Here is a 57671-nt window from a genome sequence, read left to right on the forward strand (position 1 = left end):
GTCGTCCAGGTTGTCCCATGTGTGCAACAGCATGAACCCGTCAGGCAGCTTTTCCACCGCCCAGGCAGTGACACACTTCACGCGGAACAGCGAATGTGATTTACCCGGGGCCGACCTGGCAAGATGCTGGATGGCCTGCGCCCGTTCCTGCTGCAGCCCTGCCGTGCTCGACACGGTATAGAAGGCCACCAACAGGTTCCAGTGCAAAGGTGAGAGCACCCGGCGGATCAAAGCCCTGGTCATTGTGTCCTGGGCCAGCTGCTCCATGCGGTCCAGCGGGCACGGGTTGTCGCTTTTCCCTGGCTCCCAGCCATCAGGCTTGTACTTGTTCTGCCAGGCTGCGCCCTTGTGCAGCGAAATAGCATCCAGTGTCATCGCGCGTACTACACCGTGTTCGATATCGCGGTAAACCGTCATCAAGCAGTCCTCCGAATGCGGCGTGGCGGTGGTTGGTCCAGGCCCAGCAGGTTGCGCAGCAGTTTGTCCGAGGTGATGGTCTTGGCATTGCCCTCAGTAACCCAGCGCTTGCAGTAGTCGCCGAACTCGATGTCGTTGCGCAGCGCATGCCAACTGGCGACCATATCCAGCAGATCAGCCATCGCAGCAGCTCCACCCTTCTCGTCCGCCAGGTGCTGGCCGGCCAGCTTGAGAAATTTGCGCTCGTGTTCCTGCAGGCTTTTGCGCGGCAGTGCCGCAGATACTCTACTCATTACCGGTCTCCTGGATTAGCGTCTTGCCGATTGCAATTTGGTTTTGCATCCTCCCTTGGGATGGATGCGCGATAGGGCTACAGCCCGCCCCGTTCATGGCTTGTAACGGGTTAGCCTCATCTTCCTGTCCCGGTAATGTCCCACTGTGAATAGCCTTGAATCCTTGCCCATCAAGATGCTGGTGCCAGTCCTCCAAGGCCCGACGCTTGAGCCCCCCTCAGCGGTGGTGTGGATGTAGGTGGCGTCCAGATCCTTCATCGCGTGATTGAGCAGCAGCTCGCCGACCATGTAGTCCACGCCCAGGTCCGTCCAGGCAGTGCGCGCCACCTTGCGCAAGTCGTGGCTGGACCACTCACCCTTGGCCACGCTGGTGAAAACCGTGCACGCCTTGCTGGGGCTCAGCGCCGAGCCATTGCTACCCGGAAACAGGAATGGCCCGGTGTACCCGGATGCCGCCTGTTTTGCCCGGTACCGCTGTAGGAGCGAACAGGCCTGCACGGTCAGCGGCAAGGTGTGTTCGGCTTTGGTCTTCGTGTCCGCAGCAGGTATGAACCATTGGCCAGTGATCAGGTTGATGTTCTTCCAGCGGGTCAGCCGCGTTTCGCCCAGGCGCGAGCCGTGGCAGAGCATCATCAGGGGCAGCATGGCCTCCACCGGGCAGGACTCGAACAGGCTGGCCAGCCCTTGTAGGAGCGGAGGTAGATCGTCACCCCGCAGCCGTGCAGCCTTCGGTTTGATCCGTGTGCGCACGAAGTCCGTGTACTTGAGCTCTGCCATGGGATTGCGCGCAATCATGTCCAGGCGCGCTGCCTGGCGGAATGCGACGGCCACCACGCCATAGACCGAGCGCACAAAAGACAGCTCGAAGCGCTCCTGCAGCGGCCACATCAGTCGCCGATCTACCTCTGCCTTGGAAACGTCCGCCAGCGGCAGATCACCTAATCGCGGGACCAGGTGGCAATTGAGCGCCGACTTGGCACTGGCCTTGCGTTTGGGCGACAGCCCGCGGTCACGGCTCATGCGATCGGAGTACCAGCTGAGCAGGTCGCCCACCGTCACCCAGGTGGTGGTGGTCGACTTCGCTTCGGCATTGATTGAGCGCCGCGACAGGATCTCCGGCAGGTTGGCCAGCATTGCCTTGGAACTGATGCCCGGGAAGTTGCCGGCCTTGCCCCAGCGCCCCGCCACCACCACATGCCAGGAGCCTCGGCTACGGTCGGTGGTCGAGTAACGAAAGCGCAGTTCACGATGACGCGTGTCGCGCAGCTGTCGTAGGTCGCCGGCGGCGTTCCGGCGGATCTCGGCATCGCTGATAGTGACTGTGGCCGTCTTGGCTTGCTCGAGCATCAAACTGTCCTCCGCATGCTGCGCTCAGATGCGCCTTCGAACACCAGGCCAATACCCCGTCCCTCGCGCAAACGATCCACGCTACGGTCGCCCAGCACCGCGCCGAGTTCCTTGGCGTCGATGTTGGAGATCACGATGGTGGGCAGTTGCTGTTCGTACCGCCCGTTGATGACCGCGAACAAGGTGGCCAGCTCGAACTCCGTAGGTTTAGTGGCTCCCACCTCGTCGATGATCAGCAGCGATGGCTCTACGAGGCTGGTGAATGCCTGGGCCTCGGTGTATTCCGCCTGGGCACCGTAGCTGCCCTTGATGTACTGGAGCAGGCCGCCAACGGTACGGTACACAGCGGTGACACCATGCTGCGCGATGACGGCGGCGGCGATGGCTGCGGCCAGATGCGTCTTGCCGGTACCGGGCGTACCCGTCATCACCACACAGCGGCCGTCAGTCTTGTGCTGCGGGAAGTGTTCGGCGTACTCGATGCACGCGGCCAGATTGACCTGCTGCGATTGGGTGACGGCCTTGAACCCGGCGAAAGTTTTGCCCATGAAACGCTTGGGGATCAGGGAAGCACCCAGTTTTCGCTCCAGACGCTCTTCAGACGCTTTGGTCTGCACTGCCCTCTGCTCGGCCAGATCGTTCGCCTGCTGCGCTGCCGCTGCGCACGCGGGGCATCCCGAAGGAGCCGCACCAGCGCGGAGGATGGACACGAATTCGCCGTGGGCGGTGCACTTGGCTGGCTGCTTGCCGATCACGCCAAACCGGCGCTCGATGCCGCTGACGGCCATGGACACCGACTGCGCGTTAGAAGTCATAGGTGCCGTCCCCGCGAGCAGTCAGGCCCGCCTTGTAATCGCGCTGGTCGAAGCCGGTATGGCGGGTCAGAGGGGGCAGTGCGCTATTGCCCGTTTCGTCCTCCCAACGCCGACCATTGAGCCAAGTTGTTGCGTGCGGGATGAACTGCCCGCCACTCTTGAGCCAGTCCAAGCTAGTGGCTTGCTTGGCGAGTGCAGCGCATATCTCAGCGAAAAGGCCGGGGGTCATGTCCAGCTTGTTCCAAGCCTTCTCCGCCTTCGCCTTGTCGACCTTGCGGGGGTACAGCTTCCAGAACTGAGCGAACCCTTCCTGTGCGCATTTGGTGCGCATAGGTTTAGGTTCCTTGACTGGTTCAAAAGAGTGACTGGTTCTGGGGGCAGCTGCCGCCCCACCCCCTGGGTTTTCTACCGCCCCAGGTGGGTTTTCTGCCGCCCCACCCCCTAGGGCAGCTGCCGCCCCACCATCAAGCGTTAAGTGAAAAACGTTGGACTGGTTCAACTCACCATTGCGACGAAACTCCCGGCGGAGAAAACCTGTCTTTTCCAGCTCCCGAATATGCACCTTCACCGTCGAACGACTGATCTCGCACTGGTCGGCGATGTGCTGGTATGACGGCCAGCATTCACCCTGGTCGCTGGCGTTGTCGGCCAGCTTGACCAGCACCAGCTTGCGCAGTGGGTTGCCCACCTTCGTCTTCATGGCCTTCACCATCAGATCCATGCTCATTGAAGGGTCTTCCCATGACGGCTGTTGATCTGATCGGCCAGTGCCCCCACCGAGCCACCCGACAAGCGCAGCACCAGTTTGCGCAGGACAGTGGTCGCATCAATGGCGTGGATGCGCGCCAAATCAGTCTGCAGCGCGTGAGGTGAATTGGTCATGATTGCTTCGCGAGCGCGGTCGCCGTAATTGAGCGCTGCACAGGCCATCTCCTGATTGGTCAGATGGTCGAAAGCTTCCGGAGGCAGTGGGCTGTGCGGCGCAGTCACGACAGGTATGAACCCGTTAGGCGGCGGCCCACCGCCCAACAGGTGACGGGTCTTCGCCTCCCAATGGTCCTTTGTCACTTGGCTCGCGTCGTGACCGGTTTTGCGATTGAACAGCACCTTGAGTGCGTAGAAAGCCCGGATCAGGTCGATGTGTGTGTCGTCCTCTTTTTCAATCGAATACTCAGGTTCGTTGATAACGTCGAGGGTGTCCTTGACCACCTCAAAGCACTTCAGCAGCAGCGCTGCATCTGCGTAGCGCTCGAAATACGCTTCGTCGATGACTTCCACCTGGGCGGCGGTCGGGAAATTCAAAACGTTCTTCACAGTGTCTTCCTCCGGCACAGCTTGAACCGGCCTTGCTTGATGTCAGGATGGGTAGCGAACTGCTCAGTTTCGTGGCTGCACTCGGACACGAACCTGTCGAACAGGCGGGTCACGTCAGCCGTGGCGTAAACGGGATAAGGCCTGCCACCTTCTTCGGAGTGTTTGTTCTTCACGAAACCATACGGGCGCGGGCAATACGGCAGTTCGCGCATCACCTCGTTGATCACCCAAGGCGGTATGCCGTGGCGCAGGCCGACGCGCGCACGAATGCCGGTGATCGATTCGAAGCCGGCGGGAGTGCTGTCGAAGTAGCGCGTGTGCTCGACTTGAGCGACCCTGGTTTCCACGCTGGCCAACGCCTGTTCGTTGGCCCGTTGGCGGCGCTCCACGTCGACCATCAATTGCGCGTTGGCCAGCAACTGCTCGGCCGGGGAGAGCGGGCGATGGTAACTGCCAGTTTTTCGAATCGACGGCAGTACCTCGCCAACGACCCACTCCTCGAATGCCTCGGCCGCTGGCATCTGCGAGCGCATCACCAGGCGGTAAAGGTCGCGCTCGGGAATCACTTTCACGTGCCGGACCTGACCCGTCATTTCAACGGGGCAGGTTTTGGCTGCCTTGCAGTGGACGCGAATGGCTTGGTCGGTGTCCGCATAGGAGAGCAGATCGGCAACGTCCTTCGCGATGAACCAGGGTTCACCCTGCTCATCGGTGATGACGCGGATCTCGGCACCATTGAAGCTGAAAGGGATCAGGTTCATTGGGCACCCCGAAGTACTGCGCCACGTTTCATTGTGCTGGCGTTTTGTGGAGCAGAGCCAAGATCAAACGCCTCAGTCGTGCGCTTTTCGAGCGACTCCCGCTCCACGTCCAACTGGTTGTGCCAGTCATCGGCGTTGTAAATCGCCAGCTCGGCCACCGTTGCGTACTGCGTGTTCGACTCTTGCTCATCCAAGCGATCGCGCAGCACGTAGAGGACTGATCGAAGCCAGTCGATATGCTGCATGGCGCAGGCGATCTGGAAGGTTGCATCTTCTGCGATACGCTTTTGATCGCTCATGCGGAAACCCCCATTGCTGCGTCGATGCCGGCGTGGGCGCCATACACCAACGCGAGCGCATTTTCAGCGGCGAAAAAAATCAGGGTGGCCTGGTTGGAGCACTCAGGGGTGCTCATCAGGTCGCGGAGGCCCGCAACAACCGCCTCCAAGTGATCTGTAGCTGCTTCAAGAGCCTCGACTGCAGGTGCGCCACCGGCAGCTGCCAGAACAGCGCCAGGGCCGCGCATGCAGAACGGATGCTCCGTGGTGAGGATTTGGCTCTTCATCAGCTCGCCTCCCCGTGTTGGCCTTTTTGTACTGCCCAGACGAGCGCGCTTACGGTTTCGGCGAGGAAGGCCATAGCCTCGACGCCGTCGCAGTAAGCCATCTCGCCCGCGTTCAGGCTGTCGTGAAGATGCCGGCAAAGCTGCCCCAAGCCTGATGACAAGACCTTGGCCTGCTGCAAAGCGTCCACGCAATCAATGCCAGGCATGACTTGCATCATCTGCCTGGCCTGGTTGTCGATGGGCGTATCGCAGAACCCTACAGCTGAGGTCCGTAGGGCTTGCGCGGCCGGGCCGGTGGTGATATTTTCTGATTGCATTTTGGTTTTCCTGAAGCAAAGTGAATGCGCAGTTCCCGTTGGCGCGGGTACTGAACAAGAGGCTCGACTTAGGTCGGGCTTTTTTGTGTCCGGTCGAAAGCTATCCGGACAACAAAAACTGGAATTGCGAGGGAGTCATCGGGCTTGCACCTCACTGGATGGATGCACAGGTACGTTAGGCCCTGAACCCTCAAGCCCTGAGGGACTATTATTTGTCTCGTTGCCTATGACAGGTTGGCGTCGCTGGCCAGGGAAAGGCTTCTCTTCCACAGCGGAGATCACGCCATCTTCCTGCTCAATAACAAAAATAGAACGGCCTTCCCGGATCGCTTTGCTCAGGGAGCCTTGGCTCATGTTCAACCGGCGCGCGGTCTGGGCGTGGCGTCGCGATGCATATTCAGCAAGTGGTATTCGCTGCACTTGGCTGTCTCCAGATTTATGACCTTTTTAAATAGTGCTTGCGGGATTTTTTAATGTCAATGCTAGCGGCATTTGAATTTCACTCCCGCCGGACATATGGTGCCGCGATGAAAAAGAAACCTCTCTCCGAAGTTCAAGCTCAAGAATGCGCAGCACTGAAGGCCATCTACTTGGCAAGGCGTGGTGAGCTGGCGCTGACACAGGAAAAGGCTGCCGAAGCGCTGGGCATGAATCAGGGCTCATTCAGCCACTACCTGAACGGCAGAAATGCGCTCAACGTGGACTTTGCCAGCAGGGTCGCGAAACTGCTTGGCGTCTCTGTTCGGGAGTTCAGCCCTCGACTCGCAAATATCATTGATGAGATGACTGGCTACGTCCGCGATCGAAAGGTCACCGATGCTCTGGAGATGGCTCTATTCAAGGTTGAGAACATCGTTCCGACCACACAGCCGTGGCGTGAAGCACGCCAATATCCGCTGGTCAGTTGGATTGCTGCCGGCGCACCAGCGGAATCGCCAGAAGGATCTGTACAGTTGGAAGCCGAGGACTATTTCGAGAGCACGGAAAATGCTGGAGATCAAGGCTATTGGCTAGACGTACGCGGCCCTTCCATGACGGGGTCGAGCAGCCCAAGCTTCCCCGAAGGGACACGTATCCTTGTTAGGCCTGAGGGGTTTGACCTGGTCAGCGGAAAGTTTTATGTGGCGCGGCACCGTGAGGGCGAAAAAACCTTCAAGCAGTATTTATACGATGCGGGCGCTGAATATTTGGTGCCGCTAAACCCGTCTTTTCGACCCATAGAAATGGACGAAGACTGGGAGATTATCGGTCGAGTGATCGACGCCAGAATACCCGGCCTGTAAAAAATAATCCCGCAAGGATTGACAGCTTAAAATCCCGCCAGCACTATAGCTCCATCTTGAACGAGATCGGAGCGTCTCCCCATGGAATTCATCACCTGCGGTTCTTGGCACGGCAGATTGGGCTTAGGCCTGGCTGAGCGTGAACTTGCATGTCTACTAGCCGTAGCCTCAGGCCAGTCCGACAAGCAGATCGCGCAGCGTGATGGTCTCTCCCCTAGATCGATTAAGGGCCGTATTGAATCGGCAATGCACAAGCTGAATGTCTACAAGCGTCCGGCGCTTGTAGCCGAGGCAATGCGCCGAGGCCTGATATCTCCAATTGCCACAGCCCTGGTGTTGATTCTTTCAGTTCACGCAGTGATTGGTGAAGACCACACCATGCGCAACCGCAGGGTTCCAACCGAGCGCAAGTCGGAAATTCGACTGGTGATGCGCCGTGCCGAAGGCGCCCCTATAGCGGCATAACCAAACCTGATTTCGCGAAAGCCAAATAACGCGGCGGGCCCCTGCTCGCCCTGAGAAAAGGAGTAGACCCATGTTGATTTTATCCCGCAGGGCTGGCGAATCCATCGTCATCGCCGACAACATCGTCGTCACTGTGATCAGCGTCACCAATGGCCAAGTGCGGCTCGGCATCGAAGCGCCCGCCGGCGTCATCGTCGATCGTGAGGAGATCCACCAGCGCCGCCACAGCAACCCTAAGGCCTCCCAGGTCGATCACTACACCCGCATGGCTGAGCAAGCTGGGGTGCAGCCATGAAGCGCCGCGAGGTCTCCCCTGCCGCCCTGCCCCAGATCGGCCACATGCTCGCCGGCGGATTCTACGCCGGCCGCATATTCTTCGACGGCGCCGAGTACGCGTTGATCGAGGCTGGCCGCGAGTACGAGTGCGCCGCGCCCTGGTGGGATCATTCCGGCCCGCGCCCGCGCATTCGGGGAGCTACACACCGCTTCGATGGCATGGCCAACACCCTGGCAATGAGCGCCGAGGGCTGCACCATCGCCACCAAGGTGCTGGGCATGAACATGCGTGGCACCTGGGGGTGGCATATCCCATCCATTGAGGAACTGCAGGTCATCCGCGCCAACCTGACTCAACTGGAGCCCTGGGACCATCGCATGTGCGCGCATGCACCGCAGGCCTTCGGGCACCACCAGTATTGGTCCAGCACCCAGAAGGCGAATGCTGCCACAGCATGGTTGATGGGCATGTATCCCTGGGCAATCCCGGACACGAACTGGGTCTCGAAAATTGCGGGCTTCCGTCCAGTCAAGGTTCTGAAGATCAAGGCGGAGGTATTTATCCACGCGCCACATTCGGACGAGCCAGACATCGTGGCGCGCAACCTGTCCGGACTTGTCGCCTGCCCTGCGATCGAGGCAGTGCTCGAGCGCTTCGTTAACGAGGACGCCGGGCGGTTCTATGGCCGCACTGATGAGCTGGTGGCCGAACTGGCACGCATCGGCGCCGAACAACGGACATGAGCAATTCGAGCATCGGCCTGCGCTTGCTTGCCTTGTACGCCGCCCTGCAGCGCCGTGAAACCACCTTCGGCGAAGTCCTGGCCATGGCCGCCGAGTGCGGCATTGATGGCCGCCAAGTGTTGGCCGATCACTTCAACCAGCCGGCAGTGATCGTCGGCAACTTGGAGGCATGACGTGACAGCTTTTCCGCCAAGCAAAAGCATGACGCGTCAGGAATGAGGTAAGCAGATGCGCTATTTGACCGTCAGGAAATTCGCCAGCGAGTCTGGCTACAGCGAGGACGCGATCCGCTCCAAGATCCGTGACGGCATCTGGCGGCTCGGTGAGATATGGAACAGGGCTCCGGATGGCCGGACCCTTATCGACGTAGTGGGGTATGAAAAATGGGTAGAGGCGGGAGGGGAGTTCGGGCGGTCTCCGATACGAGCATCGAGATCACGTTCATGTATCGGGGCGTCAGGTGCCGCGAGCGCATCACGCTCAAGCCCACCGCCACTAATCTGAAGAAGGCCGAGCAGCACAAAGCGGCGATCGAGCATGCGATATCGATCGGGCATTTCGTCTACTCGGTGACCTTCCCGGGTTCGCCTAGGGCTGCGAAGTTCGCGCCTGAAGCGAGCCGGGAGACGGTCAACGGATTTCTGACCAGATGGCTGGAAGCAAAAAAGAAACACATCGCCAGCAGTACCTTCGAAGGCTACAGGAAAATGGTGGAGCTTCGACTTGTGCCAGCTCTGGGCGATCACATGCTGGTCGACCTGAAGCGCAAGATCGTGCGCGATTGGCTCGATACTCTGCTGGTCAGCAACAAGACGCTTAGCAATATCCAGAGTTGCCTGCGTTCGGCTCTTAACGATGCGTGCGACGAAGAGCTGATCGAGGTCAACCCGTTGGCCGGCTGGACGTATTCCCGCAAGGAGGCGCCGCCGAAGGACGACGACGTGGACCCTTTCAGCCCGGATGAACAGGCCGCAATCCTGGGCGCGCTCAATGGTCAGGCCCGGAACCTGGTGCAGTTCGCTTTGTGGTCAGGCCTGCGTACGAGCGAACTGGTTGCGCTCGACTGGGGAGACGTTGACTGGATTCGTGGTGAGGTGGTTATCAGCAAGGCAATGACCCAAGCCGCCGGCGGTGTTGCGGAGGTGACGAAGACCTCTGCAGGGCGACGGAGCGTCAAGCTGCTACGCCCCGCGCTGGAGGCGCTCAAGGCCCAAAAAACTCACACGTTCCTGGCCGACCAAGAGATTTTTCAGAATCCTCGTACGCTCGAGCGTTGGGCCGGTGATCAGCCGATCCGGAAGACCATGTGGATGCCGGCGATGAAGAAGTCAGGCGTTCGATACCGACGGCCATATCAAACGAGGCATACCTATGCATCGATGATGCTGTCTGCCGGTGAGCACCCGATGTGGGTGGCAAAGCAGATGGGACATACCGACTGGACGATGATAGCTAGGGTATACGGCAGGTGGCTTCCGAACGCGACGTCGAGCGCCGGAACGGCGGCTGAAAATATGTTCGGCAAAGCTATAGGATAAGCACGACTTCAGAGACAATTTTTCCCATGTCCGGCAGAATGGCTAGGTCGCTCGAAACCTACACGCTGGAACAAGGAAGTCATGGATGCCTGAAAATTTTGAAGATTCTGCGGTTAGACATTTCGACGATGCAGAGATACTGGCAGCGGCGGGATCCATAGACGGTGCTGGACATCTGATAGGCTTCTCTGCTGAGTGCGGAATAAAGCATGGTATAAGAATTCTAATGTCAGAAACAGATCATGTGCACGGTCATTTCCCGGAGTTGGTAGATAAGGCTAAAAGAGCACTCACGCAACGACGGCAGACTGGGCTATATGGCATTTTGAAAAATAGGAATTTGCTGGAAAACTGGAAAGTAGATCTTCGTTACTCCAGTAATCACGCCATCGAAAAATCCGTTTATGAAGAATGGCGACGCCAAACTTACACCATACTCCATGCAGCTGGACTTAGGAGACGAAAATGATCCGCTACGATGACGCTCTACCGCTGCTGGTGGACATCCTAAAAAACAATATGCACGAAGGCTTTTTAGAAAATAATGTGGTATATCGCGATGCGGATGGAATACTTAGCGTGGTCATCCGTGAGTCCGTTGATTGTGAGCTACTAGAAAAAGTTGAACCCCTATTATCTTCAGTCGAAGGTTACATTTCATCTCCCGCTTTTCTGACACCGGATGACCTTTTCGACAATGATCTTAAAAATAAAGATCTGGATGATTGGGAGTTGGTTAGGCACGAAGGTAAGGCTACGTATGTCAGATACGTAGAAAAAAGGATAGTAGGGAGCGACTGGGTCCGGGGAGTTATTCCGAACAGCCTACCAGACGCCCCACCTATCATTGTATTTGCAAGTCTCAAAGGTGGGGTTGGCCGTTCTACCGCATTATCGGTAGCTGCTTTTGACTTTGCGAATAAAGGTAAAAATATTTTAGCGATAGACTTAGATCTTGAGGCGCCAGGAATAGGAAGCATATTATTAGATAATGATAACCTGCCTGAATTTGGAGCTCTAGATTATTATGTAGAGAGCGGCAGAAGCGATATATCCCACGAGTTCATAACCAAGCTTTCTGAAATCTCGTATACATGCGAAAACGGGGGAAGCGTACATGTAATACCAGCAGCCGGAAAACGCTGCCGAAGCCATCCAGAAAATGTAATTGGCAAAATTTCTAGAAGCTATCTCGAAACGGTCGAGGGAGAAAATTCAAAAACCTTTCTGGACAAGACTAGAGATTTAATAGCCTCCGCCTGCGACAACTCACAGTATGATGTAGTCTTCATAGATGCTCGAGCTGGGCTAAACGAAACTACAGCTGCAACTATCCAAGGTCTCGGTGCGGACATATTATTTTTTGGGATTGATACTCCACAGACTTGGGAGGGATATAAATATTTCCTCTCTCATTTGGCTCGTTATAAAAACAGAGCTAGCCTGGAGAGCGACTGGCGTTACAAAATTAAAATGATCCATGCTAAAGCTTTAGAAGGGCAGTCAATCGGCAAAGCGTTTAGGGATAATTCTTTCGAGCTATTTGCTAACTACTTATATGATGAGCTTGATGGAGACGAGGGTGCGGAAGGACTCCCTGAATCATTCAGCTTCGATTTAGATGATCAGTCAGCCCCGCATTACGCTTGGCCTATCTACATGTCAGAGTTTTTTTATGAATACAACCCTCAGTCTTCTGATAAACTACCCTCTGATGTAATAAATGCAATTTATGGTGAATTTTTAACTAGCCTTTATGACCGGGTCTTTTCAAATGGCGCTTGACGGATATATTTTAGATCGCTTGCGGGAAGTTATCTCCAAATTCGAGCCAGACTCTGCGAGCGATGCTGCCAAACCTCTTTCGGTTGAAGAAATTTTTGCCCCTGAGAGCCACCGCGAAGCGCTGGATATTGAGCGCGCTCTGGTAATCGGTAATCGCGGAACTGGAAAAAGCGTATGGTCAGGCGCCTTAGCTGACTCCGCTCTTCGCTTAAAACTTGCGGAGACCTATGAGAATGATGATCTAAAACGCGCAGATGTTGTACTTGGTTTCCATCAAAGTGCAGGTAAAGTTCCAGGGGTTGCACCATCACCAGGGACTTTGAACCTACTGCTAAGGAACCGTAGCGAACCGGAGAATATCTGGACGGCAGTTTTGATCCAAGGGCTTACACCTTTCGTAGGGTCTGCACCTGGCAAAGACTTACAAAAGATTATAAAGTGGATTGAGAAAAGCCCAGATAAAGCAGACAAATGGCTAATGGATGCCGATCTGCTGCTGGGTAAGAAAAACAAGAAGTTTTTACTTGTTTTCGATGCTTTAGACCGCCTAGGAAAAAGCTGGTCGGATATTCGACCACTTACTAAAGGAGCGCTTTCGCTAGCATTGAATATAAAAGGATATTCTAATATTCGTGCAAAAGTGTTCATGCGAACGGACCAATTTCAAGATCAATTTATATTCACGTTTCCAGATGCTTCTAAACTTAAAGCAGCAAAGGTCGAGTTAAAGTGGCATCATACTGAACTTTATGGCCTGCTTTATAATCGCCTCAAGAAAAACCAGCAGTCTTCAGGCGCTTTTGAGAAGCTATACTTGGCAGCAACGGGAAAAAAATTGCGCGCCTACTCTAAAATTGATGATCCCACTGAGCAGAAGGAAATCTTCAACATCATTGCTGGTGAATATATGGGGACGGACCATAGACGCGGTAGAACTTACACTTGGATAATAGATCATCTTGCAGACGCATTCCAAGAAACTACACCGAGAAACTTTTTGGTAACGTTACAGCGTGCGGCAAGAGCCCGGCAGAAGCCTCAAGATACTGTCATTGATCATCATGGAATCAGGGAGGGCGTACAAGAAGCCTCAGCGATACGAGTTGATCAACTTTCAGAGGACTACCCATGGATAAGAGTGGCGTTAAGCGATTTGGAGGGACTTGAAGTACCGTGTCTACCTAGCTCTTTCGTCCGACGGTGGAAAGATCGTAAAACTGTAGACTCAGTGATCAGTGCATCGGCCTCTGCTGCAGGTCCTATTGAACTAGAACGGCCGACCGGAGATAGAGAAGTCTTGCTCTTAGAATCACTAGTAAATATAGGCGTGATTGAGATAAGATCAGAAACGAGAATCAACATGCCTGATATATTCCGTGTGGCAGCAAAAATCAAGCGCAGAGGGGGAGTCAAGCCTCCGACAGCGTCCAGGAAGCAATGAGACAGCGCAACGGAATGACAGCTTTATGCCAGTCTTGGGCCTGCAAGCCGCGCAGATTAAGCCTTAGACGGGGGTTCAAATCCCCCCGGCTCCACCAAATGATCAAAAAAAGACGTCCACGGACGTCTTTTTTTGTGCCTGTAAATCACTAAAATCAATGACTTACAACGCCTTTGAGGGCCATAGTGGCTTTTTGAGTTCCAGAAGGTTTGGTATCCCAGGTGGTATCCCAGGCCACCCGGTGCTATTTTTAGGATACCAAAACGGTGCCGGAGGTAGTTCTCATGCCTACTCAAGCAACCCGTCTCTCCGATCGCCAGCTCAAGGCGGTCAAGGCAACTGGTAAAGACTTCGTCCTTAGCGACGGCTACGGCCTACGGCTTCGAGTACGCGCCAGCGGCTCGATGATGTGGAATTTCAATTACCGCGCACCGTTGACCAGAAGCCGTATCAATATGGCACTCGGTCCATACCCCGACCTCTCGTTAGCCAACGCCCGGAAGAAAGCCGAGAAGCGCGTGAGTTGCTCGCTCTGGGCATTGATCCCAAAGCTCAACGCGATGAGGTAAGGCAAGCCAAACTCGCTGAGACCGAGCACACCTTCGAGAAGGTGGCCACCGCCTGGTTCGAGCTAAAGAAGGACTCCGTGACGCCGGCATATGCCGAAGACATTTGGCGCTCGCTAACACTGCATGTTTTTCCAGACTTGAAAACAACGCCTCTCTCGCAGATCAGCGCCCCGATGGTCATCAAGCTCCTTCGTCCCATCGAAGCCAAAGGTAGTCTCGAGACAGTGAAGCGACTGAGCCAACGGCTCAACGAGATTATGACCTACGGGGTAAACTCCGGGCTGATTTTCTCTAACCCCCTCAGTGGTATTCGAGCGGTATTCAAGAAGCCCAAGAAAGAGAATATGGCCGCGCTACGACCCGATGAGCTTTCCGAGCTCATGATCGAAATCGCGAACGCCAGCGTCAAGGGGATCACCCGCTGCCTGATCGAATGGCAACTGCACACCATGACCCGTCCTGCCGAAGCGGCTACCACCCGATGGGCAGATATCGACTTCGACAAACGCATCTGGACCATCCCGCCGGAGCGCATGAAAAAGCGGCGTCCGCATACCATCCCGCTGACCGAACAGGCACTCGCGTTACTGGAGGCGCTCAAGTCCCTCAGCGGCAATAGGGAATACGTGTTCCCGGCAGATAGAAACCCGCGCACCCACGCCAACAGTCAGACCGCCACCGTGGCGTTGAAACGCATGGGCTTCCAGGACCGCTTGGTCAGCCACGGCATGCGCTCCATGGCCAGCACCATCCTGAACGAGCATGGGTGGGATCCGGAGCTGATCGAAGTTGCGCTGGCGCATGTCGACAAGGACGGAGTCCGAAGCGCTTACAACCGAGCGGATTACATCGAGCGCCGGAGTCCGATGATGGCCTGGTGGAGTGAACATATCCAGAAGGCGGCCACCGGCAGCCTGTCGGCATCGGCCATCAATCAAACCAGGGACCGTAACGTCGTACCGATTCGCTGAGCATCCAAAGGTACGCAACGCCGGCTACAATCCGTGTCGTGCAGCAGGGCGAAAGGAGCGAAGACTGTCGCTAAATCACTGGTATTCCTGCGCCTCTTCAGCCAAGCCCTTGAGTATGGGAAGGCTCCGCATCCCCATACTCAAGGGCTCACGCTTAAAAGGGTCTATCAAACAACCACGAGTTGCGCCTTTCTGCGACGGATCAACCCTGTTGTTAACGCATAGTAATAGACGGTCGCTGGTGCTGAGCAACGCAGATAGTGCTCTAAAAACCATCTGATGTGCTTTTCCTTCCAGGACCAAGGCGTCGCGCATCCCCAGCGCTCAAGAATCGCCTCGTGCATCCTTTCCGCTTGCCTGATGTGCCGCTGCCGCGTGGCATGCGCACCTTTGAGCACCGGGCTCAGAAACAATGCCATATCGAACTGGTTTTTCATCGATGACTTCCGATGTAGGCACTCACCACATCGATGCGGGTATGTCCCAACTCGTGACTGATCTGCTGTCGTGCACGCTGATCGAGTGCTCGATCCTCTTGATGAACACGATCACCATTAACGGGTGCGGGAAAACCGGTCAGTTGCTCATAGCGCTCACAGCCGTATGCCGCTCGCAGCTCATGAAAGCGTTTTAAACCTTGCTCATGCAGAAGGACCCGTGCCGGCCGCACGACTTTTTGTATAAAGTCTTTGTAGCTTTCATCGGGCGCCAACAAATTCAGACTGCCACTGGGTGAAACCTCACTGGATCTGTCCAGTGCCTCTCGGACTTGATCCGTGACCTTAATCCAACCCGGCGCAGATGCGCCTGATCGGCCGCCCTTAGTGCCGTCTTGGATATTGATCTTCCCCAGTCGCTGAGCCTCTCGTTGCAGTCGGGGCAGATCGGCCAGGATCGCTTCGCGCAGTCGCATACCGGTCTCCCGAGCAAGGAGCACAATGGCACTCACCCTCTCCTGCTGACGATCTGACAGCGCTTCCGCAATCAGCCTGACCTGCACAAGATCTTGGCCTTGCGGTGCCTCACTACGAACGCTTGAGCGCTGCAAGCCCAGCGCCTTGCTCGGACTGGGGATTTTGACGTACTGATCACCGCGCAGCGCGTCCAGCGTTCGGTTAACGCTGGACAGTCGGTTCTGCGCGGTGGCAATGCCGACGTTGCCCTGATCAACCTGCTCCCGCACGTGAACGGCGTACCGCATGAGCATCTCGCGGTCTATCTGGCGCGCGTCGTTGACCCTCGGCCCTTCATCGGATCGACACCAATGCACGAACGCCTGCCAGCAATCACTATGGGCTTTGACGGTAGCAAAATGGCCGTCGCCAAACAGGTCTTTCAGTGCTTGCGGTCCAACATAACTAAGCTGGCAACCGAAGCCAAAATTGCGCCCCGCTCGCTTACCGACCCGAGCCATTTTTCTGTTCCTGATCGACTGCCGCGAGATCATGCAAAAGGGTTCGCCAGTACGCACTTACAATCGCGAACTGAGCCCAATCAGTCGGGCGAAAACACAGCGTGTTCTCGGTGACGTAAAGATGCGCACCCTCCTCTTTCAACCATTGAATAATGGCTGTCGTAGAGGCGATAGCTTTATGGGTGGTGGCGACACTGGCGACAGCGGCGACAACCCTTGTCCTGCCTGGTTTTGAGCGTGGCGACAAAGTGGCGACAGTAGCGGCGACAAATCGCGCTTTGGGCTCCTTTTGACGCTGAGCCAGATGGTTGCGCAGCGCTTCATCAAGATTAAACATGGCGCACCTCGAAGGTGTGGCCATCAGTGATCAACCACTGATGATCAATCAACTCGACCAGCAGCTTGGCGGCATGACGACTGCTCTTGCGGGCAAAGCGGGGACCGTTGCGATTCAATTCACGAATACTGAAACGCTTCCAATCTTTGACCTGTAGACATCGCAGCAGCCGGTCTGCCTCCTCTTTTACTCGACACACCGGCTCCTGCTCAGTCAGGCGCTAGATCTCGTTGAGGTAGTAGCCGACTAAAACGGAGGCCCGTTGGATATGGTCGACCTCCACGACGCTGATCTCCTCCACAACTGAAAGAATGCCGGCGACGCGCAGCAGGTTATCTGCGGCTTTTGATCCGCTGGGCCGCACGCTGGCCAGCTCGCCAAACTCCCCCAGTTGAGCTTCGATAGCATCATGCAAGTCAATCCAGCGACGGCGCGCCAGCGGACTGAGACTCAGCTTTGACAGCTGCAAGGCTCCGTCAGCGGAAAGTGACCAAGGCTGATAAAATAGAGCCGAAAGGCGGTGATGATAGCGCTTGAGGGCGGCGTCTTTGGACAAGTCGACAGCCTGGTAGCTACGTTGCCCGGCTAGACTGGTTGGCCAGGTCATCAAGCAGCGCCCTAGAATGCCTTGCCCCTGCAGCAACAGATCACTGAGTAACTGCATGGCCAAATACGGTTGCAGCATCAGGTGGAGGCTCAAGCGTCGGTCATAGGCTCGCAAGCTTTCACCAACCATGGAACGCGCGCGATCTATCGGGCTGCCGTCCCAGAGTGACGACAAGGTCGTAACCGCTTTCAAACGGTTATCTCGACTCATGGTGCTGCTGCCGAGGAATTGTCCCCCTTCATCGCAGAACAACCCCATGCTCGGCAGGTCAGAGCAGAGCCCTTTGATCAGCGCTTCAATAGTTGGGTCCGTGGTAATCAGCCTCGGTGCAGAGGGCTCCGCTTCGAGCGGTACACCGTTCGCGGAGTCGGGATCGCCAGGCTTGATACGCTGCGCCTGTCGCTGTGCGGCACGGTACCGGGCAAGTTGTTCGCGATAGCGCTGCCACTGTTTACGCTCCCATTGCAGAGCCGGCAGCAATGCACATCGGTCTGCGGCGGTCTTGCGATCCCCTGGCGCGGCCACCGTGATCAGGTACAGCGACAGGGGATAATTTCTCCCGTCGAGCTCTAAGCCCGCATGACCTTGAGTGGCCGGCGCCGAAGCAGCCAGCATCGATTGTGCAGCCAATGCCTGGGGCACACCGATGACCTCGGCCGTGTGTTCGACTGCAGGCCCAAGAATCCCACCCAGTGCCTGCACTAGATAAGGCTGGGCCACGGGATTCAATTCAATCAGCGGTCGAGGTGGATGCGATAGTTCAAGCTTCGGATCTAACTGCTGCATGGGCCCTCTCCTCGTCATTGCTGGTCGTCCTCACGTAGTCCCGCCACGGCTGTTGAGTGTTATCAGGGATCAAGGCCCCTGCGGCCTGTGAGGTGTTCACTGACACGGAACGAACGGCTCCTTACGACCGGGAGCAAGGGCATGACCCATGAATCTGGCCTCCTTAGACGCATCCGAAGATACGGGCGGGTGAAGGCGGTGCCGACTGACGAGTTCGGCACCTAGAGATCCTGGGTGAGAGAAGGCCCCAACATCGACACCTGGGGCATGCCTGACTGTCAGTCAGGTGCAGCCTTTCCATAGGCTGCGGCACCGGTGGCTGTGTCGTTGTGGATGGCGACGAATCAGATTTGTCACGCCGATTGTCACGAGGAGAATTGCGGCAATGCCATGTAAGACGTGGCTTGCAGCAGTGGTACGAGCGCCCGTCTCTTTCCAGGAGAACGAGACGGGCGCAGTCTGGCGCAGCGAAGTGTGCCGAAAGGTGAGGTTGCTGCAACGCAGCGAGATAGGTCCATCGCATGCCGCAGTGGGCAGATAGGTCGAGTGAGCACCCATCACTCTTGGGGAGTGACCGTGCGAGCCGCCGGACGCTAATCGCACTTCGGGAGAACCACCACGCAAGTGACGTAGCCTTGGAGGTTCTGGCTACCTGGGCTGGTGCTGTCAACGACAGCGATCCGTTCGCCAATTTTTATACCCGCTCGAAAAGGCGGTCAAGCGTCACGCCCAACGTGCTCAGGAAGTGGCGACTGTCGCCACTTATGTCGCCACGCTCTAGGCCCCGTGCTGCATGGGTTGTCGCCGCTGTCGCCGCTGTCGCCACGCCTACATCCATGTCCAACGAAAAGATTCGCACACACATTGAAATGGCACTGCGCTCGATAGAGATTGCAGGGAATTACTCACGGGTGAAGCAAGCGTGGCGTTAATCAAATTTGAAAATGAGAGGGTGGAACGCGGCGGCTTCGAAACAAAGCGAGTGAACCCTCCGATCGGCGCGATCAAAGATCGCTTGATCGAAGGGTTTGGTGGGAAAAGCAAATCTCTCAACGTCAATTACAGACCCAGGCATCAAGGCGGGTTGATTGGGGAGTGAAGGCCTCACCACCAGCCGTGCGACGTAGAATGTGTCATTTGTGTTACCTAAAATCGATGCGAATGCATGCAATATGCTTGCTTGCAGGCTAACCAGCCACTGGTTTCCATTTGAGACGAACAGCTAATACTTGTAATGGCTATTGCGTGCCTTTTAACAGGCCAGAATAGACAAACGACAAACTATTGATTAGCTCTGAAACCAGGCCATCCAGAATTAATGGAATACTTTTGAATTGTTCTAATGAATCAGATACTACTAAATCTTTGATTTCATCGTATGACATTATGTCAGTTATCTTTTTCGTTGAGATGGCTTCTGATCTTGAGTTTTCGATTGTTTGCAAAACACATAGGTTTTTACTAAAGAAGCCAGCTTGGTGAGCCACTTTGTTTCTAGGCGCTCTTAGATGCTCTATTGCGCCCTCCATGCTTTTTAATATATCAAGAGATCTTGGTGAAAAAGTAGATAGCTCTTTGTGAACTTTCCTGTTGCCGCCTAATTGCTCAATTTTACTATTCTCCATGAGCATGGTTGATCCGGCCAAGAGGTAGGAGCGGTCTATTACGCTGGTCAGCCTAAGTAAAAAATTCTCAATATGAAAGGTATGATGCTCGGAAAAATTATATTTTGAGTCCGCGTATGTTTTTTTACTCAAATATTCAATAGCGATATCTATATTCTTAAAAGAATTGTCAATTTCCGCAACCCTATTAAATACATCTTGAGCGTATTGCTCCATGGCCGATGCATTGTAAGTTTGATCCCCTTTAGATAGCGCAGATAATTTTTTAAAAAGTGATGCGGTAATCAAAGAAAATAATTGCTTGATATTTGGGTTCTCGGAATGCACAACCATGATCCTTCGGCACATAACAGTTGGTTACGGAATGGATTATCACAAACCCCAGCGAATGAAGTGCGTGTGTTTAATCAGCTTTTAGCACTTTAGCTTCTGCCTGGCCAGCATGACAAAGCTCTGATGTAAGTCATAACATTCTGTGGCTTTTTCATTTAGCTCCCTTAGCGCTTGGTATACGTGCTCGGGATAGTCCCATGCGCCCCTGCAACTATCTGGAATGCAAGAAAACATACCTCCACCATTGAGGTCGTATGAATTCACCCCAAGAAAATAGGTAAACGTTCGGCACTTCCTCCACAATTCCGTTCGCCTTCCCTCAAGTTCTTTATCGAGAAAGTGATGCTCGACATTATCCCAGTTTTCAACGAATTTGTTTATATCTGTAAGGTTTATTTCGTGGTAAGAGCCGCCGAGGTCGTGATCCCGAAGAAATGGAACGGTGTATCCATTTGATGGGAAATCTTCTAGAAATTTTCTGAAGAGAGCGGTGTCAATCAACTGCCTTTCTCTGCTTTCTTCTAGAGCAAACTCAGATGTTTTTTGCAACAGAAATTTATTTACCAAATTATGCATTAACGCGAGAGCAATAAGCCCCAATCCTACTAGCGGCTCAACGGAACTTGATTGAAGCTCGGCAAGCGTGAAGTGTTTGCCACTGTTAAGGTTAACCGTATCCACCAGGAAATTATAAAAAATCTCTTTGAGGGCAGTAGGGGTTGCCAGTATTGTTCCACCTAGCAACGCGATATACCAAGTTAGTTTATTGGTGAAATCAGGGAACAGCCAGTAGTTGCTTGCCTTTTTTATCAGCTCTTTTATTTCTTCTTTTGAGAACACCGCGCATTCAACTCCGTATGGATGCTAACTATAGGTAAACGACACAAGCGGCATAATAGCTTATCCCATCTGTGCTAGATAGTTTTTTCCCAGCTTTGCGTAATTCCGCGTCCGACTTGAGTGTCGGGCCAAAAAAGTGCGACATGACTTTTGAGCACATTACTGATCTATCAGCAGCATGTCCATTGTCTGCGTTTGGTCGTCCTCTGCCTTTAGCAAATATCAAATGCACTACGCACGCAACTCCGAGATAAGAAAAGGCAATGGGTATACATTGGAGAGAGCTGAAAGGCCAGCTTGCGCTGGCCTTCCTTTTTTACTGATCGAAGCTTGCCAGCAATTCGAGTTCGTATTCGGCGTCGGTAAAGAAGTCATCAGCGCCAGCACGATCGCTGCGGAAGCTCTGCATCATATCGCCGCAAGTTGACGAACCATTCTTAAGGGCATCAGAAATCGCGGGTTTACAGGAGTCAACGCCATCTCGATGTCCGTTGCTATAGCCGATCACGCTTCCTATAGCCAGCCCTATGAGGTAACCACTGGATTCACCATCCCCGTAACCCTGTGCGTAGCCTGCAGTGAAAGCTACTTTGGCTGCGGGTTCGCCATGTTCCCGCCACATGGCCTCCATTTGCTCTGGTGTCATAGCCACATTTCCCATAAGACACTCACAATCGGAACTCTGGCGAAGGTGAGTGCTGCTCCGTCCAGAATTCCTGAGCATAGTACAACCCTGAACTGCCTACCAGCACTGGAGCTTGCGAGGTGTCTAGAGAATACGGGGCGATTCACAAAGCTTTTTTCTTTCCTCTGCTAGCTGTAATTGAGTCTGCTCGTGATGCATATATCACGAGCTTTTAACCGCGACCCTAGTTGCTCCGCCGTGTTCAGTCACTCGTGGCCGACATCTAAGCTTTACGGCACCCTTTGAGAACGACTCGTCAGTGGCCTTGCTTGACCAGACGTAAGCCTCGCCGGCCTTGAGCAGAGCCATGCGCTCGGGAGTCAAATTGGCCAATGCGGCGTTGGCTTTCTGAATGTGTTTTAGCCAGGCGGGTGAGTTGAATTTGTGCATTATGATCTGGGTGGATAGCTCAATCAGGCTGACAGGAACAGATGGTGGATCTTGACTCGCCACCATAATGCTCACGCCCTTATGGCGCATTTCGCGTACAACTTCGATAAGCCCCGCAACAAGGTCTGGGCTTTCGATATACTTGTGGGCCTCATCGAACACCACCAGCTTGTTGAAGCTACGCCCCTCGATTCGCGCTTCTGCAAACAGCTGCAAGAGTACGACGAAAAGCCCAAGAGCCTGGTCCTTCTCGATGTACTCATCTCGAAGGTCCACGATGATCAAGCGACCAGGCTTGACCACTTCGGTGAGCGAAGCTGAATCGTTGATGTATTCGGCAGCCAACTCCAGACGCATTCTGGCCAGTTCTTTCAGATGCTCCGGGATTGACGACGCTTCGACACCGGCTCGCAACCCTTCCAGTGTTATGTCATCGCGCATGGACTTCATGATGCGCATGATCTGACGAATGTAGGTGGCCTGATTGCCCACGGCCCCCATCAGAAATTTCCAGTGCGAGGCCTTCAATTCCGATGCAGAGAACTGCAGCGGCAACACCTCAATGTCCGGATACTCCGCGCGCCGCTCTTCGATTTTGTCTGCGGGTACAAGCAGCAAAACATCAGTCAGAGCTTTCGGCTCTGCGCCGTACACCTTCTTCAGCGCTCGGACCTGATCCTCAACGCTATTGGCACCTACCATCGACGTAAACTCGGGCTTATAGTCCATCGTCGGGCTGTAATGGAAGATCACCGTGGACAGCGGTTCTGGTAGACAGTTTATGCCTGGGATTGGCAAAGAGGCCATCTCCGCAACACTCCCCAAGGTATAACTCTTCCCGCCCCCTTGAACACCGAATAGGCTGATAGTGTGGGTCTGATTCAGGTCGAGTGCGACCTTGCGCCCAGATACTTCGCCGAGCAACCCGTATTGAGGCGTTGATCCGGTCGTGCCAAGCATGATGTCGTAGGCGACCCGGCCATTGATTGGCTGAGCAACTTCAGACGAAGGAACTGGGGCTTCGGTGACCATGGGCGTCGCCACCTTATCTTCGTCTCGCACAGGCGCGGGCTTGGAGTCAGCGATGGCAGGTTGCTTCGTCTCTGGCATTGTGATCGGCGGCTGACGCGGTTCAATCACCTCTAAGACCACCATCACGGCCGGCTCTGGTTCCCGCACCTGCGCTGTGGGCGTGAAATTTGACGGGCTGTACGAAATTCGTGTCCTGTCGTCCCATGCCAGAGTTCTATCACGAGGCGGACTCAAGAAAGCAGCGGTCTCAAAGGTCGGGACAGCTGGTGCAAAAGTCCTGCGACGTAGCAATTCTTGGGTCACCTCGCGCGCCGTATCGGTGGATCGAACACTCGGCAAGCTCGCCATGGTCTCGGTGTCGATCACTGCTGCTTCGACCAATTGGCGAATCAGGTCGCTGCCGATGCGGTAGAACTCGATGCCGTTCTCATGTTCAGCCGGTTCCGTGCCCGGTTTGCTGAAGTCGAATACCACAGCGCTTCGCGTGAACTGCAGTGTGTAAGACCGCTCATCCAAGCGGCGCAAGAAGAAGTGCGCCTCTTCCGCAGCTTCAGGCAAGACAACGCCGTAACGTTCCGAGCGGTCCAAATAAAATCCCAGCAAAGCTGCCAGGTCACGGTTTTTGATAGGGCGATCCGGACGATCTACTTCTGCCAACTTAGGGTCGAAATGGTAGGCGATAACGTGCTCCGTCTGCGCGATCTGGTCAGCAATGGATGCCTTTAATTGCGCATATGCGGCCATATCACCAACCTGGCTGTAGCACTTCACCTCGACCAGCCTGCAGGTCACGACACGGCTCATTGGATCAAGGTCGAACAGTGCAAGATCAGTTCGCCGGAAACTGACCTCGTCTCCCATTTCCTCAGCGTTCTGACGAATGGCCTTGTACAGCTCCAGGTGAGCATCCAGGGGCACAACAACCTGGTTCTGAAACACACCTTGATGTTCAAGAAACAACCGTGAAAGGGCGAGCCCCATCGCCTCCGCTCTTTGCGAAGACGACGACAACAGCTTCAGGGCCAACCGGCCAGATAGCGAGCGAAGCTGATCTAGCATCACCAAGGCATGACTGCCTGAATTTGGGAGGCCGTATTCGCCTAAGATTGGCACCAATAATGACTCAAGCTCTGCCACTGAGCGGGAGGTGATTGCCAATCGATGGCCCATCGCATTTGCCATGTCAGGCGAGTGATCAATCAGATAGTCAGGGCGAGTTGAGTGCCGTCGATGGTCAAAAAACTCGATGCCCAGGTTCCGATCAATAGTGAGCACCCAATCGCTAACTTCATGCACCTGATGCAGCATCGCGCGCTCGTCGGCTGACAAGCTCAACGCCACCACCGGCCGTGCATGTGGTAAATACTGGCTACGCGCAATGGTCGCCACGGCAACCGAAAACGCACGTGAGATGCCTCCCATCAGATCTGACAAGGCATCAGCCCCCTCGATTGGCCGTGCCACCCCATGCAGCGGGCGACGAAGCCAAGTGATGGATTGCTCATCTTCCAGGTAATCCACCTCGAAGGGCTGGACAAGTCCATGGACGAATGAAGAGTCATCCGAGTCCCGAACGTCTACAGCACGCATTTCCTCAGCCGGAAACAAGTCAAACAAAAATGACAAATGCGCGGGATGCAAATCAGGCTCGTCGCGGAACTCCTTGATGGCGCGGATCGCCAATCGCAACTTGGGGTGCAGGTGACTATCAGTCGGCGTGGAGAATGCGTCCGCCTCCTTCGCGCTAGTTCCCGAGTCAGGGGCCAGCAATTCCAGCAGCGCCTCTCCCGTTGAAGGAACCGCCGGATCCGGCACGAACAGCCTAATGTCGTACCGAAGATCGGCAAACTCGGAATGACGCTGCAGTGCAAGTAGCACTTCAGCCAAAGCCATCGCCCGTCCCGAATTGAACGCGTTGATCGTCAGCGTCTCAACATACGGGTGCTGGATCAGATAACGCTGCACCCGAGCCGCCAAGTAGGTGCTATCGATGGTCGCACCGCCAATTGCTGGCTCGGGCAGCCCCAGTGCGGCGCACACCTCACCAACCAAACCACGCGGGTCTTCTTCGTCGGTCGCCGCGTACAGCGACCAGAATGGGTTGATGTTATCCACAGCCAGCGCCGTGCGTCCAAGCTCCTCACAGAAAGGCAATACAGGTGGAAATGCTGCAGGCGAAAGCTGATTGAGAACAGCTTCTCGAGTCGGCACCACATACTCGCGGCCACTCGCCTGGCTGCGCTCCATCCAACGCTGCCCCAGCTGGCTCCAGGCGACATGCCAGTTGGCACGAAGAGGATGCGTCGGGCCCAGAAGTACGGCGTCACGCCGCCTACCCTGATAATCCTCCAGGACCAAAGCAACTGAATCAATGGTGAGGGCGCAACGCAACTCTTCAAAAGCCGAGCGTGCAATGACGGCATCTGTTGAGCCACATCGAACCAACACAGCATCAATCCAAGCCAGGTAGGCTGCCGCATAGTTCTGAGCGGGCTCTTGCAGGCTCAGAAGGTCCCTGGCCTGCATGATCAAGCGCTGATCGCCTTGCAAGACTGCACCAAATAGGGTTGCCCGGGACTCTCGAAACCTCGCTGCTTCATCCGAGGTCGGCCATTTAAAAGAGATCGTTGATCGCGTGGCAGCGCCGGACGCGTTGATCGACAGCCTCAATCGATTGAGGCCATCCGGGTCTCCAAGAAAGGCTCGTTCCAGGCCGGCCAAGACGGCAGACACCAAGACATTCGCTTTCCCTTCTTTTCCCAGCCGGACCTCCAGGGTCTCGCCGCTGGCTGCAGTTTTGCTGCTTCGCTCCACCCAAGCGCATCCCGTGATCGAGATAGAACTCGGGTCTCGATCCTGACTTACAGCAGCAAAGCGCGCGCGCAGCAGCGCATGCATCAAGCTTGGCTCGCGCGGCACAGCTCGCTGTGGAGGCTCAACCTCTACCTCGTCGTCGGTGACCACATAAAAGAGAATCGCTCTCATTGGATTGGGCAAGGGTCTCGGAGGCATCGCTGTTGAAGCGAATAGGATTGCCCTCGCCGTCAGCAAGCGGAATACGGTCACCGTCTTCAGTCTCCCCGTATACACGAACAAAGTGCCAACCCTCTTCCCAGTCGATCTTGCCAATTGACGAAAATGCGATCACCCCAGAATCCGTGCCCTTGGTCCACGCTGCCTTGCGGCGGCGCAAGCCTGTTGGGCCGTTATCGCGCGACACCACCTCAGCCACGAATCGAGACAAGCCTTCCACCCTGGACGGAGCAGGATCTACCCTGAAGGATACACTGAACTTTTTGAGGCCCGTCTTCGAGATAGGCAACACCCGGTGGCCGATCAGCTCGGACAGACTGGGGTCTTCATTGTCGTCCTTTACCACCGGCAAATCTGGCAGTTCAACATCGCCGATGAAAATGGCATCCGGATTGACGCCCCCGTCCTCAAACAGCCACTTGTTGAACGCAAGGGGCCAATTGACCCGATCGCGGACGATTAATTGGGTCCACTCCTTCGGATTGGCAACACCAACCCTCGAAAAGAACTCACCAAGCTGCTTGCAGAAAACTGGATCGTGCAAGCCCAGCTCAAGGGCGCGCACGCGCTCCGTTTTAGTTGACCATGTGACTTGCTCGACGCATTCGCGGTTGCGAGCCACCCGCGCAGGCGCACGTTCCGCCTGCTGGAACAACTCGAAATCCGGCACGAGGGACAGCTCGAACAGCGCTGCCCCCATAGCATCTGGGTCAAAGCCGTTGACTTGGCATGTGAGCAGGTAGCGAACCACTGCGGCATCGTCGGCATATCGCCAGCGCGAATCGCTCCGGCGCAGCTCACCCAAACAAGCTTCGACAGCAACCCGAAGGTTGGCCGGAATCTGAGTGATCAGCTGTGCATTCAGGTCAGCGTAGGCACCATCAATCGACACTTCTTCAAACGTCGCAACACCGAACGAATCCTCGGCAGAAGCACGCAGATCATTTGGCACAAAGACCAGCAGCGGGGGCCTTAGCTCGTCGTTGGGCAACGGGTTGCGCAGTTCAACGAGCTTGGTACTCGTTACGGCCAATCCCGGCGCTTGGGCACGCAGGGCGTCGTCCGCTAGCACAACCACATTGGCAGAAGGAACGACCGCACGCAGCCCCCCAGCCAATCGGATCATCAGCTCACGATCCAGGTCCGTGACACGCATGCAATGCCCAAGATCACGGGCGGCCAAGACCTTGAAAAGCCTCGGCAGCAAGACGGACTCAAGCGCCGCGCTCAGTTCTTGGCCGGTAAGTTCACGCAGGCCCAAACTCATGTGCGCCCCCCTTCTGTTCGTTCTGCAATCGTGTAGCGCGGTACAACCGTCTGGGTTACATAGGCATCGGACAAGTCGCGGTAGAAGCCAATCTCGCGCAGGCGTCCAGTAAATGCCTGAACGTTGCTTCGTAGGGCTTTTCGCTCATCGATTGTGGGCGTTGCGAATCCTTCACCGGGCGGCAACTGATCAATGTAGAGACCGTAGCGTTCACGCAGAAAAGACAGCAGATCATCTATCCGCATCTCGCCAGTGAAGTAGCCCCGATCCCCCCCTGGACGCAGCACCGCAATTTGCAGCAGCACCTCCAGCAAACGGCTCTCAAGAGAAAATCGACGAGGGGCATTTCGCGCACGCGTTTGAGCCAGCAGCGCTCCCGACTTGTTCTTCAACATCGTAGCGTCTAGCGACTCGATGATGTATTTCCGGTGAAAAGCACCGCGGAGAGCGACAAGAATTTCGATATAGGTCTCAAAATCCGAGAGCCCCATCCTAGTGATGGCTTCAACCTCGGCATCCAGTCCGGCTTCGCCCTCTGACAGCGACTCCAAAAGCCCCGACAAACGCTCGCCGAAAAACTTATCACGCTCCTCAGCGAAAGGCTCTGCTTGAAGGCCATACAGTTCGCCAACCGAGAACACTGAATTCAACGGACGGATCAATTTGCCACGCCGCACAAGGTGCTCCGAGAACTCGTCTAGCTTCTTCGCAACAAAGTACGCGCGAATAAAACTCGGGATTCGCCGGTAACAACCATCGGCACTACGCTCAGCTAGCCCAGCGGTTGCTGAGTTGGCGTTGCCCGAGAGGTCAACAAACATCCCCAGCTTGTAAGGACAGTCGCCCTGGGGTTCGCGCTGCTCACGGGGTTTCATCGGACACGCTGACTCAGCGCACAACGAATTCGCACCCTCCAGTTTTTGCCAGGCAGGCAGGAGCTTCAGCAAGCGCAGGTGATAGAGCGCTAAGTGAAACGATAGCAGCACCTTCAGGTACTCCACCATCACCGAGCGCGGCATGTATTGCTTGTAGAAAAGCAGTCGCTGAATGTCCTCAGCCATCAAGTCAGCCGATCCAATACACACCGGCGCGAAGCGCTCTCCACCGGCACGGGTATCCGCCGTGTCTTTGCGCTGTGATAGGAAGTGTAAAAGCGTGGACGTCTCAATGTCCGTTAGCGCCTTATCGTTCAGCTCTCGCGTGAGTTTATCGAAGCCGTCAAAGAAGAAGCCCTTCAGGTGCTCGATGGCCTTGTGCCCCGAAAGATGCCGGGCGTGGTGCAGCATTTGGTACAGGTGCTGGGCAGCACCATAGTCACGTGAATGTTTGGGGTTACGGAAGCGGTAGGTGTAACCATGCAGGGGACGTGGGCCAGCCACCGCAGCATTTTTCTTGCCACGATTAACGATGTCCATGAGGTGGGTTTCAACCCAGCGCTGCACCATGTCTCGGTGCTGAGAGAACCCCAAGAAACGGTCGCCGGCTTCGAGAATGTCGTCCACGAACTTGTCCACTGTCAGTTCGCGTTTGTCGCGAAACACGCTCGGATAGCCGCCATGTTCCAAGCGTTCAAACAAGCCCGTGAGCACGCGGTCCATCTCGATGGTCTTGAAATCGAGGTAGCTGACTTTTGGGAGGCGGAACTCCCTGTCCTTTTTTTGCAATGCCATCAATTCCCCCTGAAGCTCTGTGCTAAGGCCTCTGCTTTGTGCTCACTGGTTGCGGGCCCCTGCAACAAGCGCATCTCCACCCGACCGTCGTCATGGCGAGCCAAGCGGTAGAAGTCATGCCCCGTCGTGGTCAGCAAAATCTCCCGATAGGGCTGTGCATTGAGGCTGTTCTTGAACACACCCAGACACAGATAAAAGCCCTGCATCTCTTCGACACTGGGCCGGTAGCCTTCATTGAGTCGAACCAGCATCTCGAAAACATCGAGATTGATGATCAACTCACTGGAAATGGCACCGAAACCCTGGCCCTGAAACTTCAGCAGTACGCCCGTCGGCAGGTGCTCTACGAAACGCGCGTTGGCGGCAAAGTCTTGCACCTGCAGGCCAAAACCCTCCGCAGGAAAAAGCCGATAGCTGCGAACCGTACCATGCTCAACCTGACGTAATTGCAACGCCAAGCTCGTCCCCAAGCGCTCCGGTCGTTGCAACCCTTCGCCGCGGTTGATGGCGTGCAGAATTTCGCTTATCAGTGCATCAATCGATGTTTCGCCACGAACGATTTCAACCATGCGCTTGGCCGAGCGGTACGGCAGCATCTTTTCCCAGCTCGCGTCGCGGCGCTCGAAAAAGTGCTTGCGTCGGGCCATCGTCACATACTCTCGGTGCTTGCGTGCGCGCTGCCGAACGGACACGTCGGCCCATCCACGAGGTAGATCACCGAACAGACGCTTCAGCACCTCGAAATCGAATTGCCCACGCCGCTCAAAACGGAACAGTGCCCGGTCATCCGGCTGCACAAAGTCGAGCCCTCTGTCAAAGCGTGGATCTTCTTGCTTGCCCACATCGATTTCGCCCAGCAAGGTGAGCAATCGATCCGAAGTAGGCTGCCCACCGCCCATCCAGCTGTTGAAGTAATAGCTGCGCGCCACTTCATCATGCTTTCCGGCCATATACAGCTCATGAATCTCGCCACAATCACGGTTCCCGATCAGCATGAACGACAGCGCCGAACGCAGGTCACGCATCGTTATATGCAAACGACCACGCAAGTGAGCCATGGTGTAAAGAGTCTTGAGCCGTTCTAGCAAGCGTGGGCCAGCAATCTCATCCTGGAAACTACGTGCGTTATGCAAGGCATAGCAGCTGTTCTTCAGGTCGCAGCTTTCGCAGGCTGACCAGTTCTTGGGCTGCACGATACTCTGCATCGTGCGTTCCAGAATCGAGCCCCCTTCGGCGTCTGCCACCACGCTGCGCAAGTTCAGGTTCACCACCGCGACGCCAGACTCAGTTTCACCCGACGAGAACGCCCGCCGAACCAGCGCCGTCAACTCAGAAAAGTCTTGCTCATGCGTCGCAAGGAAGTCCACCAAACGGCCTTCATTGATTGCAATAAGGCGAGTTTCTTTCGGCGTCCAGGTTCTTGCATCGCTACCCTTGAAGGGTGACAAGAAATCCAACAACACCTGGTTGTTGTCCTTGTTGCCTTCGTCCTGGCTGCCGTCGTAGTTGATTAAGTAACGCTTGCCGCCCAATGCCAGCTCGCTGCCATTGGGCAACCCGCGATTGGCAGATCCTCCAAGGACTTCAACTTCCTTCTCCAAGCGCTGCAAGAAGGCCGTTTTTCCATCGCCCGCGTTGCCAGAGATCAGCACTAAGCGGAACTCGCCTGACAGGACCGCTGGCAATAGCGCCCGATCCAAGGCGGTATCCACATAGGCTGAAAATCCCAGTGCATCCATGCCCCGCGTACCGGCATTGCTGCGGTGGCTTTGGCTGTATAGTGTAAGTAGGTGCGAAACGAAGGCATTGCTGTTAGGCGCGGACTTGGCCAACACCCCTTGGATGCTGCCGGCTGTCATCGTAGCCAAGCTCACGGTTTGGATGCGCCGCGCGTGGCGCACCTCGGACAGGGCACCACGGAAATCTGTGGCTGTGGCAAAGCGCTCCGCTCGACGTGGGGCAATGGCCTTCAGCACGACGCTCACAAGCTCTGGAGCAAGGTCAGAGAACCCTGACAACTCACGCGGGTCTGGCGCAGGCTTGTTGATGGGCGGCTCTGTCGTATCCCAGGGATACCGCGAGGTCAGCGCCTCATACAGCGTCAGCCCCATGGCATAGAGGTCGCGGTCTGCGCGCTCCCCGTTATACGGGATGACCTCTGGGTCGAAGTCAGGTGGCAGATAACGACGCGAGCCGCCTCCTTGCGACTCCTTATCATCAGCCCGGACCGACACATTGAAGTCGATGATTTTCGCGCCCTTCTGCGTCCACAGCAGATTCCGCGGTTTGATGTCGCAATGATGGAAGCCATTGGCATGCAAATGCACCAAGCCTTCTATCACCTGTTTGCCCAGCTCCAGGACGTCCTCGGGCGACAGCAGGCGCTCCTGAATCATGTCGCCAACGTCAGAGCCTTCAACGTACTCGAACACCAAGAAGGGAATGTCACGACCTGGGATCACATCCGCGTCCAGCACGCGTACTACGTGTGGATGCTCAGGGATGTGCACCAAGTGACGGTACTCCTGCTTCAGGCGATCCAGAGTCGAGTGGCGGTCGCTGACGATGAGTTTTACTGTGCGCGCCACATCGCCCAGCGTGTCGATAACCTTGTAGACCACGCCGAAACTGCCACGCCCGAGCTTCTTCTCGATGATGAACTTGCGGGTCAGCCTGTAGCCCGCAGGCAGGTTTAGGTAATCGGCTTGGTCATCAGACACCTGATTGGGCTCAAAGTCAGACACCTCAAGGGGTGCCGCCACTTTTAGTACCGCAGGCTGCAGCAAGGCATTCAATGCCGCCAGCGCATTGGGGGCTGGTGGCCGCTTATGCTCGTCAAACGCGCACAGACTTTGCAGCCAAACATCGAAAGCGTCATTCAACTCCGGCCGCAGCGCAGATGGCTTATTTAGGAACTCACCTACACGATCCCACACCGTAGTCGGCTCGCCAGCAAACGGGCGCTCTCCAGTGAACAGTTCATAAATGATGACGCCAGCCGAGAAGATGTCCGACGCGCTAGACGCTGCACCCGGCTCGCGGAACGCCTCTGGCGCGACATAAGCCTTCTCGACCAAATCAACGATGTCTGCAGCAATGCTCAAGCTGCGGTTCTCACCCGGCTTCGCGAAATCAAAGTCCGTAATACGAGTGGTACCGTCTTGACCGATCAGGATCGCACCAGGCATAAGGTTGCGATGCACCACACCATGTTGATGAGCATGTGCTAGAGCTGCCAGCAGGTCTTTGGCAACACGCCATTTCTGGTCTAGGGTCAGTACCAACTGCGGCCGTGCCATGTGTACTGTCAGTGCTTGGCCGGGCGCGTCGTCCAGGATCAGGATGAAGGACCTGTCATCGTCGGTCCGGAAGAAGTCCCGCGCAGCAACAATGTTGGGATGTAGCGGTAATTTGGATAGCGCCCGGTAAGCATTAGTAATGCGATTAACCTGGGCTTCACGCACATCTTTAGGCTGGTAGGGGTCCGCTTGATACACCCGCAGACGGGCCGTGCCTCCCGCAAAGGCGTTCTCTGCACGGAATTCGCTGTACGCCTGCGCTGCGCCGAGCTTTTCCTTCACCTCCCAGTGGCCGAAGCGCTGCACGGAAGAGGCGGGTTTAACCACCTTCAAAGCATGCAGTATCAGCCCTTGCTGCTGCAGGATGTTTTTCGAAAAACGCGCGGGAATGCGTGTGGCATCTTTGAAGTAGCGCTCGGCTTCCTTCAGTTTCACCACACGGTCTGAATCCAGCTGCTCGCGGTCAATCAGGTGCGCATCCGGGGCAGTAAGCAAGATGGCCGCATCCACATAGATGTCGTTCAGCTCATTCCGCCCTGGATGGGCCTGAGTTACCAGCCCCTTGACTGTACGCGCATGCCCGCGCAGCTTACCCAGTGGAGACGGGTATGGCGCACGCCCCTCGGGATACCACTTGTTGCCGTACACATCGATGGCACCGCGGGTGCCCTTTACATCGATCAGGTACAGTGCATGCGGTGTCAACAAGGCAATGTCGATCTCGAAGCGTTCACCTTGGCGCTCAATCTCGAAGTTATGCAGTAGTGTATAGCTGTCCGGTAAGCGATCCCGCAGGTAGGCGATAGCGCTGCGTTCTGCATCGTTAACGGGCAGACCTACTGGGATCACTTTCGTCATTTCAGTTGTCCCCCCCGATTGCCGCCTCAATCTTTCGAACTGCTTCAGCTTCAAGAGCATCCGCCTGATCACGATCTCTGAATGCAGCTCTCACAAGTGTTTCGATTTCAGAGCGCTTAGATGCAGTCAAGAGCGGGACCGGCATTCTTGAAACAAAGTCAAAGTGAATTTCTTGCTGCTTGCTTCCTGTACTCATCGACCTCAATGCACGAAAGGCAAGCTCGCTACGAAGATATGCAAACAAGTATGCGCCAGAGAACCTACTGTCACCGGATACAACACGTAGGAAGTGCTGCGAATAGGCAAACTCCAGCCAACGTCCCGTGACCAAAATGGGACGGCAATACACTTCGTTTTCACCCAATGTCCCGCTGGACGCGATGAACACTGACTCGTCCGCCGCAAAAATTCCACGCGGGGCATGTCGCGGCGAAATCCATCGTCCCTCTGGCTGCATCCAAAATGCTTGCTTTTGGCCGACAAGACGCACTCCTTCACTAGGGGCACAATCGATCCGCTTGAATCGTGCACCAGTGCTGAGCTGTCCTTCTTTGCAGATGGTCCCAAGAGGAATTGATCCTACTTCTTCGATTTTCCGAAGGAGCATCCGAACTCTGGGTGAGTAATTTGCAGCACGCAGCGCTCGGGAGAAAGAAACTGATGCAGAGAAAGCAGTCTGTGGCGGAAGCGCATGCCACTTATGCGGTTGGCAGTCTTCAACGCCAGCATATGCAAGTAACTTGCTCGTCGCTTGATTGACTCCACGCTGGAACGCTGATCGTAGATTAGCTGCAGCATTAATTAGGCGGTCAATCACTGCCTCTAGATCAGCCCCCAATCGGGGAACGTCAATATCCACGATGTGTTGAGGCTCAATGTGCTGAATGATCGCACCATAAGTACCGGAAACAACCAGTGGCACGCCATAGCGGCTTGAAAGGAAAGCGAAGAGGTAGCCAGGAGGGATGCGTGCCGGATCCGGGACAACTTTCATGATGTGCTGTGATGACCACATACCAGCCATGTCTGGACGCACGTAGGACATTCGACCAATCGTGCCCGAGCATGTAATCAGCGTCATGCCTTCCTGCACTTCTAGATGCGCCAGCTTCGAGGACTTTGCGTAAGCGCTTTTTAGCAGGGGAAGCGCAGATAGATCAGCCGCAAGCACGTCACTACCACTCAAAAAGGGAACACCGAACTTAGGGTCATCAACCCAAAGCCGTGCGAAAATAGGTCCATTATAAATGCCTCCCTCGTGACCAGATGTAAGGGTGTGCAAGGCATCCTTGCGGAAACTCAAGCGGCGCAGCGTTTCACGAGCTTCCAGCGCCCCCGACATATACGGATTGCAATCCAGCCGTCGGCCGCCTTCTTTCAACCAGCTTGACCGAACAATCCGTGCATTCTTAAAAGAGGTAAAATTCATGCAGCCACCTCTACGGGGAACCACGCAAAAAACGCGGTATACATCTCGACAAATGCAGTATCCGTGCAGTCCCTGATCGAGATGTGCTCCGCTAGCGCTTGATAGTTCGCAGAAGCGTGCGACCGGCGCGCCAGCCTCGATACCCACTCTGCCGCCTCCTTTGATCGGGCCGGCTTGGCAGCAAAAATGGGCCACCAGTGGTTGTCGGCTAAGCGCTGACAGAGGGACTTATCGCCACTGTAGCGAAGCGTATCTGCCCCAAGATGTTCAAAAGAGCGATAATGTGCTGTTTCAAGTCGCGTGATCATTAGCAAGGCTCCGGGTATTTGGCACGGAACTCGGCGTAAGCTTTGGCAATCTCGGGCAGGTCGTCATCAAGGATGCGCTCTTTGCGATGGAGCGTGCGTACTTGCAGACCACCACCAATGCGCACCTTCTCTTCATGGCTCACATCCACAAGGATCTCTTCACCGTCCGGTTGACGCTTGTATAGCGTGTTACCACGCCGGTCGAAGCCTACCTTGTCGGCCACTGCCATGAACACGGGGTAGTCCTGAGTCTGCCCTAGGTCTTCTGCCTGAATGACTTCATCAGGCTTGCGCTTGAGGAAAAGCAGGCTCGTGAGTATGTTAACGTTGGCCTCGACGATAAACGATTCCACCGGAAGATCGACGCTAGCGAGTACCCAGCAGTGGCGAAGAATCCAGTAGCGGATGTACTCGTCACCTGGGTTACCCAAGATACCGTCGGGCAAGACAATGCCCGCTCGACCACCCGGTTTGAGCCACTTCACGCAGCGCTCGACGAACAAAACCTCGGGCGACACCGCTGGTCTGATGGTATTTGTCATCACATAACCATCGCCTTGCCGCTCCCAGCGACGAGCCAGATCGTACTGTTCCAGAATTGTTTTCTCGGTGACAGGAATGTCTGAACCGAACGGCGGGTTCGTCATCAGTACATCAATCGTGCCAAGGCGGATAGCATCTCTTGCAGCCTGAACGCCGGGCAGATACCCCAACGGGAACTCCAGCGAGTTCATGTGATAGAGGTGTCCTAGCGAGTTGCCGGCCATCATCACGTTCATTTGTGCAGCCCGCACCAGGAAAGGGTCGAAGTCAGCACCGAAAAGGTTCTTGGCTGCAAAGTTGGCCAGCCGATCACGGATGGATATGAAATCTTCAGTGTCCTCATCACCTACCTTGATATGTTTTTCTTCGTGGAAGACTTTGCTCAAATAGTTCAGAGTCTCAACCAGGAAGCCCCCGGTACCGCAGGACGAATCGAACACGCGCTCGTGCTCTTTGGGTGCGAGCATCTTAACCACAAGGCTGATGGCTCCACGCGGCGTGAAGTATTGGCCACGATCTCCACGTAGGTTGGTGCCAACGATCTCTTGATAAGCCGCGCCTTTGGCATCGACATCGGTGCGACCGAAGTCGTAGCGGGCCAACTCCGAGACGATGAATGCCAAGGCACGATCGGACAACGTGATTTCTTCATTGCCCTTGAACAGGCCGTCGTACTTTTTTTTCACTCTTTCAAAAAGTGGCTTAATCCGTAGACGGATGGATTTCTGACCTTCGGGATCAAAGGGTTCATATGGACCTACATAGAATCCTCGTGCTTCATTGGGCTGCTGTTCGTCATACATTTTGCAGAAGATTAGATATAGAAATTGCCAAAAAGCGGCGTCCTTGGGCATGCCCTCGTTGCCATGAATGTAGTTATGGCAACGACGGAAAGCGGTGCGCAGCATCACAGGATCCGCGCGACGCATACGTCCCGTCGAGCGACCATCAACGCTGAATGTGTCATCACCCAATGGCCAGTCGCCGATGGATTTGAATTTGGTGTCGAAGCGGGTGACTTCCTTCTTGAAAAAGAAAAACTCCAGGCCATTCGTCCAAAGGCTGTATTCGCAATTATCGACTTCAGCCATAATGCCTTCCAACAGCTCAAACTCTTTACTCGCCTCTTCTGGGTCACGCATACGGTACGCACCCTTGGTGCCGACCTTCGGTTCTTTGTCCACTACTACAGCTCGGCAGAGATTATCTGCCGTATGCGCCCGGCCAGGCTTGAAGATCGCGATATCAAGCTTGCGATTCTTCCCCAGCACCTTGATTTTGAAGTCAGGCTCCATGTCTTCAGCGGCGATGCCATACTCATGGATAATGGCGCGAGAAATGCGCTGTCGAACCTTTTCTTTGTCGCTGTCTTTCACTGGGTTGCCAGTGATGTAGTCAAAAACCTTACCCTCTTCGAGCATGCGCTCTGGCACTTGAAGTTCTTGATCAAAGTCGCTCATATTATTGCTGTCCTGTATGGAGCGCTGCTCAGGCATTACGCGGCTCCTTGTTGTCAAAGTCGTCACTACTGGCAGCGGCACCGCCTTCTCGCACCCAGGCGTCCACATCATCCTTTTTGAATTTCCAGAAGCGACCAACCTTGTGCCCAGGCATACCTTTGGAGGTCACCCAGGTGTAGATGGTGTCTTTGGCTACACCCAGATATTCGGCGATTTCATCGACGGAGAGCCAGCGGTCGTCCATAGCGAATCCTACTTGCTGTATAGGAAATTTAATAGAGTTTACACGGGTTCAGACCTGCATGCATGGGTTAAGCCTGGTTAGGTCGGGCAAACCGAATGAGCTCGTTATTCACCCGCTTGAGAACAGAGGCGACGACACATGAAGTCAAAAAACGATGGCGCTGGTAGCAGACATGGGGACCTAAAGAATGCACCCGGTCCCAGATGACCACACGCATCACTGGGGAGGAACCGGGCGAAGTTCGGAAAATAGAGGCCCCAATCTCACACCATGCATGCCACCGGGATGACCTCTTCGGGCAGTTCTCTGCCTATCATCGTTACGAAGCACGCTGGCCAACTCCGATGCAATCGCTGGTCAGATCGAATGCAAACGAGTGGTCAAGTGGAGTGCTGTATTCCAATTGGTATTCCACTTACAAATGAAAAAAATATTAATTTTAAAATCAATAGCTTACCTAATGAATTCAAATTACCCCGGAACACCAAGCTAGCGTCACAAACCCAACACTTTGCGTCGCTCGCAAATGCTTTATCTGTGCCTGAATCGACGGCTTTGACTCGATCGCACCTGTGCCATAACAACGCTCCAGCCGCGCCCCTTGCAGAACCCCGATCACAGGCCGCAGACTGCACCAAACGACGAGGTACACCATGGCACTCGACTACCCGCCCAGCCTCCTGTCCCAGGAAGAACGCTCAGCCATTGCTGAAATCGAAGCCACCACCAACATCCTGCGGCTGGTGACCCGGCTCACCAACATGCGCTTCGCCGCGATCACCAAATTTGGCGACGCCGAATTGGTCATCTGCTCTGTGCACGATTCCGCCGACCTGGGAATCGGCGCGGGTGAGGCTTTTCCGCTGGAAGACACGATCTGCAGCGAGTTTCAGCGAGACCCTGCGCCGTTACTGATCCCGAGAGTGAGCCATGACCAGAGCTTCGCATCGCGGCTGATCGTCAAGACCTATGATCTGGACAGCTATGTAGGCGTGCCCATTTTCCTGCCTGATGGCCGATTGTACGGAGCGCTTTGCGCGATCGATTCGCGGCCTGTGCTGTTTGAAGATCCGGATGTGTGCGAAACGCTGGAGATTTTTGCCCGGTTGATCGGGTGTATATTCTTTGCGAGCTTGGCGGTTAAGGTGGCGAGTGCCGGGATTGAGTTGGAGTGATTGTAGGAAGGGGATGCTAGATCAGGTCACCTTCGAGCGATGTGTACATACCGCCCCACACAACAAGCGCGACAACTGCTCCACCGAATAGGGTTTATGCAACAACTCGAATCCATCGGTCCCTTTCTCTGCCAGCACATGGCTGTATCCCGACGTCAGCACTACAGGTAACCCTGCGTATCGCCGACGAATCTCATGGGCCAGCTCGATGCCTGTCATCCCCGGCATCACCACATCGGAAAACACCACTTTGAATCGGCTGACGTCGCGGGCCAGTTCGGCCAGGGCTTCCTGTCCATTGATGGCAAGGACCGGCCGGTAGCCAAGATCCGTGAGTGAGTGCATCGCAAAGGCGCCCACTTGAGGGTTGTCTTCGACGATCAATACACCGGTGCCATGCCCGTGTACCAATTCATGGGTTGCTTCGACACTCCGTGGCTCGCGCGGCTCGGATGCCTGGGGCAGGTAGAGTGTGAAGGTGGTGCCTTGATCGACCTCACTGTCCACGGTGATCTCGCCACCCGATTGCTTGGCGAACCCAAACGCTTGCGACAGGCCAAGGCCCGTGCCCTGCCCCACGCCTTTGGTGGTGAAGAAGGGCTCGAATATCCTGCCCAGGTGCAACGGCGCGATGCCGCTGCCGGTATCGGTCATCGAGATCACTACCTGATCGCCGGCGATCATCGGCTGTTCGCCGGCCTTGGCTTCGTAGCGGGCTGGACCCACTCGGATGGTGAGGCGCCCTTGGCCAACCATGGCGTCACGCGCGTTGACGGCGATGTTAACGATTGCCATGTCGAACTGAGAGGGGTCGGCGATCACGAAGTGGCTGTGTTCGGGGATGTCCATCACCACCTCCACTTCGGCACCCACCAGAGTCTTGATCATGCTGGCCAGGGCCCGCAGGTTCTCTGCAGGTGCGAACACCGTTGGTTGCAGTGTTTGACGCCGGGCGAAGGCAAGCAGTTGCGAGGTAACTTTGGCGGCTCGTTCGACGGTGTCGGCAATGGCTGAGACATAGCGTGCGCGTCGCTCGCTGGAGATATCTGGCCGTTTGAGCAGGTCAGTCGACGACTTGATTACGGTCAGCAGGTTGTTGAAGTCGTGGGCGACGCCACCGGTGAGTTGGCCGATGGCTTCCAGCTTCTGCGATTGACGCAGGGCTTCCTCGGCGGCGGCCAGGGCGCTGGCGCTCTCCCGCTCGGCGGTGAAGTCGCGGCCCACGGCGTTGATCTGCTGCTCGTCTGGCTGGGTCGACCAGGATATCCAGCGGTAGCTGCCGTCCTTGTGGCGGTAGCGGTTGTCGAACCGGGCGAAGGCATGGCCGTCAGCGGACAGACTGGCGCCCTGCTGGGTGTGCGCCAGGTCGTCGGGGTGGGTCAATTCGAAAAGCGACAGGCCGATCAACTCGGATTCCTGCCATCCCAGTAGGTCAGTCCAGGCAGGGTTGACCGCGGTGATGACGCCGTCGAAAGTGCAGCGCAGCATGATGTCTGCCGACAGCAGCCAGAGTCGGTTACGGTCGGCGGTACGGCGGGAGATTTCTTCTTCGAGCCCGGCGTTGAGCTCGCTCAAGCGCATGAGAGCCTGGGCCCGTTCCCGCTCGGCCTGATCCCGTTTGCGGCTGGCAAGTACTTGCTGGGTCATTTCGGAGGCCAGCAGCAGTACGTCTTCATAGCCGCCGCTTTCGCCCTGCACAGGCGAGAAGCTGTAGGTCCATACGGTCTCTTCCTGCTGGCCATGACGCTGCATCATCATCGACAGGTTCTCTATGGAGAAACCATCCCCTGTGGCAAGCACCCGTGCCACTTGAGGGCTGAGCACCGGGGCAATGTCGGTGAGCACCTCAGGCATCGGGCGACCGAACGCAGCGGGATGCCCATCGCCCAGTGCCAGGCCGTAGGCGTCGTTGTAGAGCAGCCACTGCTGCGGCCCCCAGTAAAGGGCCGCGATGCCTTTGGTGTTCAACACCAGCGACAAGGCACTTCGCAGGGATGCAGGCCATGAGCGGTAATCACCCAGGGCGGTGCTGGACCAATCCGTGTCGCGCACCAAGTCTCCCATTTCTCCGCCGCCGATCATGGGCGGCACGGGAGCCAGCGGATTGGGGGAATTCAGGCAAGTCTCCTCCACGACCCACGAGCCTTTTTGGATTTATGCTTGAGACACTGCTTGCAAACAATCAACCGGGGCCGGCGCCCTGGCTAGACAGGCATCACAGTTGACCTGCCTACCCACGCTGCCTATCCTCCCACTCGTCACGCCACATGCGTGACCAGGTTTGACGGCCTGTCTTACATACGAACGCGCAGTCTCAAGACTCGGCTCGGGCGCCTCCGCACCCGTTTCGAACGCTATGGCGGCTGTGCGTGGGGCACCTTCGGGTGCGCCGGGTTCGTATGTGACCGGTCCGTCAACCCATGCACAGCTGCCACCCACTCGTTTGACGGCGAGTGCTGGCAGATCTCCCATCACATACGGAAGTCGCCAATCATGAAAGATCAAACCAATCTTGCTGCTTACCAATCCCTTCAACGCGCTAGCCAATTGCTAAATACCGCATCCGTGCTTGCTGCGGAAACGAGCGATGCCAATCAGCAGCTTTGTCGCGCGCTTAACCAGGCTGTGCCCTTGCTGACGGAGACGAGCAGGACGCTGGTGGAGGATTCGCTATTGGAGATGAAGTTGCGGTTTAGTTGATTCCGATCGTCACCAAGCACGAAAGCGGTGCCGATCGAGATTGATAGGTACCGTTCAAAAAATGAACAGCACTGCAATAGGTGAGTGCCGTTCACTACCTCAGAATCTAGTATCGGAAGTCGATATTGGTGGCTTCGTCATTGATCGCGAAGTTCTTCTGGGACCAAGTGGGGACTAAGTCGGGACCAAGTTCTCCACGTCCACGTTACACCTCCCGCATCACCTCCCCTCCCTCCACCCCAATCGCCTCGCAAATCTCCAGAAACTCCACCACATCCAACCTTCTCTCTGCATTCTCCACTTTGGAGATATACGACTGCGGCCTTCCCACTCGCCGCGCGAGCTCGGTCTGGCTCAAGCCCTTCTCTTTCCTGCACGCGATGAGTGCCCGGATCAGCGTGGAATAGCGTTCTGTGTGGATGGATTTCATAAGGGCTGCCGAATGACGATTCGGCTCCTTAAGTAAACCCAAAACAGGATTATCCCAAAATAGGATATGGATGCTATGGTTGGCGTCAGCTTTCACATCAGCCAAGAAGGGGAATGGTCATGGAACGTCCATCACAGTCGCTCAAGCTCGTCGGTTCGGATTTTTTTGCAGGCAGTCGACTGATCTTGCCGACTCCGATTACCAAAGATGAGATTCTTGAAGGCATTTGCCACTGCGTGCTGGAGCGCTGGCATCAGCTTGCTCCTGATAACCAGACGGCGCTTGGTCTGGATACCCGCACTGCCGAATCACCCGATGAGCAAGCACTTCAGTCGGTGACCTGGCTGCTTCTGGAGGCCGCGAGTTTGGCCGCGCAAAAGGCTAGGCAGGCGTGCAACAAGCGGTTGGACGCTGCCGATTACTAGCGGTTAAGGGCTCTACCCCATCGGACTAAACCCCGAAGCCGCCGAACAATACCGCTCCCGCAGTGCCGGATTTCGCTCTGAACGGCACTGCTCCTTGAACCACTGCTTCGCGCCTTTCCTGCATTCCCGATATTCAATCGACCCGCTTCGGTAGGCAGTGCAAACACTGCCGTGATCAATCTGGTTATCACTGACACTCCACGAAGCCGTGTACAACCCCTTCCTGTCCCAACCCAGTACCTGGTGCGACTCAAACCCACCACTAACAGCCCGCCGAACCGGCCGCGCACTCTGCCCCGCCTTGTACTCCGCCAAATACTGCGCAGAAACCATCCCCTGCACCGCCCGCTCTTCCCGCATCGGCTGAGGACGGTCGCCATACCTACACCGCAATACCTGATCGTTGACCACATTGTCAGCGCCCATGCACTCGTGCAGGGTTTTAGGCACAACGGGCGCCACTGCTCGCACAACAGGTGCAGATACCGGCGCAGATTCAACAACCGGCGATTCATATCGCTCAACCACTTCAGCAGGCGGTTCTACACGCGCAGGTTCAAAGTACGCGGCAATCCGCGCCCAGTTCATCCCCACCGCAATCGCCGGTACCAGTAGCCACAACAGCCACCCCGGATGCGCCCGTTGTTGAACGCGCGGACGTGGCGCAATGGGTCCATCGTGCAGGTCGTCTTGCAGACTCATTTGAATTCCATTTCCAAAGCAAAGGCTGAAATGCCATCACTGATTACCTATCGGTAGCCCTTTGCCATTCTTTAGGTGTAATCCCTGTCCAGTGAGCCCGTCGGACTTCGCAAGCATTCCCTCAAAAAGCGTTAACGCTTCGTCAGATTCTTGCTGGGATAAACGCTATTGAAACGGATCATCGTTTACCCAAGACGCGTTTCACCATCTCTTCCATTCCCGGAACTGTTCCGGTGGCCCTTCGTTTTCGTTCTCGCCCTACCCTTCTGGCAGTGTGCTGCTTGATGAGCCTCGGCGCCCATGGGGCGGACGCTCTTGTGTTAGAGGCTTTTTTGATCGATGCGCAAACCACCAAGGCCGCCAAAGACGCTTCGCCCGAGGTGTTGCTGGTGGATAAATGGGTATGTTGGATAACCAGGACGCTATAGATGCGTCGTTCATTCTGACCAGCTACGTCTCGAAGCTGATCAAGGATCAGCAGGTGGAGGACGTGGGCGATGTGCGGCTGAATGATCCGTCGGTGCGGCAGTCGTTCGGATTCGAGCAACTGAGAGAAGACATGGGCATACCCTCACAGCGGACGCAACCACCGCTGGGACACGCTCGCCGACCAGCAGCAGGTCGAGCCTGAGATCTCGTTGGGTCATAGGCTTCTTGTGTGGTGGCCTTCGGATAGAACCAGCATGAATTTGGGGAATCACCACGTCACACCATTTCAGTTTCGAGTTATTGCCCCGGCCTTCTCTTGGAAAACAGCCCTGTTAGGATGCCCCCCCTTTTGCTGGCCTGGCAGGACAAAATACCTCCAGCCGCATCGGACAGGGTGGCTAACAGCTGGCCATGTCCTGTGACTCAATCGTCATCGATCCCCCGGGTAAGGTTCCAGGTACAGATATGCAATGGTTGAAGGACAAGTACGCGGCCACTTCAGTGGCACATCGGCTTTATATGATTTCGATAGTTCTAGTCTTCTTGGGTTTGTTACTGTCCAGAAGCTGGGGCACTGCCGCTTTGGATGTGACCAGCATGATCGCTGCTGGCTTTATGATTGCGGGCTTCATCATGTGGTGTCTGCCAGTGGCCCGCTGGATGCGTAAGAAATGGCATAAACCGTTGTACAAGACGCCTATCGTTCTGTTGCACTTGTTGGCACTGCTGGTCGCAACCGGGTTGTCGCGCTTTGCAGTTTCCGAAGCATTGGGCTTGCCGCCGCAGTCTTTTGATCTGACCGTTGGCCTGCTTGCGTTGCTGTTCTATATACCGGCGTGGATGGCAGTGGTGGCGTTTTTGCTGTTCCTTGGTGGACTGCTGCTGCTTGCAGTCACAGGTGTTGCGGTGGTTGTTTTTGCGGCTATTCAGATGGGTGCCTCATTCCTGAAAATCTTCGGCGTTAATTACTCTCCTCAGTTCAATGCGGGTATGGCGTTGTTCAACTCCGGAGGCGCTATTGCAGCTGGCATGGTGCTGGTTGCATGCTATTCGTTCGTCACTGACAGCTATCAGCCTTGGGTACTGTCGGCGATCAGAACGACTGCCGTGATCGCCGATTTTCACCCCGCTCCGAATTACCCCGGTGTACGACCCGGCGAAAGAATCCACTCGTTGGACAACGGTTACACGGCCTATGCACAGGAGCAGCCTGACCACAGCATCGTGATTGGCGTCAGGACGCAGGAGAACAGCGCACATGATCAGCCGTTGGCCAATCCCATCCCCTCTCCGGGGCAGGTGATGAAGCCGCTGTTTGAGCAGTTGTCTGTTCCGGTTGAGTTGGGAAAGGCGCCCTGAACGAAGCAGCAGAACTGCTCGTTCATCAGTAAGAAGCTGACATGGCAGCAGTGTTCACGACAAAAAGCCGCCGTTAACTCTGCAGATCCGAAGGGTCATGGGTCTTGAGCCAGTCCGCCAACGCCGCATTCATGCGCGTTTGCCAACCGGGCCCCGAGGCTCGGAATTCAGCAAGCACGGCAGGTTCGATGCGGATCGAAATCAGCTCACGCACAATGCCAGCTTTGGGCCGGCCACGGTGGATCGCTCGAGTACCTACGTACTGGTCGGCGCGCTCGAAAAAGGCGTCGGTCAGCTCCGGAGCATCGTCAGGGTCGATCCAGTCGATGTCGGTAGCGGTTTTGTTCTCTCTCATTGGCTTTCCTCATGGAAATGACGCGGCGCGCAGGGTCCACGTAATGAAGATCACTCGCGCGTACACAGGCCTACGGTGCTGAAGATCATAGCCGTTTCAGGTACGCCTGCCATGCACCCCACACTACCCATCGCCCATTGAACGGACTTACTCGTTACCGCACACTGAACCATTCTTTTCCGATAAAACGGCCTTCCATGAGCGACCAGCCCAACCCCATCCCTCTCATCATCCTCGATGTGCAAGACGCCATCGACCAGCCGAAGTGGAATAACAAGAGCAACCCTGGCTACCTGGAAACCATCCAACGCCTTCTCCAACTCTGGCGCTCGAATCACTGGCCGGTGCTGCACGTAAAGCACGATGAACCTACACCCACTTCGACCTACCACACCCACGGCCCATGGAATGGCATCAAGCAAGAAGTTGCCCCCTTGGACGGTGAACCGGTCATTACCAAACAGCAGAACTGCGCGTTCATCGGTACAGATCTTGATGCCGTGCTCAAGCAGATGCAGGTGACGCGTTTTGTGCTGACGGGTGTGGTTATCCACAACAGCATGGACGCCACGGTTCGGGTGGGGAAGGCCTTGGGGTACAACATTATTCTTCCCTCGGATGCCACGACGGCGGTGCCAATCACCGCAGCGGACGGCACCGTCTGGGATGCTGAAACCGTTCATGATCTAACGTTGGCGATACTGGGGAGTGAGTATGCCGAAGTGGTGCTGGCGCGGGATGTGGTCGAGGCGCTTGGGTTGAGGTGAGCCAACGTGCGCGCCTTGAATCGCTGCCTCTCTACGATACAAACCGGCAATTCAATCGATGGCGCGCATACGCAATCAACAGCAACGCCCCCAGCAACTTGTGGGGAAACACCGTCGAGTAGACGCGCTGCCCTTCTGCCAATACCCGCTTCCAGAACTTCTGCTGATCCAACGTTGCCCTCGCGCCATCGCCGATATACCACTTCACGAAACCGACGACCTCGGGTATCTCATAATCAAAAAAAACATGAGGCTGATTGCAAGCCTGTTTCACCACAAGTGCTTCAAGCTCGGTGACAGTCACACAGCGATTGACGTCGGTGGAAGGCAATCGCTCAAGGGCAACAGCCTCTAATACCTGGACGTAGCGGATACCGTGCCCGCGGTAGGTGCTGCCCACGGTAGAACCGGCCTGTAGTTGCACTTTGTCAGTGATGAGCATGGCTAGGTGGGTAGGTGAAATGTCTACGGCTCCAACGCCTAGCAAACTACTTAATGCATCCAGCAGGCGTCTGTCGGTTTCGATCAGCAGCCGATACAACAGGACATCCTTTCGAACAAAGTCCTCATGTTTGAGATCGTCCACCAGCGACGACCAGGTTTCGAGACTTGCTTGCTCCTCAGGGACGCCAAGCAGGCACTGCAATATACCTGTCGTCTTCAGAACTTTGCCAAGGTTGGGCCAGTAGTCCATGTGCCCGAAGCCTTTACCAGGCTCATGGAGCATCTCCTTTGATCTGAGGCCTTCAACACTTCTGCGGCCCATTGAGGCCTCGCCCATGTTGAGCCTGAGAACAGAGTCATTGCGTGAGTAGGCGTGATAAACATCGCCGTCAATTCGTTGAACGAAGGCCTTGGCTTCCGCTTCGGTCACTTCAACGGCGGCCGCCATCAACAGCACGTTATCGACTCTGAGGCAGTTGTCATGCGGGCTGTAGACCAGTTTCCGCAAGGCGGTGACCAGAACGCGTCCACCGAGCGAGTGGCCGATGAGGTTGATCTTCTCGACGTATGGGTAGTGGCGGATGAGGTAGTCGTTCAGCTCTGCAAGCAATACCTCGCCAACCTCTTCGGCACGAGCGCGCATTGTCATGAAGTGGTGGATTCGCGAAGCAGCCAGTGCGGTGAGTCCAGTGATCGGATTGGTCCATGCCAACCGAGTCAAAAAAATCTTTCCCGTACCGCTTACCTTCGAGATATGCCCGGAGTCCCAGAATGCAAACAGGTTGATGCTGCCGGGAATTTGCTTGGGCAAGGCGCCGACTAGTTTGTAGCGGTCATCCAAATCGTGACCGGCGGAGTAACCGTGGATGAACACGTTAGCAACGGTGCCTCCTACCGGGGGGATATCTCTGAAGACGAATTTGCTCATATGAAGTGGCGGCCTGATTACAGAAGTGGCACGTATTAGGGTACGGTCACTTTGACGGCGCCAATGGGTGGAACTTGAGGGCTGGAGTGAGGCGACTGGCCTCATCGCCGGTAGAGCCCGCTCTAACATGGCTCGCGACATCAGTGAATCATCACAAAAAAAACGGGAGCCGCAGCTCCCGTTTCTTTCATTTACAGCCCTGCTCAACCGTACTCAGAAATCAACCGAAGCACTGACAGAGAAAGTGCGCGGCGCGCCGAGTACCAGATAGTTAGACCCCGGATAACCACCGGTGGATGCCCAGTAATCGCGACCGGTCACGTTATCCACGCGCGCGCGCAGGGTCACGTCGCGCTCGTCCACTTTGAAGCCGTAACGAGCGCCCAGGTCCAGACGTGTCCACGAAGGAATCTCAAGGCTGTTGGCGTTATTGGCGTACTGGCTGGCGGTGTAGATAACGCGGCTGGTCAGGGTCACACCGTTGAGCCCAGGCACGTCCCATTCACCGCCGATGTTGGCCTGTGTCTTGGGCACGCCGATAGGCTCGTTGCCGTCGTTTTCGCCGTTCTGGGTTTTGGTCAGCTCGGCATCGAGCAAGGTGACGCCACCCAACAGGCGCACGCCCTGTGTGGGCTGGCCGAATACCGACAGTTCGATACCACGGTTTCGCTGCTCGCCGCCGTCCTTGAACACCTGGTTCTCGACGATGCCGACCGGCTTCTCGGTCTGGAATACCGCCAGGCTGCCGCCCAGGTTGCCGCTGTCGTACTTGATGCCGACCTCGGTTTGCTTGGCGACATAAGGTGCCAGGGATTCCCCGGAGTTCAGCACCGGCGCGGTCGAGCCGTTGGGCAAGGTGGTGGTGGCACCTGCGGTATCACCTTTGGTCAGGCCTTCGATGTAGTTCGCGTACACGGAGAACTGGCCGTTCAACTGATACACGATGCCTGCCACGGGTGTGGTTTCGTAGCGTTTGTACTGAGAAGTACGGTCGCCGCTGATGTAATTGTATTCGGTGACATCCAGGCCCTGGCGACGAGCGCCGAGGGTGACCAGCAACTGATCGTCGAAGAAACCCAGGGTGTCGGCAATGGCCAGGCTTTGTGTGTGGGTACGCCCAGTGATTTCCGGATCGGACATGGAGCCGTTGAACAACACGTTCTCGGGCTGTGCTGCGTCGTTGGAGCCGTACAGATCGCCCACTATCGGGTTGGAGAAATTGCCAGCCCAGGCGTTCTTGTCCTTGGTGTCGTACATGGAACCTGAAACGACCCACTCATGGGATACCGGGCCAGTCTGCAGGTTGAAACGCATACCCACTTCACCCGTAGTCACGGTCTCTTCGCGGTAGTTGTCGAAGCGCGAGGCGGAAGTCACACCGGAGGGGGTGGATGACGGATTGTCGAGGACGTTTTTTTCCTCGCCCTTGCGCATACCCGCGGCGGCCCAGGTGGTGAGGGAGTCGGTCAGGTCATATTCGGCGCGGAAGGTGCCGAAGGTCTGCTTCTCTTTCGAGTAGGTCCAGGACTGTCCGTAGTTGTCCCGCGCTTTGGGCGCGCTAGGAATACCGCCTACCGGGGTAACGCTCGGCTGGGGCGTATCGATGAAGTGATACTGATGGCCGACGTCGGCAGACAGGCGCAGCCGGTCGCCTTGGTAATCGAGGCCCAGGGCGAACATATCCAGGTTGCGGTCCTGATCATCCACCGAGGTTTCACCGCCTCGTTTGGCCGCGTTGATTCGAACACCAAAGCGATCATCTTCGCCGAAGCGACGGGCGACGTCCGCGGCGACCGTGCCGAAGCCGTTGTTCTCGGCACCTACGGTGAGGCGTGTAAGCGGCTCGTTCGGCGCGCGCTTGGGCAAGATGTTGATGGCACCACCAATTCCGGTGCCGCCTGGCGCTGCGCCGTTGAGGAAGGCGTTGGCGCCGCGGAACACTTCAACGCGTTCGATGAATTCGGAGGCCACGTACTGTCGAGGCAACAGGCCATAGAGCCCGTTGTAGGCAATGTCATCGGAGTACAGCGGGAAACCACGCATCACGTACAACTCTTGGAAGTTGCCGAATCCACGGGCGATGCGAACCGAAGGGTCGTTCTGCAGAATGTCCGCGACACTGCGCGCTTGCTGATCCTGAATGAGTTGGTTCGTGTAGGACGTTGAAGTGAACGGCGTCTCCATGTAGTCCTTGTTGCCCAGAATACCTACCCGGCCGCCCCGTGCGACCTGACCACCCTCGTATTCGGGCACCAGGCCTTCGCGCGAAGCGTCCGCGCTGGCAGAGATCGCCGTCTCGCCCAATTCCAGCGTTGTCCCTTGGCTTGCGGCGGGACCTTCCGGCTGCGTTGTTTCCACAGGCAGCTCAAGCGTCGTTTGCGCATGGGCGACAATCGGCGAAAAGCTGGCGATCAGGCAAATGGGTAACCAAACGGAACTGACCGCGGCTTTACGTGGAAACTGTGGGATAGGCATGAACAATCCTGCTGGGATAGGCGACTGAAGAGAGTGGGCAAACTGCTGGATTGTAGCGAATGCGAATCTTTCTCTGCTACATCTTCAGCTTTTTTATGTTGGCTCAAGTCGCTTTTGGGATCTTTGGGGCGACGGTACGGCAGCTGGCCTCATCGCGGGTAGAACCCGCTCCCACATTGAGACAGGGGCTTGTATGGGAGGGTTGGGGGGACTAGAAGCAGATCGCGGGGCATCTGATGTCAGTTTCCGGCAAGGCGCTGATGTGACTGCTGCATGATTTCGCGCTGTTCGTGGAGCGGCGACACCAACTCCAGATCATCCCGTATACACGCCACACCGTGACCAGCGCTGACCTCACGCAACAGCGGTCGATCCTGTGCGCAGGCGGGCAGGACGTAGGGGCAGCGGGTGCGAAAGGCGCAGCCTGAGGGGGGCGAGATCGGGCTAGGGATATCGCCCTGAAGCACGATTCGCTGCCGCCGCTGCCCAGGTTCGGGCATCGGGATGGCCGACATCAGCGCTTCGGTATAGGGGTGGCGAGGATGGCTGAACAGTTCGCGGGTGGGCGCTATTTCGACGATGCGGCCCAGGTACATCACCGCGACGCGGTCGGCGATGTGGCCGACCACGGCCAGGTCGTGGGTGACGAAGAGCATGGTCAGGTTCATCTGCCGACGGATGCGCGCGAACAGGTTGAGCACCTGCGCCTGGACCGAGACGTCCAAGGCCGACACCGGTTCGTCGGCCATGATGAATTCAGGTTCCAGGGTCAGAGCGCGGGCGATGCCGATGCGCTGGCGTTGACCGCCGGAGAACTCGTGGGGGTAACGGTCCAGGTACTGGGCGGCGAGGCCGACGGTTTCCAGGGCCTGCCCGGCTTTTTCGCGGCGCCCGGCGGCGTCGAGTTCGGGGTTGTGGAAGCGCAACGGCATGGCGAGGATGTCACCCACGCTCATGCGCGGGTTCAGCGAGCCGTAGGGGTCTTGGAAGATCATCTGCATGCGCTTGCGATAGGGCTTGAGCAGGCGGTCGTTGAAGGGTGTGATCTCGGTGTTGTCGAAGACGATGTGCCCTTCGGTGGGTGGGTCGAGCATCATCAGGCTGCGGCCCAGGGTGCTCTTGCCCGAGCCGCTTTCGCCCACCAGGCCCAGCACTTCGCCACGGGCGATGCTCAGGTCGACGCCATCCACAGCGCGGACCAGGTTGTCGTCGCGGTCGCGGCGGTGGGCGAGGAAGGTCTTGCGCACGGGGAAGTATTTCTTCAAGCCGACGACGTCGATCAGCGGACGCTCTTTCATCGTGCACCTTCCTGTTCGGTCGCCAGTTCCCGCCAGCGCACGCAGCGCAGTTGGTGGCCCATTTCGATTTCTTCCAGCACGGGTGCCTGTTGGTCGCAGCGGCCAGCGATGCTGTAGCCGCAGCGCGGGTGGAAGGCGCAGCCGCCGGGCGGTGTGCTGGGGTCGGGGACGAAGCCGGCGATGGTGCCCAGTTCACCTTGCGCCAGACCGGCCTGTTCGAAGCGCGGCACTGCGGCCAGCAAGCCGCGGGTGTAGGGCATGCGCGGCGAGGACAGCACCTGGCTGACGCTGCCCTGTTCGACGATGCGCCCGGCGTACATCACCATGACCCGATCGGCGATTTCCGCGACCACGCCGAAGTTGTGGGTGATGAACAGGATCGCCATGCCGTTCTTCTTCTGCAGGTTGCGCAGCAGGTCGAGAATCTGCGCCTGCACGGTGACGTCCAGCGCGGTGGTGGGCTCGTCGGCAATCAGCACGTCCGGCTCCATGGCCAGGGCGATGGCGATCATCACCCGCTGGCGCATGCCGCCGGACAGCTCGTGGGGATAACAGTCCAGGCGCTTCACCGGTTCCGGAATGCCGACCTGCTCCAGCAGGGCCAGCGCGCGAGCGCGGGCGTCGGCCTTGCTCAGGGACTCATGGAAACGGATCGCTTCGGCGATCTGGTCGCCCACGCGGTGCACCGGGTTCAGCGAGGTCAGCGGTTCCTGGAAGATCATCGCCACGCGGTTGCCGCGCACGTGGCGCATCTGCTGCTCGCCCATGGCCACCAGGTCGATGGGCGCGCCGTGGCGGTCGGCGACGATGGCGCTGCCGTCGATGCGGGTTTTCGGCGCTTCGGCGAGCAGCTTCATGATGGCCAGGCTGGTGACGCTCTTGCCTGAACCGCTCTCGCCCACCAGGGCCAGGGTTTCGCCGGCACCGATGGTGAAGTTGATGTCGTGGACCACGGGCACGTAGTCGGCGCCCTTGCGGAAGGCGACGTTGAGGTGCGCCACGGCGATCTTTTCATCTGCGTTCATTTCAGGTCGCTCCTGCCGTCCAGCGCGTCGCGCAGGCCGTCGCCGATGAAGTTGAAGCTGGTCACCGCGAGGGTGATCGCCAGCCCGGGAATGATCGCCAGCCAGGGCGCCTTGCCCAGGTACTGCTGGGCGGCGTTGAGCATGTTGCCCCAGCTGGGCAAGGGCGGCTGGATGCCGTAGCCGAGGAAGCTGATGTAGGCCTCCAGCAGGATGGCGTTGGCGATGGTCAGGGTGGCCGCGACGATGATCGGGCCGATGGCGTTGGGCATCAGTTCGCGGAACATGATCCAGCGGTTGCTGGCGCCGATCATGCGGGCGGCCAGGGTGAAGTCGCGTTCGCGCAGCGAGCGGATCTCGGCTTCGACGATGCGCGAGATTTCCATCCAGCTGGTCACGGCGATGATCAGGGTGATCATCATCGGGCTGGGTTTGGTGAACGCCGCCAGCACCAGCACCAGGAATACGCTGGGAAAGGACAGAAAGGCGTCGACGAAGCGCATCAGCCCGGCGCCGACCCAGCCGCGGTAGTAACCGGCGATGACGCCGATCAGGGTGCCGATGACGATGCTGATGCTGATGAGCATGGCGCAGAAGCCCACCATCAGGGAGATGCGCCCGGCGTTGAGCAAGCGGGCGGCGGTGTCGCGGCCCAGCGCATCGGTGCCCAGGTAGTGATTGCCGGTGAACGGCGGCGCGAAGCGGTTGCGGATGTCGATGCTCAGGTCGTTGTAGTGCAGCAGGTAGGGGCCGAACACGCAGGCCAGGATCAGTACGGTGATCATCACCACGCCGAGCACGGCCAGTTTGTGGCGCATGAATCGGCGCAGGGTGGGGTTGGCCAGCCAGGCCCAGCGGCGGGTGGCGGGCAGGTAGTGCGTGGCAGTGGTCATGGGCGGTACTCCTTCAGGCCAGCCGGACACGGGGGTCGGCGACACCTATCAACAGATCGGCGAGCAGGTTGCCCAGCAGCACCAGTACGGCCGAGAACATCAGGATGCCCATGATCACCGGGTAGTCGCTGTAGCCCAGGCTGTCGAGGAACAGCCGGCCCATGCCGGGCCAGGTGAACACCGTTTCGGTGACCAGCGCGCCGCCGAGGATGGTGGGTATCTGCAGCCCGGCGAGGGTGATCATCGGCAGCAGGGCATTGCGAATCACGTGGTGGGTCAGCACGCGGCGATAGGGCACGCCCTTGGCGCGGGCGGTGCGGACGAAGTCCTGGTCGATCACATCGAGGGTGGCGGAGCGCATGTAGCGGCTCCAGATCGCCACGTTGACCAAGGCCAGCACCAGCACCGGCAGCACCAGGTGAATGGCGTAGTCGCCCAGGGACTGGTCACCGATGGTGTACATGTTGCCCGCCGGCAGCCAGCCCAGGTGCAGGGAGAAAAAGAAGATCGCCACCAGCCCGAACCAGAAGGTGGGAATCGACAGCGCCACCATCGCGCCGACCGTGGCCAGGGTGTCGAACACCGAATAGCGGCGCACCGCGCCCAGCACGCCGACCCAGGTGCCGATGACGATGGACAGCAGCGTCGAGGTGCCCATCAGCAGCAACGTCGCGGGCAAGTGCCCGGCAATCACACTGAGCACCGGGCGGCCGTCGCGAAACGAGTGGCCCCAGTCGCCGACGAACAGATGGCTGAACCAGTCGATGTACTGCACCAGCAGTGGCCGCTTCAAGCCCAGCTGCTCGGCGATGCGGTCCAGCTCGGCCTGGCTCATGCCGGGGTTCAGGGCGAACTGCGACATCGGTCCGCCGGGGGCCAGGTTGAGCACCATGAAGCCGATCAGCGAGACCAGCACCAGCACCACGGCGCTCTGCCCCAGGCGGTTGAGAATGTAGTTCGGCATGCTTGAATCCTCTGCGGTGCGAACGACACCCGACCCTGCGGCCAGGCATGGGCGTGCTCAGGTCCAGGACCAGGTGTTGACGTTCCAGGGTTCGATGCGCAGGTTGATGTTGCCGGTGAAGCCCTTGAGGCCCGATTTGTAGCCGCGCACGTAGGTGTACTGAAACAGCGGCAGGATGGGCAGATCCTGGCGGATCAGGTCCTGCACCTGCACGTACACCGCCTTGCGCTGGGCGACGTCCTGGATCGCCGCGCCCTGGGCCAGCAACTCGTCGACCTTGGCGTTGACGTACTGCGAGTTGTTCTGCCCGGCCCCGCCTTTGGCGTTGGTCGATTGCGAACCGAAGTAGTCGCGGGTGTCGGGGTCGGCACCGGTGAGGAAGTTGTTGCCGACGATCACCGAGTCGAATTTGGACTGCACCCAGTACTCGCCCCACATCACCGCAGGCGGCAGGTTGGAGATGTTCATCTCCACACCGATGGCCAGCCAGGTCTGCTGGATGAACTGCTGCGCCTGTTCGCGGATCTGGTTGCCGGCGGTGGTGGAGTTGGTGAACGAAAGGCGCACCCCACCCTTCTCGCGAATGCCGCCAGCGCCCGGTTTCCAACCGGCGTCATCGAGCAGTTTGCTGGCCGCCTCGATGTTGAAGCTTTGCTTGGGCAGGTTCGGGTTGTAGTAGGCCGACTGTTGCGGCATGTAGGTTTCGGTAGGCAGTACCAGGCCGAAATACAACTCGTCGATGATGGTCTTCTTGTCGATGGCCATGTACAGCGCCTGGCGCACGACGGGGTCCTTGAACTGGGGGCGCTCCATGTTCAGGGTCACCGACTCGATGGTGGCCACCGGCAGGATCACCACGGTGCGCCCGGCCAGGTCCTTGGCTTCCTCGTAATGGTCGGGGGTGATGCCCTGCATGGCGGTGACGTCGATGTCGCCGGTCTTGAACTGGGTGTAGAGCACGGTCAGGTCGGGGATGTACTTGAAGATCACGCTGTCGATCTGCGGCTGGGTGCCGTGATAGTCCGGATTGGCCTTGAGCTGGATGTGGTCGCCAGCCACCCGTGCGCCCCACTTGAACGGCCCGGTGCCGATCGGTGCGTTGTTGAACGGTGCCGTGTTGACGTCGGCGGCGACCGAAAGAATGTGCTTGGGCACCATGAAGGTGGACGACAGGATCGAGGCGTAGGGTGCGTAGGATTTCTCCATGCGCCAGTGGATTTCGGTGGGCGAAACCACGGTGATGTCGCGCAGCAGGTCATGGCCGGCACGGCGTCCGCTGCGAAAATTCGGCGAGACGATCAGTTCCAGGGTGTACTTCACGTCTTCGGCGGTAAAGGGTCGGCCGTCGTGCCATTTGGCATCGCTGCGCAGTTTCACCTTCCACTGCAGGCCGTCGGCGGAGATGCCGCCATTGGCCACGGTCGGCACCTCGGTGGCCAAGGCCGGAACGAATTCACCGCTCGGCGAGATGCCGAACAGGGGGTCGAACACGTTCCAGTGGATGCCGTCGTCCACTTCGATGTGCGGCATGTGCGGATTGAAGACGGTGGGCTCCTGGGACAGGCCGATGATCACCTGCCCGGACGGCGAGGCGGCCATGGCCGCGAAGGATTGGCTGGCCCGGCCCAGGGGCAGCAGGGTGCCCGCGGCACCGATGATGGCCATGGCCAGCGCCTGGCGGCGGGTCGGGTTCAACAGGCTGTTGCCTTTATCCGAGTCATCGCGTTGCGACATGCTGAAGCTCCCACAGTAAGGAAGAAAGGGCAGGTGGCAGGCGTTGGAAAGCGTCCTGGACGCTGGACCCGGGCTCGTTCGAACGAGCTTCTGCAGGGCTGTTGCCGAGTGATCGGGTGATTCTAGAATCCGGAAATGGGCCGTGGGTTGGAGCCATCGCTGAAGCGCGACAGCAGAAACGCTTGCGGGTCGACGATCGGGGTTTCACCGGTGACCAGATTGGCCATCAGCCTTCCTGCCGCCGGCCCGATGCCGAAGCCATGACCCGAGAATCCGGTGGCGATGAAAAATCCGGGCACACCGTCCACTGCCGAGATCACCGGCACGGCATCGGGCGTGACATCGATCATGCCGCCCCAGCGCTGGGCGATCCGCACGTTGGCGAACACCGGGAAGGCGTTGGTCAGGCTGGCGAGGGCGCGGTTGGTTTGCTGGATCGATGGCACCGGATCGAGCACGCGGCGGTATTCGAACGGGCTGGCTTCGTCCAATGCCCAGCGCTTGGGCAGCACGGCTTCCTGGAAAAAACGCTGGCCCAGGCGAAACGACAGTGATTTGTGCTCCTGCTGCAACGCAGGCCAGAACTGCCGCGCGTAGCGAAAGGAGTCGGGGACGATGTCGGCGATGTTCTCGTGGCCGGAGGCGACGGTATAGCCGCCGTCCTGACGTTTGCGCACGGCGAAGTCCATTGCCCAGATGGCGGATTCCGGGCCGCCCTGCAGGGGCGAGGTACGGATCACCGAATTGAGCACCTTGAGCTGCGGCAAATGCACCTTCAACGGCGAGCAGAACAGGCTCGACCAGGCGCCGCCGGCCAGCACCACGGACGTGCAGGCGATCGCGCCGCGCTCGGTGATGACGCCGCTGACCCGGCCTGCCGCGCGCTCGATGCCGCGCACCGCGCACTCGGTGAAGATCATCGCGCCCTTGGCCCGCGCCGCTTCGGCAATCGCCGGGGCCGTCTGTTGCGGTTCGGCGCGACCGTCATCGGGAGTGTACAGCGCACCTTTGATGCGCAAACGCTCGGCGCCGGGCAGCACTGCGGACAGGTCGGTGCCCGAGAGCATCCGCGCACGCACCGGGTAATCGTCCAGATTGGCCTTCCAGCGCTCGTGCTCCGCGTAGCTTTGATCGTCCGCACAGGTGAAGAGAATGCCGGCGCGGGTGTAGCCGACGTCCTTGCCGATGCGCGCGGCGAGGTCGCCCCAGATGTTCAGGGCATGGGCCATCAGCGGCAGTTCACGCGGGTCGCGGCGCGAGATGCGCACCCAGCCCCAGTTGCGACTGGACTGCTCGTGACCGATGCCACCTTTCTCGCACAGCGCCACCTTCAAGCCGCGTTCGGCAAGCTCCAGCGCCGTGGAAGCACCGACGATGCCACCCCCGATCACCACTACGTCGACACGCTCCGGCAGTTGTTCATCGCCCTGTACGGGTACTACGCGAGGTCCTGGCATCGCTGGCTGCTCTCCTGATGGATCATGAGTGAATGGGCGCGGCAAGGGCCCGGATATTGCAGCGCATTTGCAGTGCCAGTCGGCCTGCCGGGCCATGGCTCGGCAAACGTCGCTTCACGGGAGAGGTCAGCATGCCCCACACCGACTCATCGACCCGCCGCCTGCCACGCTGCAGCACTCAAGGCACGCAGACGCTGGATCGCTCCTTCGACATTCTCCAGGCGATCGCGGCGCGCGGTGCGCAGGGCGCGACCATCGAAGCGCTCAGCGCCGACACCCAGCTCAGCCGCGCCACCCTGTACCGTCTGCTCAAGGCCATGAAATCCTACGGCTTCGTGCGCCTGCCGCGGCTGCGGGGTCCCTACTTTCTGGGTTACCAATTGCTCAGCCTTGGTGCCCAGGCCGGCAACACCGGCGGCGTGCGCGAGTTGGCCCGTCCGGCCTTGCTGCGCCTGTGCGAGACCTTTCAGGACAGCTTCTTTCTGTTCGTTCAGGACGGCTACTACGCCCTGTGCCTGGAGCTGCACGAAGGCGCCAATCCCACTCAGAGTTTTGCCCACTGCGTGGGCGCGCGCGTGCTGAGCGGCGTTGGCCAGGGCTCGCTGGCGCTGCTCAGCCACCTGCCCACTGCGGCCCGTGCGCAGATTCTGGAACACAACGCGCCGCGCTTGCTGCGCGAATACGCCATCAGCGACAGCGCCCTGCGCTCCACCTTCAAGCAGGTGCGCCAGCAAGGTTTCGCCTGCGGCCTGGCCGATCGCGTGCTGCCGCTGCACACCGGCGTGGCGGTGCCGATCCTCGACGCCAGCGCCGCCCCGGTGGGGGCGCTGAGCTGCGCCTTGCCCAGCGTGCGCATGACCCCGCTTTACCAGCAGCGATTGGTGCAGGCCATGCGCAAGGAGGCCGATGGCATCGCGCAACGACTGGGACCCTGAATGAACGCGCCTCATCGGGCGAACCGGGCGAAACGAAACGGCGCAGGATCAACCAGGGGTTGGTCGCCGGTGATCAGGTCGGCCATCAGGTGGCCGGCGCCTGGCCCGATGCCGAAAC

General features: G+C 57.2%; 53 protein-coding genes and 3 pseudogenes (2 of these 56 cut by a window edge). 18 read left to right on the forward strand and 38 right to left on the reverse strand.

Going from position 1 to position 57671, the window contains the following annotated elements:
• From ABMD26_RS08180 to ABMD26_RS08230, 11 genes and pseudogenes are all read right to left on the reverse strand, one after another.
• Nucleotides 1-417 carry the 5' portion of a hypothetical protein gene (locus ABMD26_RS08180; protein WP_354308939.1) on the reverse strand. It extends 132 nt beyond the left edge of the window, so 417 of the gene's 549 nt are visible here — the first part of the coding sequence; the start codon lies at nt 415-417; its stop codon lies off the left edge, out of view.
• Nucleotides 417-710: a hypothetical protein gene (locus ABMD26_RS08185; RefSeq protein WP_354308941.1), complete on the reverse strand. Its 294-nt coding sequence runs from the start codon at nt 708-710 to the stop codon at nt 417-419. The genes ABMD26_RS08180 and ABMD26_RS08185 overlap by 1 nt, the downstream gene beginning before the upstream one ends.
• Nucleotides 703-2057, reverse strand: a pseudogene (locus ABMD26_RS08190) (tyrosine-type recombinase/integrase). The gene ABMD26_RS08185 and the pseudogene ABMD26_RS08190 overlap by 8 nt, the downstream one beginning before the upstream one ends.
• Nucleotides 2057-2845, reverse strand: a complete 789-nt coding sequence (locus tag ABMD26_RS08195; protein WP_354308943.1) for an ATP-binding protein — start codon at nt 2843-2845, stop codon at nt 2057-2059. Before ABMD26_RS08195 ends, ABMD26_RS08190 begins: the two are co-directional and overlap by 1 nt.
• Nucleotides 2846-2861: 16 nt before the next feature.
• Nucleotides 2862-3599: a helix-turn-helix domain-containing protein gene (locus ABMD26_RS08200; RefSeq protein WP_354308945.1), complete on the reverse strand. Its 738-nt coding sequence runs from the start codon at nt 3597-3599 to the stop codon at nt 2862-2864.
• Complete coding sequence (locus tag ABMD26_RS08205) at nt 3596-4186, reverse strand: hypothetical protein (protein ID WP_354308947.1); 591 nt, start codon at nt 4184-4186, stop codon at nt 3596-3598. The genes ABMD26_RS08200 and ABMD26_RS08205 overlap by 4 nt, the downstream gene beginning before the upstream one ends.
• On the reverse strand, nt 4183-4947 hold the full coding sequence (locus tag ABMD26_RS08210; RefSeq protein WP_354308949.1) for a BRO-N domain-containing protein: 765 nt from the start codon (nt 4945-4947) through the stop codon (nt 4183-4185). Before ABMD26_RS08210 ends, ABMD26_RS08205 begins: the two co-directional genes overlap by 4 nt.
• Complete coding sequence (locus tag ABMD26_RS08215; protein ID WP_354308951.1) at nt 4944-5246, reverse strand: hypothetical protein; 303 nt, start codon at nt 5244-5246, stop codon at nt 4944-4946. The genes ABMD26_RS08210 and ABMD26_RS08215 overlap by 4 nt, the downstream gene beginning before the upstream one ends.
• Nucleotides 5243-5512: a hypothetical protein gene (locus tag ABMD26_RS08220; protein WP_354308953.1), complete on the reverse strand. Its 270-nt coding sequence runs from the start codon at nt 5510-5512 to the stop codon at nt 5243-5245. Before ABMD26_RS08220 ends, ABMD26_RS08215 begins: the two co-directional genes overlap by 4 nt.
• The gene (locus tag ABMD26_RS08225) at nt 5512-5829 is read right to left on the reverse strand and encodes a hypothetical protein (protein ID WP_354308955.1); all 318 of its coding nucleotides are present in this window, start codon (nt 5827-5829) and stop codon (nt 5512-5514) included. Before ABMD26_RS08225 ends, ABMD26_RS08220 begins: the two co-directional genes overlap by 1 nt.
• 135 nt (nt 5830-5964) lie before the next feature.
• The gene (locus ABMD26_RS08230) at nt 5965-6249 is read right to left on the reverse strand and encodes a Cro/CI family transcriptional regulator (protein ID WP_354308957.1); all 285 of its coding nucleotides are present in this window, start codon (nt 6247-6249) and stop codon (nt 5965-5967) included.
• Nucleotides 6250-6356: 107 nt separating this feature from the next.
• Here ABMD26_RS08230 and ABMD26_RS08235 point away from each other — a divergent pair, with 107 nt between their 5' ends.
• The 10 genes and pseudogenes from ABMD26_RS08235 to ABMD26_RS08280 all read left to right on the forward strand — a co-directional run bounded on the left by ABMD26_RS08235 (nt 6357) and on the right by ABMD26_RS08280 (nt 14901).
• Nucleotides 6357-7112, forward strand: coding sequence for a LexA family protein (locus ABMD26_RS08235; RefSeq protein WP_354308959.1), 756 nt, complete (start codon nt 6357-6359; stop codon nt 7110-7112).
• A gap of 81 nt (nt 7113-7193) precedes the next feature.
• Entirely contained in the window at nt 7194-7577 is a 384-nt protein-coding gene (locus ABMD26_RS08240) for a response regulator transcription factor (RefSeq protein ID WP_354308961.1), read from the forward strand.
• A 70-nt stretch (nt 7578-7647) separates the two neighbouring features.
• Nucleotides 7648-7872 carry a carbon storage regulator CsrA gene (csrA, locus tag ABMD26_RS08245; RefSeq protein WP_354308963.1) on the forward strand — a complete coding sequence of 75 codons (225 nt, stop codon included), beginning with the start codon at nt 7648-7650 and terminating at the stop codon, nt 7870-7872.
• A complete protein-coding gene (locus ABMD26_RS08250) occupies nt 7869-8597 on the forward strand; it encodes a hypothetical protein (protein ID WP_354308965.1) in 729 nt (242 codons plus the stop codon). Before csrA ends, ABMD26_RS08250 begins: the two co-directional genes overlap by 4 nt.
• Nucleotides 8594-8770 (forward strand): hypothetical protein, encoded by a 177-nt coding sequence (locus ABMD26_RS08255; RefSeq protein WP_354308967.1) that lies wholly within the window; start codon nt 8594-8596, stop codon nt 8768-8770. Before ABMD26_RS08250 ends, ABMD26_RS08255 begins: the two co-directional genes overlap by 4 nt.
• A gap of 210 nt (nt 8771-8980) precedes the next feature.
• Nucleotides 8981-10135 carry a tyrosine-type recombinase/integrase gene (locus tag ABMD26_RS08260; RefSeq protein WP_354308969.1) on the forward strand — a complete coding sequence of 385 codons (1155 nt, stop codon included), beginning with the start codon at nt 8981-8983 and terminating at the stop codon, nt 10133-10135.
• A gap of 85 nt (nt 10136-10220) precedes the next feature.
• On the forward strand, nt 10221-10604 hold the full coding sequence (locus ABMD26_RS08265; RefSeq protein ID WP_354308971.1) for a hypothetical protein: 384 nt from the start codon (nt 10221-10223) through the stop codon (nt 10602-10604).
• Nucleotides 10601-11920 (forward strand): KGGVGR-motif variant AAA ATPase, encoded by a 1320-nt coding sequence (locus ABMD26_RS08270; RefSeq protein ID WP_354308973.1) that lies wholly within the window; start codon nt 10601-10603, stop codon nt 11918-11920. Before ABMD26_RS08265 ends, ABMD26_RS08270 begins: the two co-directional genes overlap by 4 nt.
• Complete coding sequence (locus tag ABMD26_RS08275) at nt 11910-13361, forward strand: hypothetical protein (protein ID WP_354308975.1); 1452 nt, start codon at nt 11910-11912, stop codon at nt 13359-13361. The genes ABMD26_RS08270 and ABMD26_RS08275 overlap by 11 nt, the downstream gene beginning before the upstream one ends.
• Before the next feature lie 284 nt (nt 13362-13645).
• A pseudogene (locus ABMD26_RS08280) lies at nt 13646-14901 on the forward strand (integrase domain-containing protein).
• A 167-nt stretch (nt 14902-15068) separates the two neighbouring features.
• Here the strand turns inward: ABMD26_RS08280 and ABMD26_RS08285 are convergent.
• The 4 genes and pseudogenes from ABMD26_RS08285 to ABMD26_RS08300 all read right to left on the reverse strand — a co-directional run bounded on the left by ABMD26_RS08285 (nt 15069) and on the right by ABMD26_RS08300 (nt 18045).
• Nucleotides 15069-15338, reverse strand: a complete 270-nt coding sequence (locus ABMD26_RS08285; protein ID WP_354308977.1) for a hypothetical protein — start codon at nt 15336-15338, stop codon at nt 15069-15071.
• Nucleotides 15335-16315, reverse strand: a complete 981-nt coding sequence (locus ABMD26_RS08290) for an integrase domain-containing protein (protein WP_354308979.1) — start codon at nt 16313-16315, stop codon at nt 15335-15337. The genes ABMD26_RS08285 and ABMD26_RS08290 overlap by 4 nt, the downstream gene beginning before the upstream one ends.
• Nucleotides 16299-16652, reverse strand: coding sequence for a hypothetical protein (locus tag ABMD26_RS08295; RefSeq protein WP_354308981.1), 354 nt, complete (start codon nt 16650-16652; stop codon nt 16299-16301). Before ABMD26_RS08295 ends, ABMD26_RS08290 begins: the two co-directional genes overlap by 17 nt.
• A pseudogene (locus tag ABMD26_RS08300) lies at nt 16645-18045 on the reverse strand (YfjI family protein). Before ABMD26_RS08300 ends, ABMD26_RS08295 begins: the two are co-directional and overlap by 8 nt.
• 922 nt (nt 18046-18967) lie before the next feature.
• Between ABMD26_RS08300 and ABMD26_RS08305 the strand changes: the two are divergent.
• Nucleotides 18968-19144 carry a hypothetical protein gene (locus ABMD26_RS08305; RefSeq protein ID WP_354308983.1) on the forward strand — a complete coding sequence of 59 codons (177 nt, stop codon included), beginning with the start codon at nt 18968-18970 and terminating at the stop codon, nt 19142-19144.
• Between the two features lie 139 nt (nt 19145-19283).
• On the opposite strand, the gene ABMD26_RS08310 is transcribed toward ABMD26_RS08305, so the two are convergent.
• The 10 genes from ABMD26_RS08310 to mads1 all read right to left on the reverse strand — a co-directional run bounded on the left by ABMD26_RS08310 (nt 19284) and on the right by mads1 (nt 37061).
• Entirely contained in the window at nt 19284-19997 is a 714-nt protein-coding gene (locus tag ABMD26_RS08310; RefSeq protein WP_354308985.1) for a hypothetical protein, read from the reverse strand.
• Between the two features lie 87 nt (nt 19998-20084).
• Complete coding sequence (locus tag ABMD26_RS08315; RefSeq protein ID WP_354308987.1) at nt 20085-20843, reverse strand: hypothetical protein; 759 nt, start codon at nt 20841-20843, stop codon at nt 20085-20087.
• 316 nt (nt 20844-21159) lie between these two features.
• Entirely contained in the window at nt 21160-21489 is a 330-nt protein-coding gene (locus tag ABMD26_RS08320) for a hypothetical protein (RefSeq protein WP_354308989.1), read from the reverse strand.
• A 201-nt stretch (nt 21490-21690) separates the two neighbouring features.
• Nucleotides 21691-25848 (reverse strand): ATP-binding protein, encoded by a 4158-nt coding sequence (locus tag ABMD26_RS08325; RefSeq protein WP_354308991.1) that lies wholly within the window; start codon nt 25846-25848, stop codon nt 21691-21693.
• Nucleotides 25849-25885: 37 nt separating this feature from the next.
• Nucleotides 25886-27250 (reverse strand): methylation-associated defense system ATP-binding protein MAD8, encoded by a 1365-nt coding sequence (gene mads8 / locus ABMD26_RS08330; protein ID WP_354308993.1) that lies wholly within the window; start codon nt 27248-27250, stop codon nt 25886-25888.
• A complete protein-coding gene (gene mads7, locus ABMD26_RS08335) occupies nt 27247-28920 on the reverse strand; it encodes a methylation-associated defense system protein MAD7 (RefSeq protein ID WP_354308995.1) in 1674 nt (557 codons plus the stop codon). Before mads7 ends, mads8 begins: the two co-directional genes overlap by 4 nt.
• A complete protein-coding gene (mads6, locus tag ABMD26_RS08340; protein ID WP_354308997.1) occupies nt 28920-33077 on the reverse strand; it encodes a methylation-associated defense system protein kinase MAD6 in 4158 nt (1385 codons plus the stop codon). Before mads6 ends, mads7 begins: the two co-directional genes overlap by 1 nt.
• Nucleotide 33078: 1 nt before the next feature.
• The gene (gene mads5 / locus ABMD26_RS08345; RefSeq protein WP_354308999.1) at nt 33079-34506 is read right to left on the reverse strand and encodes a methylation-associated defense system restriction endonuclease subunit S MAD5; all 1428 of its coding nucleotides are present in this window, start codon (nt 34504-34506) and stop codon (nt 33079-33081) included.
• 307 nt (nt 34507-34813) lie between these two features.
• Nucleotides 34814-36853: a methylation-associated defense system DNA methyltransferase MAD2 gene (mads2, locus tag ABMD26_RS08350; protein WP_354309001.1), complete on the reverse strand. Its 2040-nt coding sequence runs from the start codon at nt 36851-36853 to the stop codon at nt 34814-34816.
• Nucleotides 36846-37061, reverse strand: a complete 216-nt coding sequence (gene mads1 / locus ABMD26_RS08355; RefSeq protein WP_248671835.1) for a methylation-associated defense system helix-turn-helix domain-containing protein MAD1 — start codon at nt 37059-37061, stop codon at nt 36846-36848. Before mads1 ends, mads2 begins: the two co-directional genes overlap by 8 nt.
• A 653-nt stretch (nt 37062-37714) precedes the next feature.
• On the opposite strand from mads1, the gene ABMD26_RS08360 reads away from it, so the two are divergent.
• Nucleotides 37715-38236 carry a GAF domain-containing protein gene (locus ABMD26_RS08360; RefSeq protein WP_192104402.1) on the forward strand — a complete coding sequence of 174 codons (522 nt, stop codon included), beginning with the start codon at nt 37715-37717 and terminating at the stop codon, nt 38234-38236.
• A 21-nt stretch (nt 38237-38257) separates the two neighbouring features.
• Here ABMD26_RS08360 and ABMD26_RS08365 read toward each other — a convergent pair whose 3' ends face one another.
• On the reverse strand, nt 38258-40369 hold the full coding sequence (locus ABMD26_RS08365; protein WP_354309004.1) for an ATP-binding protein: 2112 nt from the start codon (nt 40367-40369) through the stop codon (nt 38258-38260).
• Between the two features lie 360 nt (nt 40370-40729).
• Here ABMD26_RS08365 and ABMD26_RS08370 point away from each other — a divergent pair, with 360 nt between their 5' ends.
• Nucleotides 40730-40936 carry a hypothetical protein gene (locus ABMD26_RS08370; RefSeq protein WP_354309006.1) on the forward strand — a complete coding sequence of 69 codons (207 nt, stop codon included), beginning with the start codon at nt 40730-40732 and terminating at the stop codon, nt 40934-40936.
• Nucleotides 40937-41141: 205 nt separating this feature from the next.
• Here ABMD26_RS08370 and ABMD26_RS08375 read toward each other — a convergent pair whose 3' ends face one another.
• Nucleotides 41142-41462: a helix-turn-helix domain-containing protein gene (locus tag ABMD26_RS08375; RefSeq protein WP_354311811.1), complete on the reverse strand. Its 321-nt coding sequence runs from the start codon at nt 41460-41462 to the stop codon at nt 41142-41144.
• Nucleotides 41463-41485: 23 nt separating this feature from the next.
• Here ABMD26_RS08375 and ABMD26_RS08380 point away from each other — a divergent pair, with 23 nt between their 5' ends.
• Nucleotides 41486-41791 carry a hypothetical protein gene (locus tag ABMD26_RS08380; RefSeq protein WP_354309008.1) on the forward strand — a complete coding sequence of 102 codons (306 nt, stop codon included), beginning with the start codon at nt 41486-41488 and terminating at the stop codon, nt 41789-41791.
• Nucleotides 41792-41803: 12 nt separating this feature from the next.
• On the opposite strand, the gene ABMD26_RS08385 is transcribed toward ABMD26_RS08380, so the two are convergent.
• Complete coding sequence (locus tag ABMD26_RS08385; protein WP_354309010.1) at nt 41804-42493, reverse strand: hypothetical protein; 690 nt, start codon at nt 42491-42493, stop codon at nt 41804-41806.
• Between the two features lie 403 nt (nt 42494-42896).
• Here ABMD26_RS08385 and ABMD26_RS08390 point away from each other — a divergent pair, with 403 nt between their 5' ends.
• On the forward strand, nt 42897-43124 hold the full coding sequence (locus tag ABMD26_RS08390; RefSeq protein ID WP_354309012.1) for a hypothetical protein: 228 nt from the start codon (nt 42897-42899) through the stop codon (nt 43122-43124).
• Between the two features lie 263 nt (nt 43125-43387).
• Entirely contained in the window at nt 43388-44281 is an 894-nt protein-coding gene (locus tag ABMD26_RS08395; protein WP_354309014.1) for a hypothetical protein, read from the forward strand.
• A gap of 73 nt (nt 44282-44354) precedes the next feature.
• Here ABMD26_RS08395 and ABMD26_RS08400 read toward each other — a convergent pair whose 3' ends face one another.
• A complete protein-coding gene (locus ABMD26_RS08400; protein ID WP_354309016.1) occupies nt 44355-44636 on the reverse strand; it encodes a BrnA antitoxin family protein in 282 nt (93 codons plus the stop codon).
• A gap of 197 nt (nt 44637-44833) precedes the next feature.
• Between ABMD26_RS08400 and ABMD26_RS08405 the strand changes: the two genes are divergently transcribed.
• The gene (locus ABMD26_RS08405) at nt 44834-45403 is read left to right on the forward strand and encodes an isochorismatase family protein (protein WP_354309018.1); all 570 of its coding nucleotides are present in this window, start codon (nt 44834-44836) and stop codon (nt 45401-45403) included.
• 31 nt (nt 45404-45434) lie between these two features.
• Here ABMD26_RS08405 and ABMD26_RS08410 read toward each other — a convergent pair whose 3' ends face one another.
• From ABMD26_RS08410 to ABMD26_RS08445, 8 genes are all read right to left on the reverse strand, one after another.
• Nucleotides 45435-46775 (reverse strand): DUF726 domain-containing protein, encoded by a 1341-nt coding sequence (locus ABMD26_RS08410; protein WP_354309020.1) that lies wholly within the window; start codon nt 46773-46775, stop codon nt 45435-45437.
• 213 nt (nt 46776-46988) lie between these two features.
• Entirely contained in the window at nt 46989-49250 is a 2262-nt protein-coding gene (locus ABMD26_RS08415; protein ID WP_354309022.1) for a TonB-dependent receptor, read from the reverse strand.
• Nucleotides 49251-49489: 239 nt separating this feature from the next.
• Nucleotides 49490-50548 (reverse strand): ABC transporter ATP-binding protein, encoded by a 1059-nt coding sequence (locus ABMD26_RS08420; protein WP_324184408.1) that lies wholly within the window; start codon nt 50546-50548, stop codon nt 49490-49492.
• On the reverse strand, nt 50545-51573 hold the full coding sequence (locus tag ABMD26_RS08425; protein ID WP_354309024.1) for an ABC transporter ATP-binding protein: 1029 nt from the start codon (nt 51571-51573) through the stop codon (nt 50545-50547). Before ABMD26_RS08425 ends, ABMD26_RS08420 begins: the two co-directional genes overlap by 4 nt.
• Nucleotides 51570-52463, reverse strand: coding sequence for an ABC transporter permease (locus ABMD26_RS08430; protein ID WP_354309026.1), 894 nt, complete (start codon nt 52461-52463; stop codon nt 51570-51572). The genes ABMD26_RS08425 and ABMD26_RS08430 overlap by 4 nt, the downstream gene beginning before the upstream one ends.
• 13 nt (nt 52464-52476) lie before the next feature.
• Nucleotides 52477-53427 carry an ABC transporter permease gene (locus ABMD26_RS08435; protein ID WP_043190850.1) on the reverse strand — a complete coding sequence of 317 codons (951 nt, stop codon included), beginning with the start codon at nt 53425-53427 and terminating at the stop codon, nt 52477-52479.
• Between the two features lie 57 nt (nt 53428-53484).
• Nucleotides 53485-55161, reverse strand: a complete 1677-nt coding sequence (locus ABMD26_RS08440; RefSeq protein WP_354309028.1) for a peptide ABC transporter substrate-binding protein — start codon at nt 55159-55161, stop codon at nt 53485-53487.
• 122 nt (nt 55162-55283) lie between these two features.
• Nucleotides 55284-56618: an NAD(P)/FAD-dependent oxidoreductase gene (locus ABMD26_RS08445; protein WP_354309030.1), complete on the reverse strand. Its 1335-nt coding sequence runs from the start codon at nt 56616-56618 to the stop codon at nt 55284-55286.
• A 131-nt stretch (nt 56619-56749) separates the two neighbouring features.
• Between ABMD26_RS08445 and ABMD26_RS08450 the strand changes: the two genes are divergently transcribed.
• On the forward strand, nt 56750-57553 hold the full coding sequence (locus ABMD26_RS08450) for an IclR family transcriptional regulator (RefSeq protein ID WP_167649338.1): 804 nt from the start codon (nt 56750-56752) through the stop codon (nt 57551-57553).
• An 11-nt stretch (nt 57554-57564) separates the two neighbouring features.
• On the opposite strand, the gene ABMD26_RS08455 is transcribed toward ABMD26_RS08450, so the two are convergent.
• Nucleotides 57565-57671 carry the 3' end of an NAD(P)/FAD-dependent oxidoreductase gene (locus ABMD26_RS08455; protein ID WP_354309033.1) on the reverse strand. It continues 1195 nt past the right edge of the window, so 107 of the gene's 1302 nt are visible here — the last part of the coding sequence; the start codon falls outside the window, past its right edge; the stop codon is at nt 57565-57567.

The organism is Pseudomonas sp. PvP001 (genome assembly GCF_040546375.1).
In the GTDB taxonomy this organism is placed as follows: domain Bacteria; phylum Pseudomonadota; class Gammaproteobacteria; order Pseudomonadales; family Pseudomonadaceae; genus Aquipseudomonas; species Aquipseudomonas coleopterorum.

Bases quoted from the DNA above. Each gene is read 5' to 3' on its own strand.
- ABMD26_RS08185 (WP_354308941.1), bottom strand. From the start codon at position 710: ATGAGTAGAGTATCTGCGGCACTGCCGCGCAAAAGCCTGCAGGAACAC.
- mads1 (WP_248671835.1), bottom strand. From the start codon at position 37,061: ATGGACGACCGCTGGCTCTCCGTCGATGAAATCGCCGAATATCTGGGT.
- ABMD26_RS08370 (WP_354309006.1), top strand. From the start codon at position 40,730: ATGAAAGATCAAACCAATCTTGCTGCTTACCAATCCCTTCAACGCGCT.
- ABMD26_RS08450 (WP_167649338.1), top strand. From the start codon at position 56,750: ATGCCCCACACCGACTCATCGACCCGCCGCCTGCCACGCTGCAGCACT.
- ABMD26_RS08285 (WP_354308977.1), bottom strand. From the start codon at position 15,338: ATGAAAAACCAGTTCGATATGGCATTGTTTCTGAGCCCGGTGCTCAAA.
- ABMD26_RS08215 (WP_354308951.1), bottom strand. From the start codon at position 5,246: ATGAGCGATCAAAAGCGTATCGCAGAAGATGCAACCTTCCAGATCGCC.
- ABMD26_RS08200 (WP_354308945.1), bottom strand. From the start codon at position 3,599: ATGAGCATGGATCTGATGGTGAAGGCCATGAAGACGAAGGTGGGCAAC.
- ABMD26_RS08270 (WP_354308973.1), top strand. From the start codon at position 10,601: ATGATCCGCTACGATGACGCTCTACCGCTGCTGGTGGACATCCTAAAA.
- ABMD26_RS08235 (WP_354308959.1), top strand. From the start codon at position 6,357: ATGAAAAAGAAACCTCTCTCCGAAGTTCAAGCTCAAGAATGCGCAGCA.
- ABMD26_RS08220 (WP_354308953.1), bottom strand. From the start codon at position 5,512: ATGAAGAGCCAAATCCTCACCACGGAGCATCCGTTCTGCATGCGCGGC.
- ABMD26_RS08275 (WP_354308975.1), top strand. From the start codon at position 11,910: ATGGCGCTTGACGGATATATTTTAGATCGCTTGCGGGAAGTTATCTCC.
- ABMD26_RS08400 (WP_354309016.1), bottom strand. From the start codon at position 44,636: ATGAGAGAGAACAAAACCGCTACCGACATCGACTGGATCGACCCTGAC.
- mads8 (WP_354308993.1), bottom strand. From the start codon at position 27,250: ATGAGTTTGGGCCTGCGTGAACTTACCGGCCAAGAACTGAGCGCGGCG.
- mads5 (WP_354308999.1), bottom strand. From the start codon at position 34,506: ATGAATTTTACCTCTTTTAAGAATGCACGGATTGTTCGGTCAAGCTGG.
- ABMD26_RS08255 (WP_354308967.1), top strand. From the start codon at position 8,594: ATGAGCAATTCGAGCATCGGCCTGCGCTTGCTTGCCTTGTACGCCGCC.
- ABMD26_RS08360 (WP_192104402.1), top strand. From the start codon at position 37,715: ATGGCACTCGACTACCCGCCCAGCCTCCTGTCCCAGGAAGAACGCTCA.
- ABMD26_RS08440 (WP_354309028.1), bottom strand. From the start codon at position 55,161: ATGTCGCAACGCGATGACTCGGATAAAGGCAACAGCCTGTTGAACCCG.
- ABMD26_RS08295 (WP_354308981.1), bottom strand. From the start codon at position 16,652: ATGTTTAATCTTGATGAAGCGCTGCGCAACCATCTGGCTCAGCGTCAA.
- ABMD26_RS08225 (WP_354308955.1), bottom strand. From the start codon at position 5,829: ATGCAATCAGAAAATATCACCACCGGCCCGGCCGCGCAAGCCCTACGG.
- ABMD26_RS08410 (WP_354309020.1), bottom strand. From the start codon at position 46,775: ATGAGCAAATTCGTCTTCAGAGATATCCCCCCGGTAGGAGGCACCGTT.
- ABMD26_RS08320 (WP_354308989.1), bottom strand. From the start codon at position 21,489: ATGACACCAGAGCAAATGGAGGCCATGTGGCGGGAACATGGCGAACCC.
- ABMD26_RS08385 (WP_354309010.1), bottom strand. From the start codon at position 42,493: ATGAGTCTGCAAGACGACCTGCACGATGGACCCATTGCGCCACGTCCG.
- ABMD26_RS08325 (WP_354308991.1), bottom strand. From the start codon at position 25,848: ATGCATGCGCTGCTGCGCGCGCGCTTTGCTGCTGTAAGTCAGGATCGA.
- ABMD26_RS08415 (WP_354309022.1), bottom strand. From the start codon at position 49,250: ATGCCTATCCCACAGTTTCCACGTAAAGCCGCGGTCAGTTCCGTTTGG.
- ABMD26_RS08430 (WP_354309026.1), bottom strand. From the start codon at position 52,463: ATGACCACTGCCACGCACTACCTGCCCGCCACCCGCCGCTGGGCCTGG.
- ABMD26_RS08425 (WP_354309024.1), bottom strand. From the start codon at position 51,573: ATGAACGCAGATGAAAAGATCGCCGTGGCGCACCTCAACGTCGCCTTC.
- ABMD26_RS08390 (WP_354309012.1), top strand. From the start codon at position 42,897: ATGTTGGATAACCAGGACGCTATAGATGCGTCGTTCATTCTGACCAGC.
- ABMD26_RS08420 (WP_324184408.1), bottom strand. From the start codon at position 50,548: ATGAAAGAGCGTCCGCTGATCGACGTCGTCGGCTTGAAGAAATACTTC.
- ABMD26_RS08250 (WP_354308965.1), top strand. From the start codon at position 7,869: ATGAAGCGCCGCGAGGTCTCCCCTGCCGCCCTGCCCCAGATCGGCCAC.
- ABMD26_RS08290 (WP_354308979.1), bottom strand. From the start codon at position 16,315: ATGGCTCGGGTCGGTAAGCGAGCGGGGCGCAATTTTGGCTTCGGTTGC.
- ABMD26_RS08210 (WP_354308949.1), bottom strand. From the start codon at position 4,947: ATGAACCTGATCCCTTTCAGCTTCAATGGTGCCGAGATCCGCGTCATC.
- ABMD26_RS08405 (WP_354309018.1), top strand. From the start codon at position 44,834: ATGAGCGACCAGCCCAACCCCATCCCTCTCATCATCCTCGATGTGCAA.
- ABMD26_RS08195 (WP_354308943.1), bottom strand. From the start codon at position 2,845: ATGGCCGTCAGCGGCATCGAGCGCCGGTTTGGCGTGATCGGCAAGCAG.
- mads6 (WP_354308997.1), bottom strand. From the start codon at position 33,077: ATGACGAAAGTGATCCCAGTAGGTCTGCCCGTTAACGATGCAGAACGC.
- ABMD26_RS08395 (WP_354309014.1), top strand. From the start codon at position 43,388: ATGCAATGGTTGAAGGACAAGTACGCGGCCACTTCAGTGGCACATCGG.
- ABMD26_RS08380 (WP_354309008.1), top strand. From the start codon at position 41,486: ATGGAACGTCCATCACAGTCGCTCAAGCTCGTCGGTTCGGATTTTTTT.
- ABMD26_RS08265 (WP_354308971.1), top strand. From the start codon at position 10,221: ATGCCTGAAAATTTTGAAGATTCTGCGGTTAGACATTTCGACGATGCA.
- mads2 (WP_354309001.1), bottom strand. From the start codon at position 36,853: ATGCCTGAGCAGCGCTCCATACAGGACAGCAATAATATGAGCGACTTT.
- ABMD26_RS08445 (WP_354309030.1), bottom strand. From the start codon at position 56,618: ATGCCAGGACCTCGCGTAGTACCCGTACAGGGCGATGAACAACTGCCG.
- ABMD26_RS08435 (WP_043190850.1), bottom strand. From the start codon at position 53,427: ATGCCGAACTACATTCTCAACCGCCTGGGGCAGAGCGCCGTGGTGCTG.
- csrA (WP_354308963.1), top strand. From the start codon at position 7,648: ATGTTGATTTTATCCCGCAGGGCTGGCGAATCCATCGTCATCGCCGAC.
- ABMD26_RS08240 (WP_354308961.1), top strand. From the start codon at position 7,194: ATGGAATTCATCACCTGCGGTTCTTGGCACGGCAGATTGGGCTTAGGC.
- ABMD26_RS08260 (WP_354308969.1), top strand. From the start codon at position 8,981: ATGGGTAGAGGCGGGAGGGGAGTTCGGGCGGTCTCCGATACGAGCATC.
- mads7 (WP_354308995.1), bottom strand. From the start codon at position 28,920: ATGGCATTGCAAAAAAAGGACAGGGAGTTCCGCCTCCCAAAAGTCAGC.